Origin of the sequence: Virgibacillus sp. (genome assembly GCF_013393565.1) — a bacterium.
In the GTDB taxonomy this organism is placed as follows: domain Bacteria; phylum Bacillota; class Bacilli; order Bacillales; family Amphibacillaceae; genus Virgibacillus; species Virgibacillus dokdonensis.
On sequence record NZ_JABXHF010000005.1, the window covers coordinates 1 to 57,671 of the forward strand.

Below are 57,671 nucleotides of genomic sequence, written 5' to 3' on the forward strand. Positions count from 1 at the left end.
CAGTTGACCAAAATAAAGGATTATATTATACTTTAAAAAGCATGTGAATTGAAAGTCATATGCTAGTACAATCTGTTTTGTGCTTCGGAGGGAGGGAAATTAGCATGTCAAATACAACTCGCGTTCGTAAAAACGAGTCTCTTGAAGATGCTCTTCGTCGCTTTAAGCGTAGTGTATCCAAAAGTGGTACATTGCAAGAATATCGTAAGCGTGAACACTACGAAAAACCAAGTGTGCGTCGCAAAAAGAAATCTGAAGCTGCTAGAAAGCGTAAATTCTAAAGAGGGTGTAATCAGTGACATTACTCGAAACATTAAACCAAGATATGAAGCAGGCGATGAAGAACAAAGATAAACAAACCCTGAGTGTGATTCGCATGGTAAAAGCTTCTATTCAAAATGAAACCATTAAACTTGGAAAAGACTCATTATCAGAAGACGAAGAAATTTCGATCTTGTCGAGAGAAGTAAAGCAAAGAAAAGATTCCCTCCAAGAATTCAAATCAGCGAGTCGCGATGATCTTGTTCAACAAGTTGAATTAGAATTAGATATTCTGCAAACATATATGCCAAAACAGCTTACGGATGAAGAGCTGGAGGCAATAGTTAAATTAACGATTGAAGAAGTGAACGCAACTTCCAAAAAAGATATGGGAAAAGTAATGAGTGCAATTATGCCAAAGGTTAAAGGTAAAGCAGATGGTTCACAAATTAACAAACTTGTACAAAAACAGTTAAGTAACTAAAAAAGAGACCCTAGTCAAAAGTTTGATTAGGGTCTTTTCTTACTACAACAGCCTATTTTAATTGAAAACGTAATGAAATAGCGATGTGCTTTTAGCTCATGACCTACCTCTCACCTTCCTTTTGTAATAATTTAGAAAAAGACTTCTTTTCATCATATAAGTATTGGTTTATACTTGTGCAAATTTAACGCTTATTCCTGTTATTATCCACTAGCTTTGTAATATGATTTTTCAATTTTTGCGCGCATTGTCTCCTTTATAGACAATTCGTTTGGAATAGTAATGGAGTTTCACTTACATAATAGATAGTGTAAATTGTTTATTTATGATATATTTTAATAAATTTAGGTGAATTGAAACCTTTGCACTTAAAATTCCGTATAGCATGACATTGAAGGAGGTGAACGCACATGACTGCTAAAAAAGTGTATACATATATTTTTGTTTTATGCGTGTTTTTAGTCACTATATTCAATGTTGGTGCTGGCGTAGATGCTAATAGCACCAGTCATAAAACAGTCCATATTATTCCAATAGAAAAAGAAGTAGAAAGAGGACTGCAAGCATTTTTAGATAGAGCGACCGAAGAAGCAATAGAAGAAGGCACTGATCATATTATTTTTGAAATTAATACACCAGGAGGAAGAGTAGACTCGGCTGGAGAAATTGCCACAATTTTACAGGACCTAGATGTTCCCACTACTTCATTTATTGTGAATCGTGCTTTATCAGCGGGCTCTTACATTGCTTTAAATACAGATACAATATATATGCGCCCCCAAGCAACTATGGGAGCTAGTGGTGTCATCACGTCAGATGGTAATGCAGCAAATAAAAAAGCCCAATCTGCTTGGATAGCTTCCATGAAGAGTGCGGCTGAATCAAAAGGAAGGGATCCGCAATATGCCATGGCGATGGCTGATGAGTCTATTGATCTTCCAGAACTAGATGCAGGGGAGGGTAAGTTTCTAACTTTAGGTCCATCACAGGCATTAGAAGTGGGGTATTCAGAAGGTACTGTTGAAAATAGGGAAGAGTTATTGCAACAATTGAGTTTAGAAAACGCAACAGTTATGGAAAAAGAACCAACATTAGCAGAAGAAGTAGCTAGATTTTTAACAAATCCCGTAGTTATCCCAATTTTACTATCTATTGCTAGTTTAGGGCTTGTTGTAGAACTGTATTCACCCGGATTCGGTGTAGCAGGAATTATGGGACTTATTTCGCTTGTATTATTTTTCTATGGACATATTGTGGCTGGTTTAGCTGGTATGGAGGCAGTTATCTTACTTATATTAGGCATCGGGCTCATTATTGCAGAGTTTTTTGTGCCTGGTGGCGTATTAGGTTTAATTGGTGCAGGTGCGATTATTGGCTCGTTGTTTATGTCAGGATATGATATAGGTCATATGTCGTTAAGCATAGGAATTGCATTCTTATTATCATTAATTGTTTCTATTATTCTTTTCAGAAGAATGGGTATGGATAAAGGGATTTTCAGACATATTATACTTAAAGATCAAACAACAACGGAGCAAGGATACGTATCTTCAGTAAATCGCTTAGAATTAATCGGTTTAGAAGGCATTACCGTTACTCCACTTCGTCCTGCTGGTACAGCTGTATTTGATCAAGAACGTTTGGATGTAATTTCAGAAGGTCGGTTTATTGATGAAAATAAAAAGGTTAAAGTTGTAAAAGTAGAAGGTGTACGTATAGTAGTACGCGAAATAAAGGAGGTTTAACTTCTATTCGTGTGGAAAGAAAGATTCAGGCGAATGGTTAGTTTAACTATATAATTTAATTATAGTAATGAGGAGGAAAATACATGGATTTAGAGAGCTTAATGCCGTTAATAATTATCGCGGTTATTTTAATTGCAGTAGCTATTTTATTTACTTTTATTCCAGTTATGCTATGGATTAGTGCTTTAGCAGCAGGAGTGAAAGTAGGTATCTTTCAATTAGTTGGAATGAGACTTCGTCGCGTAGTTCCAAATCGAGTGATTAATCCACTTATTAAAGCACATAAGGCCGGGTTAAATGTTAAAACAAATCAACTGGAGAGCCATTATTTAGCTGGTGGTAATGTCGATAGAGTGGTAAATGCATTGATCGCAGCGCATCGTGCGAACATTGAACTGCCATTTGAACGAGGAGCAGCGATTGATTTAGCGGGACGTGATGTATTAGAAGCAGTTCAAATGAGTGTTAATCCAAAGGTAATTGAAACCCCGTTTATTGCTGGTATAGCTATGGATGGGATTGAAGTGAAAGCAAAAGCTAGAATAACCGTTCGTGCTAATATAGATCGCTTAGTAGGTGGTGCTGGTGAGGAAACGGTAATAGCTCGTGTAGGAGAAGGTGTTGTAAGCACCATTGGTAGCTCACATGCTCATACCGAAGTATTAGAAAACCCAGATTCCATTTCACATAATGTACTAAATCGAGGCTTAGATGCTGGTACGGCTTTTGAAATACTATCCATTGATATTGCAGATGTTGATATTGGTAAGAACATCGGTGCAATTTTACAAACGGATCAAGCTGAAGCGGATAAAAACATTGCCCAAGCAAAAGCCGAAGAGCGTCGAGCAATGGCAGTTGCTCAAGAACAAGAAATGCTTGCTCGAGTGCAAGAGATGCGTGCAAAAGTAGTTGAAGCAGAAGCAGATGTACCACTTGCTTTAGCTGAAGCTTTACGTTCAGGTAACCTTGGTGTGATGGATTATATGAACTATAAGAACATTGATGCTGACACAGATATGCGTGATTCTATTGGCAAGTTATCTGAAAATGGAAACGATGATCATGAGCAAAATTAATTGCAAGCAGTAAAGGAGGAGTTACTATATGGAAGGGCTCTTCGAAGCTATTTTTAGCAATGGATTTATCATTTTGGCAGCAATCGCTGGGATCATTGGTTTTTTTAAAGATTCCTTTAGTAAAGATACAGATACGGAAAATGAACGAAGAAAGAAACCGAATAAGCCCGCTCCTCCTTTCGGTGGAGGAGCTACAAAGCCAGCTAGTCAACCTACTAAACGTCCTGAACGAGTAGGAGGGTCTATATCAACAGCATCAGCTTCTGAGCAAAAACAGCAACAAATGGAGCAATTAGCTGAGCAAATGGGAGCTGATTTGCAAGAGCCGCTAGAAGACCTTGCCCAACAAGTACAATCTGTTCAAAGCCAGAGACAAGCGACAGAAGGACATTTGCAGAAGCAAAAAATGAAGCGGCAAGTTGCAAATAACTTTACACGAGAAGGCTTAATTAATGGCATTATTATGTCCGAAGTACTAGGGAAACCTAGAGGAAAAAAACCATATCGTAGTGCTGTTTCTGAGCAAATAAAAATGAAGCAGATAAATGAATTAAAACGATAAATGAATGTAGTAAGTCCAAATACATCATAACAAGATAAAAATGTAGACGTAACATTACGTTTTGCAATGATAAGAGCCAATTGTACTTTTAAATAAGTGCAATTGGTTTTTCTATTATAGGAAAGTATGAAAGTTTAAAGGTTTATAGTATAAGAAAAATTACAGCTTTCGCCATAAGACTTGGCGACAGGCCAAGTTTTTCTAACACTTACTTTAAAATAGAGGTACACGATGGCTTTTTACATAAATTAACCTAAATAGAACTTAAATACATTGAAAATGAAGCATCTATTCTCAATCAGATGTATGTTTGTTTTCGCTTTCCCCTTTCCCTATCTATTCCATTCTCAAGCTCATTTTGATGTTCACGGAGATGAGTTTTGAGTAGCTAGGTTGTGTATGCTACTGACTCTTGCGTAAGTGAGACCATCTTCTTTTTAAAAGGTTTCCTTTCCATGTTCTTAAACAAACGCAATAAACATAAATATATAGGTGAGAGGGGGCTGCATTGTGAAAAAATGGCAACAACAAATTAGACCATGGTTAACGAAGTATTTTGCACTTCCTTCAGATGTGTTATTGGAACTACCAAGAATTACAGTAGTTGGACAATTGCATGTTTATATTGAGAATCATAAAGGTTTGGAAACCTATTCGGATACAGAGTTAAAACTAAAGTCGAATAAAGGATATGTTCGCATTTCGGGTTCAGATTTTGTTTTAAAAAGAATGCTACCCGAAGAAATTTTGCTAGAAGGTATGATTAGAGATATAACCTTTATTCCAGATGGAGGTACAGGATATGACGCAAAAGAATAAATTACATATAGCTGGTGCTGTTAGTATCATTGTAACAGGCGATAGACCAGAATTGTTTTTTCAGCATTGTACTAGTTATGGCATTCAGGTATGGGACGTAGTAAAATTAAATCATCAGTCATGCAAGGGTATGATAGGTCTTAAGGACGTTAATTATATAAAAAAATTACGGAAGGATACGAATTATAAAATTAAATTTATCGACCGTAAAGGATTTCCATTTTTCATTCGCCACTATTTAAGGAAAAAAGAATTAATACTTGCATTTATTCTAAGTGTCTTGTTTCTCTTTACACTGTCTAATATTATATGGGATGTGGAAATAACTGGTGTACCTAAAGATATTGAAGAAAAGATAGATGGACAATTAGAACAATATGGTATCCACCCAGGATCATGGATATTTTCTATTGACTCTCCAAAACATATACAACAACAATTATTGCATGATGTACCTGAATTACTATGGGTTGGTATAAATCAAAAGGGGACAACCTTTCACTTAGAAGGTGTAGAAAAAATAGTTGTGAAAGAAGAAGAAAATCCAGAACCAAGAAACTTAATTGCTGCTAAAAAAGGAATTATTAAGAAAATGTATGTTTCCAAAGGGGTTCCAAAAGTAGATGTTCATGATTATGTGGAGAAAGGCGACCTATTAGTATCGGGGAAAATGGATGACGGAGAAGAAGCAGAGGAAGAAGAAGGGAAAAAAGAAGTAAAACATGTAGCAGCGGATGGAGAGATCACCGCGTTAACTTGGTATGAGGTTAAAGTAAGTGTGCCATTAAAGGCAAATACAGAACAATTAACAGGAGAACAAGATAATAAATACCATCTAAGTTTTGGGGATTTCAAACTGCCAATTTGGGGCTTTGGATCATCGGACTTTGAAAATACAAAACAGGAACAGGAAGAATCAAAACTTCGCTTTTTAAAGTGGGAATTGCCTATAAAAATAATTGAAACCAATATCCATGAAAAAACGTATAAAACAGTGGAGAGAACAAAAAAAGAAGCAATTGAGGTAGGTATTAAACAAGCGAAAGAACAATTAAAACTAGAGCTAGGAGAAGCGGAGATCTTATCTGAAAAAATTTTGCAACAATCTACAGAGAATGGTAAAGTTAAACTAAACTTATATATGAGTGTTGAAGAAAATATTATTGATACACAACCTTTACGTCAAGGAGATTGAATATGCCGGATAATTTAACAGCAGTCGATTTACAATTAAATAGTCCAAAAGAAGCTTTAGCACTATTTGGTAATAACGATAAATACTTGCATCAATTAGAAGAAATGCTTCAAGTTTCTATTATAACGAGAGGAGAGCAGATTCATGTATCTGGTGATCCAGATACGCTTAACCTCGTTCAGGATGTCTTACAAGCTCTGCTCTCCATTATTCATAAAGGGTTGACCATTACAGAAAGAGATGTCGTTTATGCGGTTGAACTTGGAAAAAAAGGAAAAATAAACCAATTTGAAACTTTATTTGAAGATGAAATTACGAAAAATGTAAAAGGAAAGTCCATTCGTGTTAAAACATTAGGGCAAAAAAAATATATCTCTGCAATTAAAGCAAATGATCTCGTCTTCGGGATCGGTCCAGCAGGTACGGGAAAAACGTATTTAGCTGTCGTAATGGCTGTTCATGCACTTAAGAATGGCTATGTGAAAAGGATTATATTAACTAGACCAGCTGTAGAAGCGGGAGAAAGTTTGGGTTTTCTTCCTGGTGATTTAAAAGAAAAGGTAGATCCTTATTTGCGACCGCTATATGATGCTTTGCATGATGTTTTAGGGGCAGAGCATACGATGCGCCTGATTGAAAGGGAAACGATTGAAATAGCCCCGTTGGCCTATATGCGAGGGAGAACGCTCGATGATGCCTTTGTTATTTTGGACGAAGCACAAAATACGACCCCTGAGCAAATGAAAATGTTTTTAACGAGACTTGGTTTTGGATCAAAAATGGTGATTACTGGGGACATAACGCAGATTGACTTACCAAAAGGTGTACAGTCAGGTTTAAGGGTTGCAAGTCATTTATTAAATGGGATAAAAGGAATGGATTTTGTTTATTTAGAGCAAACAGACGTCGTTCGACATCCGCTTGTGCAACGAATCATTGATGCGTATGATAAAAATAGCCAGCATCGTAGTGAATAAGAAAATGCTAATATCTTCACTTAGGAAATTACAAAGTGAATCTTCAATTAGTTAGGGGTTATCTCATACTGATTATTTAGTAACCCGAGGTATGATCTAAAGGATCTCTTAAGAAAGCTGTGACCTCCCACTTCCAATTCTTGAAGTGGGAGTCTTACAGCACCTTTTATCTTGTATAAAAAGTCAAATTTTTAATGGCTACGATAAATTTGGTAGATAGCAAAGCATATAGGCGTTTTTAAATTTTGTCCTTTAGAAAGGAAGAGAGAGCAGTGGATAAGAACAAATTCAATCCGCGTACTTGGTTTTCATTTACAAAACGTTTCAATAAATGGGGCATGATGATAGCTGCTTCTCTTTTACTAAGTGTGTTTTTCTTTCTAATCATGATTGACAATATACAGACGGAAACCTATGAGATAGAGAGATTTAGTAGAGCTAAAGAAACGATTCGTTCTCCAGTTACGATAGAAAATGAGCAAGAAACAGAGCGTAAAATACGAGAAACGGTTCAAGCTGTAGAGGATAGATACAATATTGACCAAGAAATTACGGATGAGCGTATGGCGTATACGAAAGAAATTTTTGACGCAATCACTAAATTGGAAGAAGAACTTAAAGACACGCAACAAAATAAGGGAGGCTCCGATACGGCTCCTATCTCTGAGCAAGAAAAAGTGCAACAATTAAAGCAAATTCTGTCTGAAGAAATACAAAAAGGAGTCAGTGATGACTCGCTGTCTCAGCTTATTCAAGTACCTAAAGAGGAACGGGAAAAAGGTGAGAAATTTTTCTTGGGAATTTTGTCTAAAACGTTGAATAATGGTGTGCGAACAGAAAATACACAAAGCGCTATTTCAAATATCCAACAAGAGATTAAGTATTCAGATTTAGATGCTGACATGAAAGAAGTTCTGACCCGGTTAAGTGAGTTTGCGGTGGTCGAAAATTCATTTTTTGATGTGGATAAAACATCTGCTGCTCGAAAGGAAGCAGCTAGCAATGTTGAACCTGTTGTAATTAGAGCGGGAGAAATCATCGTTCGCGAAGGACAAACGATTACGAATGAAGTATATAAAAAACTAGAATTGGTTGGAGTTCTTGATAAAGAGCGAAATTTCTTTCCAGGAATTGGATTGGCTATACTTGTCTTGCTACTAGGAAGTGCAATAGCTCATGAAATGAATTGGCTTGCCAGAAAAGAGCGTTTAAATAATGCTAAAGTTACTGCAATTGTTGTTATTAGTATCATGACAGTTGCTTTAATGAAAATAGTAAGTATTTATACAACGCAAATAAACCAACTCTTTTACGTAATGCCTATAGCTACGGGGGCTTTGCTACTAAAACAATTAACACATGAACGTTCTGCGATCATTTTCAGTACGCTGTTCGCGATTTTAGGAAGTGTTATCTTCAATCATCAAATTCCTGGTTCTTTAAATGTGGAAGCAGGTATATACTTTTTGCTCTCCCAGTTGGCAGCCGTTTTCTTCCTGAGAAATGTCAAAGATAGACTTGCAGTTATGAAGGCTGGATTAGGAATTGCGGTTATTAATATCATGGTTGTATTATTATTTATATTTCTCTCTTTTGAGAAATATGCATGGGGAGATATGTTACTACAATCATCTTTTGCAACAGCATCTGCATTCCTGTCAGCTGTACTTACAATTGGACTGTTACCATATTTTGAGGCTGCTTTAGGGATTTTATCAGATATTAAGTTACTACAGTTATCAAGCCCAAATCATCCATTACTAAAGAAATTATTAACGGAAGCTCCTGGTACATATCACCACTCTGTGATGGTGGCTAACTTAAGTGAAGCTGCTTGCGAAGCAGTTGGAGCAAATGGGTTACTGGCAAGGGTTGGTGCTTATTATCATGACTTAGGTAAGACGGTACAACCTCATTTTTTTATTGAAAATCAATTGGCAATTAAAAACCCTCATGACTTTATTGAGCCAAATGAAAGTGCTAGAATAATAATTAGTCATCCTTATGATGGAGCTGAGATGTTGAAAAAACATCGACTACCACAAGAAATTATTGATATTGCTAAACAGCATCATGGCACTTCTTTACTGAAGTATTTTTATTACAAAGATAAAGAACAAAATAAGGAAGTGGAAGAGGCAATTTATCGTTATCCTGGGCCTAAACCACAAATGAAAGAAGCGGCTATTGTTAGTATATGTGATTCAGTAGAAGCCGCAGTCCGTTCACTACAAGAACCTACAGAACAAAAAATAGAAGAAATTGTTACATCTATTATTCAAGATAAGTTAGTAGACGGACAGTTCGATGAATGTCCGATTACTTTACAAGAGCTAAATAAGATTCAACAAACAACTTGTAGCACATTGAAAGGGATATTCCATTCGCGTATTCAATATCCCGTGGAGGAGGCAAAATAAGTGTATATTGACTTTCATGATGAAACAAATTCAGTGGAAAGTGATTATATTGATTTAATTCAACGGTTAATTGCATTTGCTGCTAAAGAAGAAGGTGTAACGCCACAAGGTGAAGTATCCATTAATTTCGTTACGAATAAAGAAATTCAAGAACTAAATCGAAACTATAGGCAAAAGAATAGTCCTACAGATGTCCTGTCGTTTCCTATGCAAGAACTTGGAGAAGGGGAAGAAGAAATAAATATATTAGACGAAAATCTCCCCGTGCTGTTAGGCGACATTGTGATATCTGTGGATAGAGCAAAAGAACAGGCAAAAGAGTACGACCATTCTTTGGAGAGAGAATTAGCCTTTCTAGCGTTACATGGCTTCCTTCACTTATTGGGATATGATCATGTAGCGAAAGTAGATGAAAAGGAAATGTTTGCGAAACAAGAAAAAATCTTAGGTGCGTTTGGAATTGAAAGATAAAAAACGACTGGTTGGTTTTTCTTTTGCATGGCAAGGTATACAGTTTGTTGTCAAAAATGAACGTAATTTTCGAGTGCATTTATGTGCTGCAATTGTAGTGATATTGGCTGGTATTATCTTAAACATAAACATCACGGAGTGGAGTATTATCTTACTTTTGATTGGGAATGTGTTTATAACAGAAATGCTAAATACTGTCGCAGAAAGAATAATTGATTACGTAAAACCAGATGTTCATCCTGCTGCAAAACAAATAAAAGATGTGGCTGCTGGAGCGGTTCTTATAGCAGCCACCATTGCTGTAATAATAGGTTGTTTTATTTTCATTCCAAAAGTAGCCGGACTTATGTGAAATATTTTGGAGTTTACAAAGGAGAAAAGTTTGCGTCGGCTTTTTGATTGTCACATTTTATTCGCGTCGGGATAGTAGACGAATATAATGTTCATGCTTGTTGCCACAGTTTAGCTGTGGCTCTTCTTGTTTTAGCAAGTTTATAGATGTTTTAATAAATGAATGTTTATTTTATTTCCTACATGCTATAGGATACCCTCGTTTTTTTGATGATTAACCTAAAAATCCTTCCACTTTTACATAACGGTTTTAAAAAGATTGTCAAAAACAAAAAAATGACATAAAAAAAATTAAAGCTTTTGTCGAATACCATGAAACTAAAGTTGTTTTATAGTATGATATGAATAAAATATGTATGATTTTTCGGAGGCAACCAGATGGAAAAACAATTTAAATCAGGTTTTATAGCTATTATCGGTAGACCAAATGTTGGAAAATCCACGTTTATGAATCAGGTGATCGGGCAAAAAATAGCTATTATGAGTGATAAACCACAAACAACGAGAAACAAAATTCAAGGTGTACTGACATTGCCAGACGCGCAAATGATATTTATAGACACACCAGGCATCCATAAACCGAAACATCAGCTCGGCGATTTTATGGTGAAAACCGCTATAAATACATTAAATGAGGTCGATGCCATTTTATTTATGATTAATGCAGAGGAAGGGTATGGAAAAGGAGATCAATACATTTTAGATAGACTGCAAAAGGTAGATAAGCCTGTTTATTTAATTGTAAATAAAATTGATCTTGTACACCCTGATAAACTACTCCCATTAATTGATCAATATAAAGATAAACATGATTTTACAGAAATTATTCCTATTTCCGCTTTGCAGGGGAATAATGTAAAACATCTGTTAGAAGTGCTAAAAGATCAATTGGCAGAGGGCCCGCAGTATTATCCAGAGGATCAAATTACAGATCACCCTGAACGTTTTATTATCAGTGAGTTAATTCGTGAAAAAGTACTACAATTTACGAAAGAAGAAGTTCCTCATTCGATAGCAGTTGTTATTGAGAATATGGAACAACGCAATCATGGTAAAGTTCTTATTCAAGCAACTATTGTAACAGAAAGAAAAACACAAAAAGGCATTCTTATTGGGAAACAGGGAACGATGCTTAAAAACATTGGGAAAGCAGCCCGTAAAGATATTGAAAATCTGCTTGGTACAAGCGTGTACCTAGAACTATGGGTAAAAGTTAAAAAAGATTGGAGAAACAAGCAAAGCCAACTGCAAGAATATGGTTTCAGCAGAGATGATTATTAAAAAAATTTGTTTCAGTACTCTTTTGCTGTAATTTTGCTAAAAGATAATTTGGAGTTATTTATAACTCCTCATACATGGTAAATATTTATACTCATTTGTTTTGCTCTTGTGGTCATTCTAAGTAGTAAGTTACATTTTCAACATTTAAAAGAAAGGTGGGGTTTCTTGTGATCGATCTATCCTGGAAATTATTTAGTCAAACGGGAAACATTGAAACCTATTTAATCATGAAAGAGTTAGAAAATGAACAAAACCTTCAAGAATTAGGACAACAAGATGAGAAAAATGAAACTCCGATAGAAACGAAATGATAAGTGAATGCAGTTCTTTAGAGAAAGGTGACGCTCTAATTGTTAGAAAAAATACAAGGTGTCGTATTGAAAACACGTGACTATGGAGAGAGTCATAAAATCGTTACAATATTTAGTGGAAAATTAGGGAAGCTCTCTGCGATTGCTAAAGGAGCAAAAAAACCAAAAAGTAGAATGGCTGCTGTAACGCAGCCGTTCATCTATGCGGAATTTCTTATGTATGTGAATAAAGGGTTAAGTACAATACAACAAGCAGAAATTATTGACTCTTTTCGCCCCATACGTGAAGACATTGTAAAAACAACTTACGCAGCATATCTTGCTGAACTTACAGATAAATTAGTCGAGGATAAACAGCCAGATGGATTTATTTATGAACAGTTTTTTCAAACAATGGAGTGGATTAATAGCAAAGAAGAGGCTGATATCCCCTTAATGATGTATGAATTGAAATTATATAAAAAAGGGGGATTTGCACCCACGGTAGATTGTTGTAGTAGCTGTCATAGTGTAACGTCTCCGTTTGTGTTTTCTATTCAAGAAGCTGGTTTACTGTGTGCATCATGTAGAAGTATGGACGAGCGAGCTATTGAATTACCAAAAGGAGTAGTTAAATTATTATTCATCTTTGCAACGGTCGATTTACAACGCGTGTCAAACATTTCAGTAAAGGAACAAAATAAACAGTTGCTTAGGGAATTGTTAGACCATTATTATGATTATTATGGTGGGTATCTTCTTAAATCAAGAAAGCTATTAAAACAAATGGATCTATTGAAATGAGTTGACAGCAATGAATGTTTCGCTTATTATTCATACATAGATGATTATATATGGAATAAATACAAGGATGAAGAAGAGTACTTTTGCACGCTTTCCATAGCGAGCTCAGGATGGTGAAAGCTGAGCGATAGGGGTAAGAGGAAAGGAACTTCGGAGTATTTGTAATAAAGGTGGCTTTCATAAGCAAATAGGGTGGAACCGCGGCTTAACACCCCGTCCCTATGTCTTGACTATAGACATAGGGACGGGGATTTTATATTGTACTACTGTATATGGAGGAAAGATGATGAATATTCAAGAGATGATCTTAACTTTGCAAAATTATTGGTCACAGCAAAATTGCATTCTTATGCAAGCCTATGACGTGGAAAAAGGAGCGGGTACTATGTCACCAATGACATTGCTACGTAGTCTTGGACCTGAACCATGGAACGTTGCTTATGTAGAACCATCAAGACGCCCTGCGGATGGCCGTTATGGTGATAATCCAAACAGGTTATACCAACATCACCAATTTCAAGTCATTATGAAACCTTCTCCAGATAATATCCAGGAGTTATACTTAGGTTCTCTAAGAAAATTAGGGATTGATCCGCTTGTTCATGATATACGATTTGTAGAAGACAACTGGGAAAACCCAACCTTAGGTGCAGCTGGTCTTGGCTGGGAAGTTTGGCTTGACGGGATGGAAATTACACAATTTACGTACTTTCAGCAAATCGGAGGATTAGAAGCAAATCCTGTTGCTGTAGAACTAACGTATGGAATTGAGCGTCTCGCTTCGTATATTCAAGATAAAGATAATGTATTTGATTTAGAATGGACAAATGGCGTGACAGTCAAAGACATCTTTTTTCAACCAGAATATGAACATTCCATGTATACATTTGAAACATCTAATACGGAAATGTTATTTGAGCTTTTTACCAAATATGAGCAAGAAGCTAAAGATACGATGGAAAAAGGGTTAGTATTTCCTGCTTATGATTACGTTCTTAAATGTTCTCATACATTTAATTTGTTGGATGCCAAAGGTGTCATCTCTGTAACAGAACGTACCGGTTATATTACAAGAATTCGTAACTTAGCAAGAGGTATTGCTAAAGCGTATGTTGCTGAAAGAGAACGACTTGGCTTTCCGATGTTAAAAAAGGAGGAACAATAATATGGTGACAGATGCTCTATTTGAAATTGGACTGGAAGAAATGCCGGCTCGTTTCATTGATGATGCAGAAAAACAATTAAATGACAAAACAGTAGCATGGCTAAAAAGCTTGCGCATTCCTTATAAAAATTTAGCGACCTTTTCCACACCAAGACGTTTGGCAGTTTTTATTGAAGGGCTTAGTGAACAACAAACAACGATTAAAGAAGAAGTGAAAGGCCCGGCAGAAAAAATTGCTAAAGATGAATCTGGTAATTGGACAAAAGCAGCGATTGGCTTTACAAAAGGGCAAGGCAAGACAACAAATGATATTTATACAAAACCTGTCAATGGCACTACATATATTTTTGTGCAAAAGCATATTGAAGGAAACAATACATTCGACCTCCTGCCAGGGTTTAAAGACATCATTCTGTCCATTAACTTTGGCAAGAATATGCGCTGGGGAGCACAAACAATGCGTTATGCTAGGCCGATACGTTGGCTGGTCGGCTTATGCGGTTCAACGGTGGTTCCTTTTGAAGTTGCTCATGTAAAAAGCAGTAATATGACATATGGCCATCGTTTTTTAGGAACGAAAATAGCCATTAATAACCCAAAGCAATATGAAGAAAAATTACTACAGCAATTTGTAATAGCAGATGCAAAAAAACGCGAAGCAGCTATATTACAAGGAATTCATCAATTAGAGCAAGAGCATTCGGTGCATATTCCTATTGATCATGAACTATTGCATGAAGTTCGTAATTTAGTGGAATATCCTCAAGCTTTTTTAGGCTCATTTGAACATGCATTTTTATCCATACCTGAGGAAGTATTAATTATCTCCATGAAAGAGCATCAACGCTATTTCCCTGTTCGTACGAATACTGGAGGGGAGTTATTACCTCATTTCGTTGGCATACGTAACGGAGACGACACTTCATTAGAGACAGTAATAAAAGGAAATGAAAAAGTATTACATGCTCGCTTATCTGATGCTGCTTTTTTCTACGAGGAAGATCGTAAGCGTTCTTTGAGCGATTTTTTAACAAAGCTACAACGAGTTGTATTTCAAGAAGATTTAGGGACCATTTATGAAAAAGTAGAACGTGTCATTATATTAACTCGTTTAATTAGTCAGCATCTTGAACTACCTGAGTCAGATATTAATCGTGCTGTTCGTGCTGCTGAATTAAGTAAATTCGATTTAACCACTAGTATGGTAAATGAATTTACTGAATTGCAAGGCGTTATGGGCGAAAAATATGCTGTTTTTTATGGCGAAGACGCAATTGTTGCTCAAGCAATTAGAGAACATTACTTACCAAAATCCGCCAACGGCGTTTTGCCTGAAACTATCGCAGGAACAATTGTTAGTATGGCAGATAAATTAGATACGATAGCAGGTTGTATTTCTGTAGGATTATTACCGACAGGATCTCATGATCCTTATGGGTTACGTCGTCAAGCAATTGGTGTATTACGGATGTTACTTACAAATAAATGGAACATAACCGTAGAAAAGCTTATTGAGCTTACCTTGCAAGTATATGCTACATCCAAAGTAAAGCTAGAAAATCAAAGTGAAGCTGCTACTATCATTAACGACTTCTTTTTACATCGTGCTACTTATATCTTTAAAGAAGCGGGAATTGAGCCAGATATCATTCACGCTGTATTACATCAGGATATTGGCAACTTTACGCACAGTTTAGCAAAAGCAGAATTATTATCAGTCAAACGAAATGATGATAAATTCAAATTATCACAGGAAGCTTTTGTGCGTGTATTAAATTTAGCTCAAAAAGCATCATCTAAATTAATTGATCCAGATGTATTGCACACAGAATCTGAAAAAGCGTTATACGATAAATATTGTCATATCCAGGAAGCGTTTCGGAATTCAAGTGGAGAAGCTGGAGAAGAATTAAAACTTTTGGAGCAATTGACGGATCCGATTCACCAATTTTTTGAACAAAATATGGTAATGGTAGATGATGAAGAAATCCGTAATAATCGGTTGGCGCTTTTGTACCAAATCGGTCAGCTTATTTATAACTATGCTGATGTAACAAAAATTGAATGGAAACAAAGCTTTTAATAAAAGGATACAGTGAATTTCTTCTCTGGTGTTGTTTTTGGGCGCAGTATTGTAATTCCTTTCGCTTGATAAGTATCGGATTTATTTCTCATTCTGTATCGATTCAACTATAATGGACATAGGTTTACATCGTCTTTAGGTGGTGAAGTCATGGAATTATCAAGTAGACAAGAAGAAATAATTGAAATTGTAAAAGAAAACGGCCCGATAACGGGGGAGAATATCGCTGAGCGTCTTCACTTAACAAGGGCTACATTACGTCCAGACTTGGCAATTTTAACAATGGCAGGTTTTTTAGATGCAAGACCCCGTGTGGGGTATTTTTATACTGGTAAAACAGGAAATGAATTATTAACAGAGCAGATTAAAAAAATTAGAGTATATGAATATCAACATGTCCCTATTGTTGTAAAAGAGAGCGTTTCGGTATACGATGCGATCTCAACGATGTTCTTAGAAGATGTAGGGACCCTTTTCGTAGTTGATGATCAGTCGTGTTTAACAGGCGTACTATCGCGAAAAGATTTACTTCGCGCAAGCATTGGGAAACAAGATTTAAATGCTTTACCTGTACATATCATTATGACACGAATGCCTAATATAACAGTATGTCAAAAAGATGATTTGTTGGTAGAAGTTGCTCAAAACTTGATTAGTAAACAAATTGATGGTATACCTGTCGTGAAAAAAACAAAGTCTGGATTGGAAGTTGTTGGAAGAGTTACAAAAACAACAATTACAAAAGCTTTTGTTGAATTGGTTATGGAAGACCACATTTAAAAGGGTGAGAGAGGAGTATTTTGATGTTTATGCAACCTGTATATGTTTTATCCGATTCCGTAGGGGAGACAGCTGAGTTAGTCATTAAGGCAGGCTTAAGTCAGTTTAATCACGGAACATATAAAATTCAACGTATACCCTATGTAGAAGACAAAAAAACAATCGATGAAGCTTTACAACTCGCTGTAGAAAGTAAAGGGCTCATTGGTTTTACACTTGTTGATCCTATTCTAAGGAACTATGTAAATGAACGTGCCAAACAAATGAACCTTGAAGCTATTGACATCATGGGCCCGGTGTTGAAATCCATGGAACGTGTTTTTGAACATGCACCGCGAATGGAAGCAGGGCTAGTCCATAAGCTTGATGAAGACTATTTTAAGCGGGTAGAGGCAATTGAATTTGCGGTAAAGTATGACGATGGGCGTGATTCGAGAGGAATTGCTAGAGCAGACATTGTTCTAATCGGGGTATCTAGAACATCTAAAACTCCTCTATCACAATATTTGGCTCATAAACGCTTAAAAGTTGCCAACGTACCGATTGTACCAGAAGTCGATCCTCCAGAAGAATTGTTTGAAGTGGATGCTTCAAAATGTATCGGATTACGTATAAGCGCTGATAAGCTGTATGAAATACGTAAAGAAAGGCTTCGTGCTTTAGGTTTAGGAGATCAGGCAACATATGCGAATATGGAACGTATTCATAAAGAACTGGCGTATTTTGATAAAATTGTTGATAAAATTGGTTGTAAAGTCATCGATGTATCAAATAAAGCTGTTGAGGAAACGGCTAACAGTATTAGACAAATCGTAAAAAAATAACGGAGAAAGTACATACTCTCCTTTTTTTGTTTTAACAGATCAAAATGAATGAACATCCTAGCCTTCCATGAACAAGCGCATTTTCTGTATTCTGTGGCAACCTAAGGTGCTTACGTATTTTACTACAACGAAATTTTAAATTGCAGAGTTGCGCAAACAAAAGCTTAAAATTTTTCTTGCCTAAAGGCGCATAATCACTTTTCTTCATAGGGTCTTCTGCGGTTTCTACTGATTATGATTACTACAGTTGGGACTATCATAGTTTGACATCACGTTTTAAATATTGATTTCTTTTGTAAGAGTAAAAAACAAAATTAAGACATATATGATTAAGAAGTACTTGGAATGGAAAGAATTAAATTTTAGAAGTGTTTTGCTGGCATTAATTAGTGGTATATATTATAATAATGTTTTGTGTTATAGGTATATAGTGTTTTTTGTACTATTGGAAAGTATACAATTTCTAGGCTTTATCGTATAAGCAAAACGATGGCGTTTTATCGCCAGAAAGACTTGGCGATAGCCAAGTTTTTCTAATGCATGTTCCTTAAAGGGGACAATAATCTCTTGCGCATAAAGTTTTTGAAAACTCTTGAACATACAAAATCAGTTTTCCCTATGTATTCATAGAGGTTGATGGTCGACAAAATATAACATGTTTAGTGTTTTTTATTTAAAACAGACAATTCAAGTTGGGTTGGTTTTTGAGAATTTTGTATGACGAGATAAGTTATATTTTGATTCGAATGTACTAAAATTATCTCCTTAAAAGCAGGAATTCATAACTTAAATATAGAATAGTTTAGTGAAGAGCAAAAGCATATTTTAAATTCTTAGATGTTGTCCATAACAGAACTGATGGCTACCTTTCTATGGGAAATGTGTATTAATGTGTTTTTAAATATTGCTTGTATAGGTGAATTTTTTAAGAAAAGAAAAAAATATATGTCGAAATAAAAGGATTTTTATCATGAAAAGCGAATATGTAATAGCATGGTGATATTTTATGGCTAATCAAATTCCTGAAGCATTAATTGAAGAGATTCGTAAGGCGAATGATATTGTTGATATAATAGGCGATTATGTCCAGCTAAAAAAACAAGGAAGAAACTATTTTGGATTATGCCCATTTCATGGTGAAAAGACGCCATCTTTTTCTGTGACGCAAGACAAGCAAATTTTTCACTGTTTTGGCTGTGGTAAAGGTGGCAATGTAGTCACTTTTTTAATGGAGATAGAGAGCTTTTCTTTTTACGAAGCTATCCAGTTTTTAGCTGAACGTAGCGAAATTTCATTGCCTCAAAGTATTCAAAGTCAAAAGGATACTAATTTATCTAAAGAAACGCAAGATATGCTATCTGCACATGAATGGTTGACGAAATTATATCATCATTTATTACGCTTTACAAAAGCAGGAAAGGAAGGTTATGCGTATTTAAAAGATAGAGGGATAGATGAGGAAGCAGCAGATATTTTCCAGCTAGGCTTTAGCCCCATTGCCGATCATCTAACAGTCGAGTTCTTGAAAAAGAAAGGTTTTCATGAACAATTACTTGTAAAAGCAGGCTTGCTTCAGATGAATGAAGCTGGGCATGCCTCCGATCGTTTTCGTGGTAGAATTATTTTTCCTATTCGAAATCATTTAGGAAAGACAGTTGCCTTTGGAGGACGTGCAGTTGGCGATTATAAACCTAAATATATAAATAGTCCTGAAAGTGAATTGTTCCACAAAGGAAAATTATTATATAATTTTGACCTGGCAAAAAGGTACATTCGTAAAGAAGACGAAGTGGTTTTATTAGAAGGCCAAATGGATGTCATAGCTGCCCATCAAGCGGGGGTTCGTAATGCGGTAGCTACGCTTGGCACAGCCTTAACAGAATTCCAAGCTAAGCTGTTAAAACGTTATGTAAACAACGTCATTATTTGCTACGATGGAGATCGTGCTGGGCTAGATGCTGCTTATAAAGCTGCTGTCATATTACGCCAATGTGGATGCGAAGTAAGAGTTGCATACCTACAAGCAAATATGGATCCTGACAGTTTTATTCGCATGCATGGAGGACAAGCTTTTATTGATGAGGTCATTAAAGCTAGCGATACATTTATAACTTTTTATATGCGATTTTTAAAAAAGGATTATCAACTAAATCTAGAAGCTGACCGTATACAATATGTTGAGAAAGTCCTAAAGCAGATTGCAACGATTGACAGCTCTATAGAACGGGAATATTACCTAAAAGAGTTGAGTAATGAATTTGAAATATCTATGGAAGCTCTCATGGATGAAATTTCAGGTTATCAAGAAATGTTTGCTAGAAATAAGGATAATCAACAAAAGAACAGATATACTAGTAGTACAGTATGGAATAAGGTGAGATCGAAATTATTGCCAGCATTTCATAATGCAGAACGGCAATTAATTGCATATATGTTACAAGACGTAAGTATAGCTGAAAAGGTACAAGAAAAAATTGGAGCAAGTTTTCATATAGATGCACATAAAATTATTGCTACTTATTTATATGCTTTTTATGAAGAAGGAAATGCCCCTAATGTCAGTTTGTTTTTAGAAAGGATAACAGATACAAATTTGCAACAGGAAATAACAGAGATAGCAATGTTACCATTACAAGAAAATATAAGTGACAAACAACTTAATGATTACGTCCATACGATTATAGCTAAGCAAACGGATAAAGTGACGATACAATCATTACGAGAGCAACAAAAGGAAGCAGAAAAACAGAATGACCCAATAAAGGCAGCGCAAATTGCCAAACAAATTATTGAATTGAATCATCAGTTGAAGCATACAAATTGATTTTATTGTAACTCTGGAAGGAGGGGGACTCATGGCTGAAAATAAACCTTCGCAAACGAAGGAAAGTGAACTTGAGCAAACTTTAGAACAAGCAAAGGATCAACTGGTTGAAATTGGTAAAAAACGTGGTGTTCTTGCTTACGAAGAAATAGCCGATAAATTATCTAATTTCACAATAGAGTCTGATCATATGGATGAATTTTATGAGTACCTAGGAGATCAGGGGGTCGAAGTAATTGGTGAATCAGAAGAAGACCCTACGATGCAACAAATTGCAAAAGAAGAAGAATTCAATCTAAACGACCTTAGTGTACCACTAGGTATTAAAATAAATGATCCTGTACGTATGTATTTGAAAGAAATTGGGCGTGTTGATTTATTGTCAGCAGCTGAAGAAATTGATTTGGCAACAAGGATAGAACAAGGAGACGAAGAAGCTAAACGCCGTCTTGCTGAAGCGAATCTTCGTTTAGTTGTCAGCATCGCAAAACGTTACGTAGGACGCGGTATGTTGTTTTTAGACTTAATTCAAGAAGGAAACATGGGACTTATTAAAGCTGTGGAAAAATTTGATCACCGAAAAGGATTTAAATTTAGTACCTATGCTACATGGTGGATAAGGCAAGCAATTACAAGAGCGATAGCTGATCAAGCTAGAACTATTCGAATTCCAGTGCATATGGTTGAGACAATCAACAAATTAATTCGCGTCCAAAGACAATTGTTACAAGACCTAGGTAGAGAGCCAACACCTGAAGAGATTGGAGAAGAAATGGAACTTTCTCCGGATAAAGTACGAGATATTTTAAAAATTGCTCAGGAACCAGTCTCATTAGAAACCCCTATTGGCGAGGAAGATGACTCACATTTAGGTGATTTTATTGAAGATCAAGAGGCTGTCTCGCCTTCTGATCATGCGTCCTATGAACTGCTCAAAGAACAACTTGAAGATGTACTAGATACGCTAACAGACCGCGAAGAAAATGTTCTTAGGTTACGCTTCGGTTTAGATGACGGTCGTACTAGAACTTTAGAAGAAGTTGGCAAAGTTTTTGGGGTAACCCGTGAAAGAATTCGTCAAATTGAAGCAAAAGCTTTACGTAAATTAAGACACCCTAGCAGAAGCAAGCGATTAAAAGATTTTCTAGACCAATAAAGTATTGTCATTAGGCAATGATCTCCGTTGCCTAATGACGTGCTATATTATTAGCTGATTACGCTACCCGCTGAATATTTTGACTTCTTATTATTGTTGTACATCTAAAAATGTTGAACTAAACGTATAAAATAATGTATTATGTTACCGTTTTCGGTTCTTGTATTTTATTGTACGCAATTTCAGATATTTTTGCAACTGGCACTTTTGTTTCCTTTTTTAAAAGTATTTATTAGCTAGCAATTGTAACCAAGAAAAGCTTTGTTCATTTCTTATTAACTAGTCTTTTTATCAATATTTTCTTATAAATTATTTTTGGTTGCTATCATCAGATATTATAGAAAATTCTATGGGTAAGCAGATTCTATTTCATCCTTTATTAGAAATGGCTTCGCTTTTCTTCTCATTTTTACTCATTAATATATCATTTTATAAAATTTCATAGCGAAACACTTTAAAGAAATGCATTTTTCAAGTAAAATGAATATAGTCTTTAAGTGTTACTATGCAGTCGTTCAAAAAGGATAATCTTTTTTGAGCAAAACCAATAACAAATGGGGATTACATAAGGAGGAAGCGCAATGAAAAGGAACCCTGTTATCCCTTTTGCTTTAATTGCAATAATAGGGATACTGACAATCATTGTGATATCATTTGTAGGGATAGGCCAACGAGATGATATCCAACAAGCCGAAGAAGGCGGTGGGGAACAGGCTGAGGAAAGCCAAGAAGGGGAAACAACGGATGACCCTGAAGCAATTTATGAAGCAAATTGTGCAAATTGTCATGGTGGTGACTTATCTGGGGGAATGGGGCCAGACTTAACCCAGGTAGGTAGCAAATTATCAAAAGATGAGATTCAAAATATAATTATTAACGGAAAAGGGCAAATGCCTCCAGGTTTAGCCACAGAATCTGAAGCACAAGTGTTAGCAGAGTGGTTAGCTGAAAAGAAATAGCCTTTGATAAAATGAGCTAGGGAAAAGCTTTCTGGTTTAACACAGAAAGCTTTTCTTTATCTATTTTTAAAGTGAATATACTTGTGTAAAATGAAGTATATGTACTGTCTATGTTTTAAAAGAAGTCATAGGAATTCATTGTATTTAAGAGTTGCAGTATAAGAAAAACGATTTTAAAGACTATGTTTTCTAATCTGTAGTATTACATGGAAATTGGAGGGTAGAACGACGTGAAGGCTAAGATTTCAAAACGGCTAAAGTTAGTAGCTTCTTTTCTGTCTACAGGAGCAAAATTTGCAGATATCGGATCTGATCATGCCTATTTGCCGTGCTATGTCTGTCAAAAAGACCCCACAGCAACTGCTGTTGCTGGAGAAGTGAATGTAGGCCCATTTCAAAGGGCTATAGAAACCGTAAAGGCATACGGCTTAGAACAACAAATTGATGTTCGACTTGGTAATGGGCTGGAGGTTTTTGAAGCCGAAGAAGTAAACCAACTGGTGATTGCTGGTATGGGAGGTTCATTAATTCATGATATTTTGGAGAGTGGAAAAACGAAGCTCACCTCGGTGGAGCAGATTATTGCTCAACCAAATGTAGATGCAAGAGCTGTTCGGAAATGGATGATTCATCATGGATTTACGATTACTGATGAAGATATAATAGAAGAGAACAGGCATTGTTATGAGATTATTAATGCAAAGCGGTTAGATACTCCAGATAATAAACAATTAGATGAAAAAGATTTATTGTTTGGCCCCATATTATTGCGTAGTAAACCACCTGCATTTTATAAAAAGTGGAACGAAGAAGCTCGTAAGTTAGAATACGTGTTACAGCAGTTAAAACAAGCGAAGCAAGTAGACCAAAAGAAGTATGAGCAATTTACAAAAGAGTGGAGATGGATGAAGGAGGTATTAAGTAATGAAGCAGGAACTTACTACTCGTGATGTGTTTCAGGTGATAGAGCAACTGGCTCCAAAGACGTTCGCATATGACTGGGATCCAGTTGGTTTGCAAGTTGGAAGTTACAACAAATCAGTAAGTAAAGTAATGGTTACGCTAGATGTGGTGGAAGCAGTTGTTGATGAGGCAATTGAAAAAAACGTAGATGTTATTGTTGCTCATCACCCTTTATTATTTAAAGCCGTACAGAAAATTAATACAAACACATCAATAGGGCGTATTTTACAGAAATTATTGACCAATGATATTACCGTATATGCAGCACATACTAATTTAGATATAGCAAAAAATGGCGTTAACGATGTATTATGTAAAATAATTGGAATAGAAAATACTCATGTTCTAGTTGAGAAAGAAACAGAACAATTGCTCAAGCTGGTTGTTTATGTACCTAAAACCCATATTGAAGAAGTAAGAAATGCAATTAGTGATGCTGGTGTAGGGTATATTGGTAATTACAGTCATTGTACTTTTCAAACAGAAGGACAAGGAACATTCAAGCCTTTAGACGGAACAAATCCATATATTGGAAATGTGAACGAATTAGAAAAGGTGGAGGAAGTGAAGCTAGAATCTATTATGGAAGAAAGCAAGCTGTCTTCTGCATTAACTGCAATTCGTCAATCTCATCCATACGAAGAGCCAGCATACGATGTATATCCATTAAGAAATAAAGGGGAAGTATATGGTCTTGGAAGGATAGGCGAACTAGTAAATCCTACGCAATTATCCGATTTTTGTGAGCAAGTAAAAACAACTTTGGAAGTGGATTGCGTACGCGTTACGGGAAAAATGGATAAGCAAGTGAAAACTGTAGCAGTTCTTGGCGGAAGTGGGGAGAAGTTTATTCATCAAGCTAAGAAAAAAGGGGCAGATGTTTTTATAACAGGTGACGTGACATTTCATCAAGCGCAAGACGCTCAGGAAATGGGGTTAGCAATAATAGATGTTGGTCACTATGCGGAAAGCGTGATGAAAGCTTCTGTACAAGAATACTTGGCAACTAGCCTTAATGGGGATAATGTTGAAATTATAGTATCAACAACGAATACAGATCCATTTCAATATGCATAAGATCATATTTAGAAATGGAAAGGAGTATATGCATGAATTATACATTTCAAGACTTTTCTTTTGCTCCAGTTATGGAGCAAGTAATTAAACAATTAGATTTTCACGAACCAACAGCAATTCAAAAACAGGTTATTCCAGCAGTTTTAGAGGGTAAGAGTGTAGTTGGCCAATCAAAAACAGGTTCAGGAAAAACGCATGCGTTTCTATTGCCGTTGCTAAATGCAATCGATGAGAATAAACAGCAGGTGCAAGTTGTGATAACAGCTCCAACGAGGGAGCTTGCAACACAGTTATATAATGAAGTAAAACAAATCACTCGCTATGCGGATAAAAAAGAAATTTGGACAGCAAAGCTATTGGTTGGCGGTACTGATAAACAAAAAATGATGGAAAAATTAAAGCAACCTCCTAAAATTGTTGTCGGAACACCTGGAAGAATATTAGATATGATAAAGGAGAACGCAATATCTATTTACACTGCGAATAGTTTTGTTATCGATGAAGCGGATTTAATGTTGGATTTAGGTTTTATTCAAGAAGTGGATCAGTTACTCGTTCGCTCTCATCCTAAGGTTCAAATTTTGGTTTTTTCCGCAACAATCCCACAACCATTGTATTATTTTTTAAAGAAATATTTACAACAGCCAGTACATGTAAAAATTTCCGATGACATTTATCCAGAAAAGATGGAGCATCGACTAATTTATTTAAAACATAGAAATGAAGCGTCAATTATTGCTGAGATTTCAAAGGTTATTCAGCCATATTTAGCGATTATTTTTACAAATGGAAAAGAAAAAGCGAATGAGTTAGCAGCCTCTCTGCAAGAGAAGGGAATGGAAGTGGGGCTCATTCATGGCGGTTTATCTCCTCGTGAACGTAAGCGTGTATTAAAAGAAATTCAAAACTTACGCTACCAATATATTGTAGCTACGGATCTCGCTGCCCGCGGTATTGACATTAAAGGAGTTAGTCACGTAATTAATGCACAGCTACCGAAAGAAGAGGATTTTTATATTCATCGGGTCGGCAGAACTGCACGTGCGGGTATGGAAGGAACAGCAATCAGCATTTACCAATCTGATGATTTGTCGCTCATTGAAAAGCTAGAAGAAAAAGGTTTAGCTTTTATGTATGTAGATGTTCGCAATGGGGAGTGGCAGGATGCAAAACCTTGGAATCAACGTGTGCTTCGTACAAAACAGGGCACTGATATGGATAAAGAAGCGTGGAAAAGAGTAAAAAAGGCACAGAAAGTAAAGCCTGGATATAAGAAAAAAATGAAACGGGAAAAAGAGATAATTAAAAAACGGTTATCTAAAACCAAGCATAAAAAGAAATAGTTTTAATTTAGGAGAGGTGAATGTCATGTTGAAAATAGGGTCACATGTATCCATGAGCGGAAAGAAAATGTTGCAAGGCTCTTCAGAAGAAGCGGTTTCTTATGGGGCTAATACATTTATGATTTATACCGGCGCACCGCAAAATACGCGAAGAAAGCCAATTGAAGAATTGAATATTGGAGCTGGGAAGGCTCATATGAAAGAGCATGGTATAGAAGAAATTGTAGTTCATGCTCCATACATTATTAATATAGGCAATTCTACAAAACCACAAACATTTCAGTTAGGTGTAGATTTTTTAAGAAGTGAGATCGATCGAACAGATGCAATCGGAGCGAAACAAATTGTCCTTCATCCTGGAGCCCATGTTGGAGCGGGTCCTAAGACAGGTATTAAGCAAATAATTAAAGGGTTGAATGAAGTTCTAGAAAAGGATAAGAATGTACAAATAGCTCTTGAAACAATGGCAGGTAAGGGATCTGAAATAGGAAGAAGTTTTGATGAATTAGCTCAAATTATCGATGGAGTTACTCATAATGAAAAATTATCTGTTTGCTTTGATACTTGTCACGTACATGATGCTGGATATGACATTGTAAATGATTTTGATGGTGTATTACATCAATTTGATAAAATAATCGGGGTCAACCGTATAAAAGTTATTCATATAAATGATAGTAAAAATGAAGTGGGTGCGCATAAAGATAGGCATGAGAACATTGGTTTTGGCTATATTGGCTTTGATGCTTTATCATCTATTATTCATCATCCGCAATTAATGGACTTGCCTAAAATTTTAGAGACACCATATGTAGGAGAAGACAAAAAAAATAAGAAGCCTCCGTATCGTTTGGAGATAGAAATGATCAAATCCAGCCAATTTGACAGTAAACTAAAAGAAAAAATTATCGCACAATAAAATATATCTTGTACTAGTGAGAAACTCTTACTGCCTTTGATTGTTAGCAGCCTTAGAAAGAGACTTGGCGTATCAGCAAGTCCCCCAAAAAACCTTCCCTTTGTTTATAAGATAAGATTAAATATTATGCTTTTCTATAGTGTGAAAAAAGGAAAAAACAAAGTTGGCTTCTAAGAACAGCGCTTTTGCTTAGCTTGTACTGTTTAAGTAGAATTTTCTTATCAGGAACTTCACCTTTATTACAAAAAGTCCTGTGCAGCGAATGCTTTAATGCGCTGTGTTGCTGGAAAAACACTCGCTTGCTACAGGACTTTAGAATTGTGACAAGGAATTTGTGCGCTGCTTTTATATCCTTGTCACACTTAGAATGAGACCTGTGTTGACATGTCACTTTCTTTCAACCAAAACTCCTTATTCAAATAAGTAGCCTAACCCATAAGAGTGAATTAACTCATTAAATAATTTTTGTGCTTTTTTTGCTGTTGCAGGGTCAGTGATGCGTGCTAGTTGTTGAAACATTTGCTTTCGTCCTTCTGCATCAAATGGATCTACAGGATGTTGCTTTAAGTATGCCATTATCATTTCGGCTTCTTGTTGCGTTAGTGAAAACCCGTATTGTTTTCCGTAATGAATTAATTCTTGAGCAGATATTTGTTTTAATTTTTTTTGAACCATATCTTTAATAAAATTTACCATTCTACTATCTCCTTTTACAATATGTTCTACCGTACTATATGTTTTACCTCTTTTAAACTCAACTCGTCCATGCAAATTCTTTTCATCATACGTTTCCAGTTAATAACATCTGTAAAATTGCAGAAAAATCATAAGCTAAGCGTGTACCTCAAATGTACAAAAAGGAGGTCTCGTGTAATGGATCAATATCCCAATCGAGGAATGAAGGATGTTGAAGAACCCCCAAATTATGGTGAGCAGCGTAAAAACCAAGATTTTGTTGGTATAGAACCAGATAGCTCAAGAGATGAGGAATTTGCTGCTGAGATGACTGCAGATGATGCCGATGATGCCGATACAGAAATAGCTGGAGATATGGATGAAAATACTACCTTTGGATGGGTCGGTATTGCCTTATCCATTATTTCTTTCTTTATCTGGCCAATTATCTTTGGTGTAGCTGGCATTGTTCTTGGGTTTATGTCAAGAAGTAGGGGAGCTGATGCATTAGGAAATATTGCTATTGCAGCTGGCGCAGTTTCCATTCTTATCACTTTGTTCATTTTACCATTTGTTTAAAAGGAAGGGTTGCCCCTTCCTTTCATCTATGTAAAATAATAATTAACGATCATATAATAATGTTTTACTATATTTTGGGAAATAATATATTTTACCTGTAGTAAGGGAAAAAGGGTCCGCGTTAGGATTACTCAATTTAAAATCGTTTAAAATACGCTTAACATTCAACTCATTTTGTATATTAGGGTTAATTTGTTCTACAATAGAAAGCACCGTATCATTTGGTTCCACCTTAACGGGGACGACATGAAACATCGTTGGAGAAATCATATCACTATGCTTTTCAAGCTCTATTCTAGAATGGGGGCTTTCTTGTGTGATATCCTGATATATGATATATATAGCCATTATACAAATAAATAAGGAAAATAATTTTTTGGGAAAATCCATCGTATGAACTCCTTATCATGAAACCATTATTTACTCCTAAACGTATACATATATAAGTACTGGAGAGGAGGATACGTTTTTGACTGTATTCGAGATGGAATGGATTGGAATTCTCATTACTGGTTTTGCTACTTTATTCCTTATTGGTGAAGTGTTAGTTAATATGCGAGGACTTTTCGGTCTATTAGGAATAGGGTTTATTACTGTATATTTTGGAGCATATGTTGAAACAAGTTCAATTATTATTATGCTTATTATTTACTTTGTTGGATTATTACTTATTATTATTGATGGGAAATTATTAAATGATGGGACACTTGCAACAATTGGTTTAGCAAGTATGCTTACAGCTGTTGCGCTTCCTTCACCAAGTTTCACATCAGGGTTATATGCTGTATTAGGAGTATTACTAGGTGGTGGGTCGTCACTTTTATTCTTAAAAGTTTTTAAACGTAGAGAAATGTGGAACAAAATCACTTTAAAAGACCAATTAACAAAGGAAGCTGGTTATAATTCCATGAATGAAACTTATGAGGGATTGGTAGGTGAAGAAGGCATTACACTTACTGATTTGCGCCCTGTTGGTACAATTCGAATTCATCGTAAAGATTACAGTGCGATATCAAATGGGCAATGGATCGAAAAAGATACAGCCATTAAAGTTGTTCAAGTTGATGGTACCCGTATTCTAGTAGAAAAAATAAATTAATTCATAGTACTCTTGTGTGAAAGACTTGGCTTGTTGCCAAGTCTTATGGTGAAATTCTAAATTCTTTGTTTTTCTTATACTATAAACCAAAAAATCTTATACTTCCCTATAATGCAAAAAACCAGTGTCTAAAAGCGCTGGCTCCCCATTAATAATTAAAATTATCGTTAATTCAACGCATATATGAAAACAAAAATCATTTCCATCTATATCATTTAACATTTAGGTCGTTTAAATTTCCTCAGCCTTATTTCTACAAATTATTCCATTAAACCCAAATTTTAAGTATGTATTATTTGTTACTATAAACAGTTTGCTTTTTCTAGTATACAGGTTGGAAAAACAGTGCTTAGTCCCAATTGTAAATTTACTGTTAAGAATACTTATAACACCTTTACAAAAACTTTATATATAATTAATATTGGTATGGTGCGACAAGATTCAACAAGATGGAAGGGTAGGTATAGATTTTGGAAATTGATATTCAAAAACTTATATTTGAATTTATCGGTGGGCTAGGTATTTTCCTTTTAGGTATTAAATATATGGGAGAAGGGCTTCAAAAATCAGCTGGTGATCGGTTGCGAGATATTTTGGATAAATTTACCAGCAATCCGTTTATGGGGGTCCTCGCTGGAATTATCGTTACTATTTTAATACAGAGTAGCTCAGGCACGACTGTCTTAACGGTAGGTCTTGTAAATGCTGGCTTTATGACATTAAGACAAGCTATTGGCGTCATAATGGGTGCCAATATTGGTACCACGGTGACGGCCTTCATTATTGGAATTGACATAGGGGCCTATGCTTTACCAATCATTGCAGTTGGTTGTTTTCTTATATTTTTCTTTAAAAACCAAAAAACAAACGCGGTTGGACAAGCTGTGTTTGGCTTTGGTGCTTTGTTCTTTGGTTTAGAGCTAATGAGTAATGGAATGAAACCTTTACGCAGCTTAGAGGCCTTTCAAGAATTAACATTAAGTATGAGTGATACCCCAATTCTAGGAGTTGTTATTGGTACTGTATTTACTTTAATTGTTCAAAGCTCTAGTGCAACTATTGGAATATTACAAGGCTTATTCTCTGAAGGAGCAATGGATTTAAAGGCTGCTATACCTGTATTGTTTGGAGATAATTTAGGTACAACAATTACTGCTATCTTAGCTTCACTAGGAGCAACAGTTGCAGCAAAGCGTGCTGCGTTAACACATGTTATTTTTAACCTTATTGGAGCGACCGTTTTTCTAATTATTCTTGATTTGTTTACAGTCTTTGCTGGATTTTTACAGGATCAATTTGCACTAAGTCCAGAAATGACCATAGCGTTTGCTCATGGAAGCTTTAATATAACGAATACCATTATGCAATTTCCGTTTATTGGTGCTTTGGCTTGGATAGTAACGAAAATGGTTCCTGGTGAAGACTCCATCATTGAATATAAACCACAACATTTGGATCCCATTTTTATACAGCAATCTTCTTCATTAGCATTAGATCAAGCAAAATCAGAGCTTGTGCGCATGGGAGAGTATGCTTATAAAGGTTTGGAAGAAACCAATAAATATTTAAATACACATTTAATAAAACATGCTGAAATGGCGATGCAAATTGAAGGCGCCCTTAATAATTTAGATCGAAAAATAACCAATTATTTGATAAGTTTGTCGAAAGAATCGCTTTCAGAGTTGGAAAGTGCTAAACATTCAACATTATTGGATTCCGTACGAGATGTGGAACGAATTGGGGATCATTTTGAAAACATTGTTGAACTTATCGACTATAAAATTTCCAATAAAGTACACCTAACAGATGGTGCAAAAGAAGATTTAAATGAAATGTTTGAATTAACTATATCTACCGTAAAACAAGCGATTGAATCATTGGAAAATATGAATCGAGAAGAAGCCCTTTCTGTAATACAAAAAGAAGATCAAATAGATAAGATGGAAAGGAATTTCCGCAAACGCCATATTATACGTATGAATGAAGGTACCTGTAGCGGATCTGGTGGTATTGTGTTTGTAGATATCCTTAGTAATTTAGAACGAATTGGGGATCATGCAGTTAATATAGCAGAAGACGTTTTAGGAGAATAGCTTTTTTAAACAGCCTCGACCTTAGTTAAGATCGAGGCTGTTTATGCGCATCCCTGGTCTAAACGCTACTGATGTTGTGATTTAAAGGTCCTTAAATGATTAACGCTTATTGTCTAGGCGTTTCCTATAGCTAAAAACATAGGTCGAATTTTCTGAAGTGAGGGGCTTGCAGTGCTTTAGATGTCGTATAAATGGAATGTTTTATCCATAGTGTATATATTTCTATATAGGAAAATAGAATATTTGAACTTTAATTTTAGTATTGCATTTATATCCAAATAATGCTATAGTTAATATTGTCGTTTTAAGAGATGTCATTAATACATATACATAGTTTTTAATAGGAATAAAATTTCTTTAAAAAAAAGATTGACAAAACTTGTCGAAAGTGGTAAATTATATCTTGTCGCTATAATAAGTAACAACGTTATAGCCTTTCTGTTCCACAGTAGCTCAGTGGTAGAGCAATCGGCTGTTAACCGATCGGTCGTAGGTTCGAATCCTACCTGTGGAGCCATTTAACGCTTCCATAGCTCAGTCGGTAGAGCACCACCATGGTAAGGTGGGGGTCAGCGGTTCAAGTCCGCTTGGAAGCTCTCTTATAAACGTTGATATCATAGGCTTTTACTCTAACGAGAGTAGAAGCCTATTTTTTTGTGGCATTTTTGCCGACCAATTCGTTGTTTAAAGTAATTTATATTGGTTTTTACTGGTTCTTAACATCATTTAATTGCAAAATATCGTATTAGAACAGGAAGAAGTAAGCGTAATATTTATGTTGGTTCTGGTACTAGGGCTATTAAGTAAGCATATTGATAGCTAGCAGTAATAAGTGTGATTAGAATAAATAAACAAAGGAATAAAGCCACATAAAGTAAAAATTAGTATGCTTGTTTTCATGCGGCTTTATTATTGACTAGAATAAATTGTGTCTGATTCTCTGTTAATCTATTGGAATTACCTTTGTTTTAACTAGTTTACTTTCTTCTACAGTGTCTGCCTTTTCAGCAGTTACATCATAAATATTAACTATTAGATTTGTACCGTATTCAACTTTAAATTTCCCTTTACCCTTTGCTCGAACTTGTTTACTATCGTTAGGAGATTTAATCAACCCATATGTGTTATCTGTCATTTCTATAGCCTTTCCTATTGGGTATACCACTCCATACGATCCAAAGCATGTTAATACATCAGCAAACAACTCTACGTTTCCTGACGTAGTATTTTTTTCAAAATATACTTGAGCTTTGTATATCTTATTCGCTGGTACTGTAACAGGCTGTGGTGGCGATGCAATGGTAGTTGTAATGCTCGTGGTTTGTGTGTCTGTGTGATTAAAATTATATTCAAGAGTTTCTTTAACTTCCCCACTAGCTACAAAAGGAATGCCGGTCTTTCCTCCAACTTCGGTAGATGATGAGAAACCATGTTCTGTGGTAGTAGACTTTGAAGTCGTAACCTCTTGACTAAAAGAAGCAGTATAGTAGGTTTGTTCTAGAGGTGTAGTATTGTTGAAAGTATTTTCACCAAGAAATAAAGGGGTTACATTTGTGACATTACTTGATTCGATGTTCACACCCGAGTAATATATGGCATCTTTCCAAGATATACATGGACGACACCAGTAAGTATTTACTGCTAAACCATCGGAAGGAATTGCAGCTACCATGTCAGCAATTGTTTTATCAATATCTTGGATAGCCCCTTGTGTTCCAGTGTTTTTGATATTTTCATTCATAATAAACTCCACCTTTCCAATTTTAATAACATTATTACATATTATAATAATGATGTAAATTTTATTTAATTTACAAATTGGGAAAAACAGGGTTATAAAGAAAAAGCCACTTTTGGACGAACAACAACAAGAGGAAATAATTAATAAGCTGTTAATGGCTGTAGCAAATGATTTAACTGTCACATTAAAGTATTTTGATAAGCACGATTTTTATAAGGTAAGGTTAACTCCTTGCTTTAGTAATAAACTGGCCTGCGTATGACGAAGAAGGTCGTGCGATCTTATTTTTTTAATTTTAGCCTTATTAATAATACTTTAATATGATTGCATTAAGTCTCTTGGAGATAGAGGTTTACCGGTATTAGTTCTAACGACTAAATCATATTCACTGTTATAGATTCCCTTAATTTTTAATGATAGAAAGAATTTTACGTAAGTTTTCAGAAGATAATTTGTATGTTCTTTTATATCATTATGCAGAGACTGGATATCTCTAGGAGTTATTTCTTGTAATTCAATATTCCCAAGTTGATTAATAATAAATTTATCTACTAAATATTTGTAGTTGGAGTAAGTGTTCCTTTTTACATTTGGTTATATAGTACGGATTAAGTTATTATTTCGTTTCATTTATTTGGCTTATTCAATATATAATAGATCAAGTAATAGAAGGTGAAGTATTGGATTATTCAGAACGATCAATTATATACTTGACAAAGTGATACATATACTTTAATTTAGTAGTTATTAAATAAACTACTAAGGTGATTAAATGGAAAAAAAATTAATTCATCAATTAGAAAAGTTAGGGTTTTCTACTTATGAATGTCGTACTTATATTGGATTACTAAAGCACTCACCAATTACAGGTTACGAAGTGAGCAAACGAACTCGAGTTCCAAGATCAATGATTTATGAAGTCTTAGGAAAACTCTTAGACAAAGGCGCTATTTACACTGTTCCAACGGAGCCAGTTACATATTCTCCAGTAAATCCAGTACAATTAATTGAAAGAATGAAACAAGATTTTGATGAGTCGTTTACCTTTTTGTCTAAAGAATTAGCATCTATTGAGTCTGAACAAGAGGTGAACACCATTTGGCGGATTAAGTCGAGTGATTTTGTATTAGAAGAAATGAACAGTCTTATACAACGAGCTCATCAAGAAGTTTTACTTTCACTATGGCATGAGCAAGCGAAAGTTTTGCAACCGACAATTAAGAGACAAGAAGAATCTGGAATTGAATTCTTCTCTTTACTTTTTGGAGCTGAACAGATGCAATTTGGTCATACATATCATCATAACTATATGAGGCCAGAAGTTGTCAGTGAACGAATGGATGGTTATTTGACGATTGCTGCTCGTGATCATCAAGAAGTCATTATTGCGAACTTTTTAGATAATGGTTCTGCCTGGGCGGTAAAAACAGAAGATCCTGCACTCGTCCTCGTGGCGGAAGAATATATAAGACATGATATTATGATTGTAGAAATCACAGAAAAATATGGCGCAGAAAAGCTGGATCAGTTATGGCGTAAACGTCCTGACTTGAAGAGAGTAGTAAGTGGAAAATAATAATTTTTTGAGTAACGATCCTTATTTTAGGATCGTTCTCTTAAACTAATTTTTATAGTTGTTAGTTTACAAACTACTAAAGGGAGTGCTGTTATGGAATATACAAATAGAGATGAAAGTATGATGGTAAAACCATTTTGGCAAGGAGTAAAAGATTGTTTACCAACCGTTTTAGGTTTTTTAGGGATTGGTTTAGCAGCTGGTGTTGTACAAACTTCAGCTGGAATGAGCCCTTTTGAGGTGCTACTTATTTCTATGCTACTTTATGCCGGATCTGCCCAGTTTGTTGTGGCTGGAATGATTGTTGTTGGAGCACCAATAATTTCAGTAGTTGTTGCTATTTTTATTGTTAACTTACGTTATTTATTATTAAGTGCTTCATTAGCACCACATTTTCAAGCTTTTAGTTTAAAACAAAATGCACTGAATGGTTTTTTATTAACGGATGAAACTTACGGAGTTATTGCAAACGAAACATTAAAAAATAAACCACTTAAATTTGAATGGTTAATGGGATTAAATTTAACTGCTTATGTGAATTGGATTGTGGCGAATGTAGCAGGTTCATACTTCAGTACTTGGTTATCTAATCCTGAGAAATTTGGAATGGACTTTGCCTTATCAGGAATGTTTATTGGTCTAATTGTTTTACAATTTCTTAGTCGAAAACGCTGGGGTATAGATTTAGTTGTTTTTACAACAACTGTTGCTATGATGCTAATTTTAAGTCAGTTTATTACTGTTGGTGGATTACATATTATTTTTGCAACAGTCGTAGCTGCAACTATAGGGATGGTGATTAAAAAATGACAATGGATTTAACTTTATTGGTGATCGTTATCTTTGGGACAATTGTAACATTTTTACCTAGAAGTGCTCCGCTTATGATGTTAAGTCAGATGGAGATACCTAGTAAGGTTATTGAATGGCTTGAACATATTCCTATCGCTGTTATGACAGCACTAGTTGTTCAAGAAGTTCTCATTCCTAATCATGAATTTAGTTATGTTATAGGTAATTTACGGTTACTTGCTGCTCTTCCGACAATTTTAGTTGCTTTATTTACTCGAAGTTTATTATTAACTGTTATTGTAGCAATGTGCAGTATGGCTAGTTTGCGATTCTTTTTTTAAGTAGAAAAACTCCTATCCAATATCAGCAGTGAAGATGTTGGATAGGTTTTATTTATGTATTATGGTCTAAATTATTTACTTGAACCTCATTAATTTCACCCTTTAACTTATTTCATTCCATTTTTTAGTGCTTTTTTTACAAGCTTGATTGTTTCTTCGTCTAGTTCACCGTCATAGCTCATTTCCGTTTTTTAACTCTTGTACAACCTTACTTTCTTTCATGTTTTTTCTTTTAGGATAATCTGATAAACCTAAAAGAAAGTCTGAAGCAGCAGGAGGCGGTGTAGGAGCTATTCAAGCTTTTATTCTAAGTAAAGGTAAAAAAGAAGCCCAAAGAGTTTTCAAAAACAGTCGTTAGCCGATTGAATGCTTGGCTTGGGGAGCTATTAAATTAGGCAGCAGGAGCGGCGGTGGTGATTGCTAAACAAATTGACAAAAGGGATAAACATCCTAATAACGACCTTTATGCAAACAAATGAAGGGAAAAGTGTTGAAGCATGGGATCATAACATTCGCACCTCGAAAGAAAAAATTTCTAATTATGCGACACAGATCTATGATTTACTATCACTATTTGAAAATTACGTAACCGACACTACAAGATATATTTCTCCAATTTCAAGGCACACAATGATGCGTGGGGATCGTAATGATATTTGGGCGAATTGAAGCAAATAGGCAGTAATCTGTTTAAGGCACTAAACAAAAGCTACCAGCATCCAAGTATAAACTTGATGTACCTCAATTCGTTTCCTTATGTAACTGATTATAATAAAAGTACATTATAGTTAAGGAGGAAGTTATGATGGCAAATGTAGTATTACAATTAGAGCCGTTAACTTGTCCGTCATGTATTAAAAAAATTGAAATAGCTTTAGGAAAAGAGCCAGGCGTTCGGAAAGCTAGGATTCTGTTTAATACAAGCAAGGCAAAAGTGGAATATGATGAGAAAAAAGTTGATATAGATCAATTAGTAGAAAAGATTAGCAAATTAGGGTACGCTGTCTTATCCCAAAAACAAACTTAGATGTTGGTAGTGTTGGCTCTGATGGCCTTGCTTTTTATACGAAAGTACTAAATTATTATGGATTATAATAAAAGCAAAACTACAGCTATCGTCACAGCAATTTGGCGATAGCCAAATTTTTCTTGAATGAAAGAAACCATCATGGCTCGCATTTCGAGAATGATCCATGCACTTTATTCTGAAATTTCGCATTCAAGTGAAAAAGGACGATTATAGGTTTCTCTTGTGTTATGTGCACTTGCTAGTGAGTAAACATGTTCGTTGGGTATTTTTTACTAAATGTTGTTTATGATCTTCTAATTATGAAAATTGCTTTTAAGTTGAGGCTCGTCAATTACATTAGAACAAAGGTTTATTAAGGTAGAAGTATCGAACCAACATTTTGTAAAGGAGGTGTAGAAGTGACTGCTTTTGTTCAAAGGTATAAAAGGCATATAACGGGAATAGCTTTTATATCGATCATTTTAGGAGTACTTTTAGGTATAATTAGTGGAAAAGGGGTTCAAAATGGCTTTTTAATCTTTGCAACAGTGATTGCAGGAATTCCAATTTTTATAAAGGCCTTTCAAGCTTTACGGTTGAAAGTGTTTAGCATTGAATTACTCGTTACCATTGCCATTGTTGGTGCAGTACTTATTCAAGAATACATTGAATCGTCTGTGGTGGCATTTTTATTTTTGTTCGGCGATTTTCTGGAAGCACGTACGCTAGAAAGAACAAGATCCTCTTTGAGTGAACTAATGGATATGGCGCCACAAGAGGCTAAGGTTATTCGAGATGGGAAGACTGTTAAAGTTCCAGTGGAAGAGGTGGTGATTGGCGAACGAGTCACTGTGCATTCAGGCGCAAAAATTCCAGTAGATGGAAAAATAATCAAAGGCAGGGCTCAAATCAATGAGTCTACAGTGACAGGTGAATCTATACCAGCTTACAAGCGAAGGAATGATGATATCTTTTGTGGATCCATTGTTGATCAGGGATACATCGAATTGATTGCTGAAAAGGTCGGAGATGACACAACGTTTGCAAAGATTATTGAATTAGTAGAAGAAGCGCAGGACGGCAAGTCAAATACAGAAAAATTTTTAAACAAATTTTCACAGATTTATACACCATTTGTTGTTGCTCTTTCCATACTGGTGTATATTATCGTGCAAGACCTTCATATGGCAATCACATTTTTAGTTATTGCCTGTCCAGGTGCGCTTGTTATTGGTGCTCCAGTTTCCAATGTAGCAGGAATCGGAAATGGAGCAAAAAACGGGGTGCTTGTTAAAGGTGGCGAAGTAATGGAACGCTTAGCCAAAGTAGATACAATTGTTTTTGACAAGACTGGAACATTAACTAAAGGGAAACCAGAGATAACTGCAATTAAAGTGTGGGATCACCATTTAAAAGAAAATGGGTTACTGCAAATCATAGCCGAAGCAGAAGTGATTTCTGAACACCATCTAGGGAAAACCATTGTTAAAGAAGCAAATGAACGAAGGTTACCGCTTTATGAAAATGTAAAGAACGGACAGATTGTAAAAGGAAAAGGGATAAAAGCAGAGGTAGGGGGACAGGAGCTAATTATAGGTAATAAAAGTCTTATGATGCAGGAAGACATTATTTTATCTCAAGAAATGCTTCAATATAAGGAAACGCAAGAGAAAAGAGGTAACACCGTTATTTTGGCAGCTATAAATCAAAAAATAGCAGGTGCTGTATCCATCGCTGATCAAATTAGGGAAGATGCTTTAGATGCTTTGCAAAACATGAGAAAAAGCGGTATTCGTAAAATGACCATGCTTACGGGGGATAATTCCCATATGGCTGCTCTAGTAGCAAGAAATTTACATTTAGATAGTTATCATGCCGAATTATTACCGGAAGCTAAGGTAGACTATATAAAGCAATTAAAACAATCTGGATATTATGTTGCGATGGTAGGAGATGGGATTAATGACGCACCAGCGATTGCGACAGCTGATATTGGCTTAGCTATGGGAGATGGCGGAACAGATATATCTATGGAGACAGCTGATGTTGTGCTTATGGCAAGTAAACTGGCTCAATTTTCTCATGCTTATGCATTAGCAAAAGCGACAGTTCGTAGTATGAAGCAAAATACGTGGATTGCAATAGGGACAGTAGCCTTTTTGCTAGTTGGTGTATTAAATGGTTCTGTTCATCTAGCTTCCGGTATGTTTATTCACGAAGCTAGTGTAATGTTAGTTATATTAAATGGAATGCGTCTTATTAAGTTTCATACAGATATGCATCAAAAATAAGACCAAGATATCTATAAAGATAAATTTATGAATACCGATTTGCGAAAGCGAAGTTAATGATTTTTGAAAATGTTTGTTGAAAAAGAAAACAAACTAATTTGAACCAGTAATCTGCATACTTTTTGACAATTTATAGAAAGGAGATTTATATGTTTTCTAAAGGAAAACCAATTAAACGAGGTACTTGTAACAAGCATTCTCATCCTAATTGTGTAGCTATGGTACCTATCTTTAACCATTTAGATCAACCGCAAATGGAAGAAGTCATGGACCATGTTCATGCTGTTACATTTAACCGAGGGGAGACCATATACCGTGCAGGTGATAAAGCTAAATCGTTGTATATTACACATGCAGGTAAGATAAAAATTTATCGGTTGTCTGATGAGGGAAAAGAGCAGATCGTTCGGATTTTACAACCTGGCGATTTCACAGGGGAATTGGCTATTTTTAAAGATACGGTTCACGAAGCCTATGCCGAAGCCCTGGCACACACAAAGGTTTGTATAATTAGTCGTTCCATTATACAAAAATTAATAATAGATTACCCTTCGATTTCTTTAAAAATACTAGAAGAATTTGCTCATAGGCTGGAGCAATCAGAGATGCAAGCAACTCGTTTTGCTACGGAGTCGGTAGATGCAAGGTTAGCTTTATTTCTTGTTGAAAATATGGAAACCAAAAGTAATCGAATTGATTTGCCAATGAATTATAAAGAGGTAGCCTCTTACATTGGGACAACACCTGAAACTGTAAGCAGAGTACTAAAGGATTTCGAAGACAAAGATTATATCAAAAAAAAGAATCAAAAACAAATTGATATATTAAATGCAGACGCTTTATTGTTGCTATGAGCTTGGACATGTTTTATTTTTGGTTGGAAATAATTTATGAAGGCCACACGACTACTCTATTCAATTCCCCCATCTTTTTAGAAGATGGGGGAATTCTAAAAGGTATATATTCAATAGTCCAGCTTATTTCATTTTAAAGACGATTCTCCAAGATATAATGGTAGTAACTACTAAAATCACTAGATATAAATACACACCGTAAATTATTTTGGAAAAAAATAGATGCACTAAGAAAAATAAACCAACTACAAACATGAGTAGGAACGATTTCATCGTAGATCCACTTTGCTGTGTCGACTCAAATACTTCTGAAAATGGATACTTACGATTGTTTAGAACCTTATAACTGATTAATGTGTGTAGAATAGCTGTTATAAGGACAATCGCAAGGTCAGGAAGAATTCGTATAGAGAATATAAATAAAAAAACGATCGATAATAATAAATAAAGTGGTAAAAACAATTTAATAATAAACGCTTTTAGAGTGCCACTGTAAATAGAAGAATGATGAACGATTGGTGTAATTTGAAAAACCCATGCAGCTTTATATTTGCTAGAAAATTGGAGCATCATTACTACAAGGCCAATAAACATCATACAAAAATAAATGGTGAAATACATATTACTACGAGAAAGTTGCTCAATTGAATGTAGATTTAAATAGTTGAATTGGAAAATAAACGGAAAAACAAGAGATAATCCTAAGGTTGGATACACCTTTAGCTTAAAATCACGTTCTCTTGCCATAATAAGGGACGAAAACCGGAAAAATTGCCGTTCCTCTTTGTTTCTAAAAAATAAATGCTCCCACATAGCGTTCATATTCCATCGTTTCGGTTTAGATTTCTCTGTACTGTCCATAAGTTTTTGCAAATTACGCTCAAACGCCGGCATTAATTTATAATATAACATAACCGAAATAACTGGTCCGATGACTGCTAAAGAAGAAAGGATCACTATCCCAAAGGACGTATCGCCATTTAGTATAAATTCAAAAGGTGCGCCGAACCACATAGGAGGAATAAAAACATTCCACCAATTGAAATTATATATATAATTAAAATCAACTATTTCAAAAGCTCGAGCGACAATTTGGTAACCGATAACAATACCTACGGATAATAGGATTTGCACATAGTTAATAATATCCTTTAATTTCTCCCCACTGAAAAAACGTAAAATAAAAATGTATATGAGTGCTGTGATGGTCATGATGAACAGTATTAACAAAATAATTTCTACTAAAAAAAGCATTAAATAACCGATTCCATGTACAAATAACATAACGATAGCTGGAATGATAATAAACGCGCCTGTTAACATACTCATATAAATTGCAACATGGGTGATTTTTGCTGCGCTAATGGTTCTCGAATCAATCGGTTTCGTATGGAGAACTGTTTTGTCGCGAACATCTAGAAGTACTGCGGAAAAATCAGACACCATGGATGTCATTAAAATGAACATGGAAATACCAAAGATGAGGCTGATTTGGAAGATATAATTATCTCCAAAAAATAAAAAAGGAACGAGCATGACCCCGTATAATACATAAATAAATAATGATTTTACAAACTGATTGCTATCCTTTTTTTTATTTGATACATTTGAAGCAAATACTGTCGGTATTCTGCGCTCATCCATCGTAAGCTTCGTCTCAAGAATTTTACGCATCATGTGATAATCAATACGTAGCATATGGAAAAAAGGTTGTAGCAGATCAAGGATTTTTAAAGAGAATTTACTCATGATTATCACCATCAGTTACAATTTGAACAAACTTCTCTGCGGTTTGTTTATGTTCATCAAATCCTGTTATCTGGTTGAAAATACTTTCTAAAGAGCCTTGCTTATTTTGTTCGCGCAATTCTTCAAATGTACCATCTGCTGCAATTTCTCCATCCTTAAGCAGGACGATGCGATTGCTAATCTTTTCTACAACCTCCATAATATGTGAGGAATAGAAAATGGTCTTTCCTTCTGCAACAAGCTGTTCCAAGATGTCTTTAATGATGATGACACTATTAGCATCAAGCCCATTTAGTGGTTCGTCTAAAAAGATCAGATCGGGATTATGCAATAGGCTTGAAATAAGTAATACTTTTTGCCGCATTCCTTTAGAAAAAGAAGAAATACGCGTATGTAAAACATCTTCCATGTCAAATTGTTGCATAAGGCTTTTAGCTTTAGCAGCCGCTTTATTTTTATCCATGCCGTAAAGCTCACCGATAAATGTCAAATATTCATTAGCTGTTAAATTATCATAGATCTCTGCATTTTCTGGGACATAACCAATTTTACGTTTGTAGGAGTAATCACTTGTAGCAATATCTACTCCAAAAAGTTCTACCGTCCCACTATATTCTTCTATTAACCCGAGCATGATTTTAAGTGTAGTACTCTTTCCCGCACCGTTAGGCCCAATATACCCAATGATTTGTCCAGCATATACATCGAGATTAATGTTATTTAATATGCTTTTACTTCCATAACTCATGGATAAATTTCTTAACGACAATACTTTTTCCGTATACATCAAACTCACCTGCTTTCTAGAAAATTTTAAGAACCATGTATCCTAGTCCATGAGTGACTAGGAATCAAAGAAAAATTTACTTCCATTTGTATTTGTGAAACAGAAATTAAGTAAATTATCACAACCTTCATATGGTCATTATACGATAGTTAAATCTAATTATCATTAACGATTTAAAATCTAACAAAAAAAGTCAATTTGTGGGTGGTGTTAAGGAATCATAAAAATCTAATATATATTCAAACAAGTGTGCTCGACAGCTAATGGAATTAGGTTTAATCCTATTGAACAACTATGAATAAGTCTGAAAAGCGCTTCGAGAATGTATGTATAAAACCTATTTGTATTAATATTTGCAAAAATTTTATAAATAAATTATTGACAATAATACACTTTCGGTGTAGAGTATTAAACAAATTTAATATTAGATGATTTCTTATCCAGAGAGGTGGAGGGACTGGCCCAGCGAAACCTCGGCAACAGACTTTGTTGAAGTACTGTGCCAATTCCAGCAAGCATTATGCCTGAAAGATAAGAAGAGCGATAGACTTATAAAATAATCCACCTCTTCTTATTTATCAAAAGGAAGAGGTTTTTTGTTATGAACAGGCGCTTTTCTTCCAAGGGCACTAGGCTTTTACAAGTTCCAGTTTGGTTACTTGTACTTTGAATAACATGAGAAGGGAAGATGGGAAAATGGGTAAATTGAATGAAGTACAATGGGAGTATGTAAGAAAAAGCTTAGATGCAATTGATTTCGGTTCTGTAGTCATTACTGTACACGCTGGAAGGGTTACACAAATTGACATAACGGAGAAAAAGCGGTTTGCGAATATGAATAACAATCATTCGTTACAAAATTCCAAATAAAGCACATGCCGATTAGACAACTAAAGGCATCTTTTACCTTTTCGATTATTTAATAAGGTGAAAGATGCCTTTTACTATGTTAAAACCATTTTTCCGCATGAACTGTTAGTAAGACCTATCATGAGTAGGAGCAGATGATTTGATGCAAAGGAGGAGAAACCGACATGAGCTTATTACAACAATTACAAAATCAAATTTTAATTGCCGATGGTGCTATGGGAACGATGCTTTATTCCTATGGAATCGATCAAAGTTTTGAACAATTAAACATAACCCATCCAAATCAAGTTCAACAAGTACATGAAGCGTATATTCATGCTGGAGCAACAGTCATTCAAACAAATACATATGGTGCAAATTATATTAAATTAGCACGATATGGGTTGGAGGATCAGGTGAAAAGGATCAACCAAAAGGCTGTGCAAATTGCAAAGGAAGCTCGGCAAAAAGGAGTATCCATTGTAGGGGGGATTGGCGGTATTCATGGCGTTCAAGCTTTAAACGAAACAAAAGAGGAAATTAAGCGAAGCTTCCGAGAACAATTATATTGTTTGCTTTTGGAGGGAGTAGATGGGCTCATTTTAGAAACTTATTATAATCTCGATGAATTAAAGATGGTGTTGGAAATTGCTCGGGAGGAAACGAAAATCCCTATTATTGCAAATGTATCGATGCATGTTCCGGGGATTTTGGAAAATGGAACACCGTTGGCTGAAGCATTACAACAACTGGAAGCTTTAGGTGCTGATCTCGTTGGCGTGAACTGTCGTTTTGGTCCGTCGCAAATAATCACCTCTTTACAATCGGTTCCTATACCGAAAAGGGCTTTTTTAGCTGCTTACCCAAATGCAAGCTTACCTGCTTATCGCGATGGTGTACTTTATTACGAAAATGAACCGGATTATTTTAGGGAGTGTGCCAGCCAATTAAGAGAGCAAGGAGTTCGTTTAGTAGGAGGGTGTTGCGGAACAACACCTAACCATATTAAAGCATTAGCTGAGGGCTTGAATGCTACTAATCCTATTACTGAAAAAGTGGTAGACTTTCCAAAGCAGGATAGGGTGATGTTAAAAAGGAAACGAAAAGAAAAATCGCTGGCAGAATTAGCAAAAGAACGACATACCATTATTGTTGAATTAGATGCTCCGAAACATTTAGATATGACAGAATACCAGCAGGGAATACAAGCATTGAAAGAAGCTGGAATCGATGCAGTAACACTTGCCGATAATTCGCTTGCAACACCGCGAATATGTAATACAGCTATTGCAACGATTATTAAAGAGCAAGGAATCAAACCGTTAGTCCATATAGCTTGCCGAGACCGTAATTTAATTGGCTTACAGTCGCATTTAATGGGATTGCATATTTTAGGAATTCATGAAATTTTAGCAATAACTGGCGACCCAACTAAAATTGGCAGTTTTCCAGGAGCAACATCCGTGTTTGATGTGAATTCATTTAAATTAATTGAACGAATTAAAAAAGGAAATCAAGGCATGTCATTTTCCGGGCATTCTCTAAGAGAACATACTGCATTTACCGTAGGAGCAGCTTTTAGTCCAAATGTGAATAATGTAGAAAAGGCGATTGCTCGATTGGAGAGAAAGATCGCAAGTGGTGCTGATTACATCATGACACAACCCATGTATAGCAAAGATAAAATAATTGCTTTGAAACAAGCGACCTCACATATAGATACTCCGATTTTTATTGGAATTATGCCATTAACGTCTACAAAGAATGCTGAATTTTTACACCATGAAGTACCAGGGATAAAGCTTACAGATGAAGCTCGATCCCGTATGAAAGCAGCAGAAGGAAATCGAGCACAATCAACAAAAGAAAGTATAGCTATTTCGAAAGAGTTACTTGATACAGCTTTAGAACATTTTTACGGGATATATCTTATCACTCCGTTTATGCGCTATGATATGATCGTCGAATTAGTTAACTATATTCATCAAAAAACAAATTCTATGCGAGTGAAAGCAAGCTTATCCTCACATTAATTTAGGATTTAAGGGTAAGTACAAATCAAATTCTAAAGAATAGTCGTTTAGAATAAATGCATTAACCTATCCTAGAACCTGAGAACGCAAGAGAGAATGTGAATAATCATGATTTTCGATCACATATAAAAAATGGAGGAGTATATATGTCAAAAATAAAGAGTTCGAATATTGGTTATCCGAGAATTGGAGAAAATCGAGAGTGGAAAAGAGCACTAGAAAATTTTTGGAGTGGAGTTATTTCCGAGACGGAATTATTTGAAAAAACAACAGAAATCCGTTTACGTAATTTGAAAAAACAACAAGAAAAAGGAATCGATCTAATCCCGGTAAATGACTTTTCCTTATATGACCATGTCTTAGATACAGCCGTTACGTTTGGAATCGTACCGAAACGTTTTAACTATACTGGTGGAAAAGTAGATAAGCACACGTACTTCGCTATTGCACGTGGAACAGGTGGGACCGTCGCTTCTGAAATGACGAAATGGTTTAACACAAATTACCATTATATTGTTCCGGAATTAGATGATGTCACACCTTCATTAGTAGAGAACCGTGCTTTAACTTTTTATCAAGAAGCTAAAGAAAAACTAGATATTGATGGAAAGCCTGTCCTTTTAGGCCCCGTAACATTTGTAAAACTGGCAAAGGGTTATGACGAGCAGGAGTTTTCAACAATTGTGGAGACATTTGTACCATTATATGTCCAGGTCTTACAAGAACTTGTCGAAGCGGGGGCATCTTGGATTCAAATAGATGAGCCAATCTTAGTAACGCAATTATCGAAAGAAGAAATCGCAGTAGTTGAAAAAGTGTATCAGGCTTTTGCTAAACACGTACCTCGTGCGAAGATTATTTTACAAACGTATTTTGAAAAAATAACTGCTTATGAAAAAATAGTGAATCTACCAGTAAAAGCGATTGGTATCGATTTTGTTCACGGAGATTCTTTAGAATTATTAAAAACGTATGGATTTCCCAAGGGTAAGGTGCTAGCAGCAGGAATTATTGATGGACGTAATGTTTGGCGAGCTAATTTAGCAGAAAAGCGCACGCTGATGGAAGAGATTAGACAGCTAGTTCATCATGATCAGCTTATTATTCAACCATCTTGTTCCCTCTTGCATGTTCCGGTAACAAAAACATTAGAACAAAAGCTGGATAATGTCATTTATGACGGACTTTCATTTGCTGATGAGAAGCTTGATGAAGCAGTTACATTAGCGAAAGGTCTGAATCATGGTATGGTTTCCGTTCAAGATGATTTAAATCAAGCGAATGAGGCAATTAAACAATTAATAGAGACGTATCAATCCAATGATGAAGTAAGGAAAAAAGTAGCTCATTTAACAACTGACGATGCACAACGATCCATACCTTTTGCAGAAAGAATAGAAAAGCAAAAGCGGCGTTTGCAATTGCCATTACTGCCGACAACGACAATAGGCAGTTTGCCGCAAACGCCTGAAGTAAAAAGAACGCGTACCAAATGGAGAAAAGGTGAGATTACGGATCATGCGTATGAACAGTTTGTGAAGAAGCAAATGAAACGGTGGATCACAATTCAGGAAGAACTTGATATCGATGTTCTTGTTCATGGTGAATTTGAGCGAAATGACATGGTTGAATATTTTGGGGAAAAAATGAATGGCTTCACTGTGACAGAGTTTGGCTGGGTGCAGTCGTATGGATCACGATGTGTCAAACCACCTTTGATTTTTGGAGATGTGTCTTGGGATAAACCAATAACGGTGAAGGAGAGCGCTTACGCACAGTCGTTAACAGAACGTCCGGTTAAGGGAATGCTAACAGGGCCAGTAACCATTTTAAATTGGTCTTTTGTCCATGATGCAGCACCACGCTATGAAATTATGAAACAAATTGCATTAGGATTGCAAAAGGAAATAGAGTCTTTAGAGGCAAAGGGCATAACGATTATTCAAGTAGATGAACCAGCTTTACGTGAAGGGTTGCCGCTTAATCGAGCAAAGTGGGAGGAATATTTAAAACAATCGTCACTTGTCTTTCGTCTTGCAACGGCAACGGCTAGTCCCGAAACACAAATTCATACACATATGTGCTATTCCAATTTTGAAGATGTTTTTGATTGTATCGATGATCTTGATGCGGATGTCATTTCAATTGAAACGTCACGAAGTCACGGTGAGATCGTCTCCATCTTTGAAGAAAATACGTACCAAAAAGAAATTGGTTTAGGTGTTTATGATATCCATAGTCCCAGAATTCCATCTGTTTATGAAATCAAACAAAATATGAACCGTGCATTACAAATGATCTCACCTAATCAATTTTGGATTAACCCAGATTGCGGTTTGAAAACAAGAAAAGAAGATGAAACCATAGACGCTTTGAAAGTTATGGTGCAAGCTGCAAAAGAAATGCGAAATAAACAGTTAACTGTTCAAAAATAGTATAATGCGAACTTCAAAGATGAAATTTAAGTCAAAAATGGAGGAGGTACAGAGTCATTAAGCAACTGCAGGTGCGAAAAAGTGATTTTACTTTGTTAATCGCACCTGCGTCTAATGAAAACTTTCTATTGAAATAAAATTTGCTTTTTAATTTGGTTTCTATACGCATGACTGCTTGTAACCATAAAGAAAAATCAGAGATGACCCCTATTAGATAGAAACAAGCTGTTTGCTTTGATACATCTCTAAGCGTTTACAAGCAAAATGGTATTCTACTTGAAAAGTATTTACGATCATGTTAGGTGTTATTTTTGGTTTTAAGCGTTGTAACATAAATGTAGGAACACATAAATGGTAACTAAAATAATTTGCTTGCCATTCTTGTAATTCTGTAAAAAGTGTGGGTAGAAATTCTTGGCGACCAGCATGCCAAAGGTAATGAGCTATTTCATGCCCAAATTCTTGCCATTGCTCCTGTGGAGTGAGGTTATAATTTATAAAAATCAGGCATTTCTCATTTACATACACACATTCACTGCTATATTCCCAATAATAGACAGATACATCGAGCGAAGAGGCAATATTTTCGATTGTTAAATCTTTTGGTTTACGAATATGACGTTCCAGAAGAAGCTGCTGAATATAATCTTCTGTTCGAGAAAGATACATCAAATACCCCCTTAACAAAAACGAACATTTGTTCTTGTGAGAATAAAAATAAATAGTGTATAGACGTATACACTAATAAACGTTTATTCTTCTTTAAAAGCTTCCCATATCCTCTTCAGTCGTTTAAGATCTTCTTCTTTATTGTTTGGTAATTCTTTATACCATCTTTCTAGGGAAGGGTCATTACGAAAAGCTACAAACGCTTCCTCTTCTGTTAAATTCGGATTATTAGATCGTCCTAGTAAATAATCAGAAGTAACTTGCAAAGCAGTAGCAAGCTTATCTAATTCATGGTCTTTTATCGGTCTTTCTCCCGATTCGATCCGATTCATCACACTAACGTTTATGTCTAATTGTTTCGCAAGATCGCGCTGACTCCAACCTTGTCTCTCTCTCAATTGAACAATTCTCTTACCCACATTCAATGCCAACACCACTTTCAATTTTTGCATGATAGGAAACGATCATCACTCGCATCGGACGAATTATCTACCATGAAAATAAAATTCTAATTTATGGAAAGTTTTTTTATTTCTAAGGTTTATCGTATAAGAAAGACTAGATTTTTTCGATAAGCCAATTTTTTCTAAGCAATTTCATCATACCATTATTTAAACGAGTTAACAAACAATAATTTCTTAAATAGCAAGAACACAATTTGACATTTCTGTTTTAGAAATGTATGATAGGAACAAATGTTCTTTAGTTAAATTATGGAATACAAGGAGGGAAGGAATGAAACAGAAAAACATGTCATTTGATGAACAAAATTGTATTCGATGGGTGATAAGTGAATATCGAAAAGACCAAAGGGCAGGTGTTTTGGCTCCAATAATAAGAAGTAGATACGTAGAGGAATTATTTAGCAAGGGGGCTGGTTTTCATGAACAAGGAACAGTTAGAGAGAGCAATAAAAGATTATAGCTGGATGATTAGAGAAATAAAGCGTCAACGAATGATGTTGGAAGAAGATATCGGCTCGAAACTTGTTGCAGCATCAGGAGTGGAAGCTACGTTACCGAGAGCAAAGGGAGCCATAAATGACCCTGTTGGTAAAGAAGTTATACGACGAGATAAAAAAAGCAGTTGGTTAGCTAAATTAGAGAAAAAGGTATTGTTTATTCAAGGAAGATTATCTGCAATAGAGGAACCGAGAGAAATTGCTGTTTTAGAATGTATGCTGGATGGTATGACAATAAGTGCAATTAGTAAACATATGGGTCTTTCCAGAAAACATATCTACAAGATAAAAGAGACGATTGTAGATAGGATGTTACAGTTTACACAGTCTTCCCAGTAGATGACAACACAAAACAAGCTATTGTATACTAGGTTTACCGAACATACGATCCAAAAATGATTAATGTGCAATTGATTCGGATGTTTGAATTTAGGGAAATTGTCCGAAATGACGTTAAACTAAATAAAATAGAAGCGCGTTTTTCCGCCATCAAGATTTGGCGGGAAGCCACGTTTATCTAAGAAGTCTTCTTCCCCACATGATGAACGGTATGTAAGGCTTTTTTAGTTTGCTTTAAGGAGGTGTTCGCAAATGGTATAGGAGATAAATAAGTTGTTTCGTTGCAGTCCGTCTATAGCATAAGCAATCAAAAATTATAATTAGGAGGTCATGAAAATGACAGATACACAAAAGAAAATGCAAGCAGGTAAAAACAAGATTTTATTATTCCGTTTATTGGAGAATCAAGGAGAAGAAGCAGCTAAATTAGTATTTCAAACCGAGCATACGTTTAGTTATTCTCGTGAATTAGAAAGAATTATTACGAAAGACGGTTCTCTCATTAATGTCGGAGGATTGGAATCAGAAGTGGCTATTGAAGCTATTCAAGCAATGGATGATCCAGTTGCTAACATGCTTCGACAGTCAGTCATTCATGGACAAAAGCTGGAGTTATGGGAAGTAACTGTAGATGAAGAACTAAAAACAGCTGACAATAAATTTCCAGCTATTTATGCTCAAGGCTATTTAGATTCATGGGAAGATCCAGCTAGTGCAGAAGAAAATGCTGCCATTTCAGCTAACTTCACCGTAGAACTGGAGCCACAATTTGGTGAAGCAACACTCACAGAGGAGCAGCAAGCAGCAGTTCAATATGCATTCCAAGATACAAAAGCGGAAGCTCCTGTTGAGGGTTAATAAATCTTGCTGATCCTATTTATGTAAATGTAATCGATCTTGTATAAAATTTGCATGATGAATTGACGTAAAAATTTTATGTGAGAAATAAGTATGTAATTATCGTGGGTAAGAATAAGCTGACGATTTTTTACACTATATAAATGTTTAGAGTTTTAAGGGTTTATAGTAAGTAAAACTACGGCTTCCACCGTAAGAAATTGGTGACAAGCCAAGTGTTTTGTTGTCTAGGAAATTATAAAATTTTGCAGCTGTGGATAAACTAACTAAGTTATTTAGCCACGTCCTGCTCCAGCGCCCAGCAACTAGGCGACTTCACGAATCGCCTTACGATAAGGCATCAATGGTTCGTCAACACCGTCTCACCATGATTCCTAAAACTTTAGTCGTTTCGTTCCACTCGCTACGTTGCTAACCGGGCGCCCCGAGCCTTAGTTCAAGTAACCAATGAATACAGCTATATTCATTGGTTACTATATTTAAATTTTGGAGGTTGAAGAGACATGGAATTTACTATTAATGAAAAAGTGTATGAATTGAAATTTGGTATAAAATTTATTCGTGAACTGGACAAAGTGTATGAAGTGGATTATCAAGGGATGAAATTTGGAATGGGTGTGAACATGGCGTTTATGAATTTGCAGCAATGGAATCCAGTTGCTATTCATGCGGTTATTAAAGCAGCTATTTCCTATTTGGATACAACCCCAAGTAACAGTCAAATCGAAAAAGCTATTGAACAGTATGCTTTAGAAAATGACGGGCTTGAGGAATTATTTACAGCGTTAAAGGATGCATTGGGGAAGTCACCAGTCATGAAGGACACGATCAAACAAATGCAAGCAACAACCAATCACAAGAAAGCATAACCTCAAAAGAAGCATATGAGGATATCATTATTAACTGTTTCCGCTTTTTAGCGTTTACAAAACTGAAAGATATTGAAGTGCTCACGTTAGGGGAGTATGCTTTACGAATACGTGCATTTCGATTGCAGCAAGTAGATAAGGAATACAAGATGTATAAGCAAGCATGGATCAATCACCAAGTCACACTAACAAAAGAACAAGGTAAAAAGCAAGTACCTATTTACAAGCGATTTAAAGATTTCTTTGATTATGAAAAACATTTGAAGGAAGTAACCAAGCCTAAGCGGGTGAGTGATAAAATGAAACGTTTAGCAGCTATTGCTAAACAGGTGAATACGGAAAAGGAGGTGCCTTATGGCGGAAGGATCGAATGAGCCGGGGCGGTTTATGCAAGGCTTTAAAGTACAAGCAGAAGGGTTAAATGAAGCCGGGGATGCGTTTAAAACGTTGCAAGAGAAGGTAGACCCTGTCGTTACGAAGCTGGGAGAAATGCAGGAATCGTTAGGGTTTATCCCAGGAATGACAGAAGGAATTGCTCAAGTGCAGGCTGTACTAGACCCGTTTATGGGGATATTAAGCGGTATGCCTGTTTTGTTTGAAACAATTAATTCCGTGATGACGAATTTTTTACCAACTATGTTGGCATTGAAGGAAGGAGTCATGAGCTTATTTTCTATTTTAGCTGCCAATCCCCTCGCCTTAATGATAACGTTAGTGACTTTACTGGCAGTAGGGTTTGCTTATTTATGGACGAATAGTCAAACGTTTCGAGATATTGTCATGAGTGTGTGGGAATCGATCCGTGCATTTATAATGCCGGTGGTTCAGGAAATTGTCACGTTTGTTATGACACTTTGGGGATCATTGACAACGTGGTGGACGGAAAACCAGGCATTGCTTTTACAAATATTCCAATCTGTCTGGGGAGCAATTAAGACGGTTATTATGACAGTGATGAATATCATAAAGCCATTTTTAATCGCGGCTTGGACACTCATTTCAACACAAATTAAATTAGTTTGGAACATCATAAAAACAACGATAAAAATAGCTATGGAGTTAGTGATGGGCATTATTCGAACAGTGATGCAACTAATTACTGGAGATTGGTCTGGGGCCTGGGAAACGATTAAGTCCACGTTTATGAACATCTGGAATATAATGAAGGAATTTGTTTCCACCATGACTAGTACCATTTGGCAAACGATAAAAACAAAATTTACGCAAGTGAAGGAAACCATTGCTTCCTTAATTGGTAGTGCGAAAGATGCTGTCGTACAAGGATTTTTAACGATGGTATCGAGCGCTGTAGAAAAAGCACAGGCGATTGTAACTGCAGTGCGACAAAAATTCCAGGAAGTGTTTCAAGCGATACGATCAAAGCTCACCGAAGCTGTAACAGAAGTAGGAACGCAAATTGGTAAAATGCCTGGAAAGGTAATGGAGTTTGCTAGCAACATGGTGTCAGCAGGAAAAGATTTAATTATGGGCTTGATACAAGGTATTGCAGATAATGCTTCTAAGGTAGGCGATGCTGTGTTAAATGCTGCCAAAGATGCTGTCGGTGGTGTGTTGAAATTTTTAGGCATTAAATCACCATCCCGTTTATTTCGAGATATTGGCGATGACACGATGGCGGGATTTGCTATGGGGATTCAGCAAATGGCAAAAAATGTTGTTACTGCAGCGAGTGCGGTATCGGATCAAGTACAGGATTCCTTTAACCCGCAGTTTACATTACCGCGTATAGCTGGAGAGGTTCGTAGTCTTCATCAAGCTGTGAACGTTCAACCATCGCAACCGTTTTTAAATGAATGGGGTGCACAAAAGCAGCCTGCAGTAGTCCATGTTTCTATTGGCAAGCAGCAATTTAGTGCGTTTGTAGAAGATATTACGAATGCACAATCAAGAAAATCCAATCTAACAAGACAGCAGAGTTGGTAGGAGGTGTAGGATGTATACGTTTGTAGATACAGTAACGAAGGAAGCGGATGATAACAGCGAACGAGCCTCGCGATTGCAGACGATATTTAATGGAGTTAATTTAGATCATGATTTATCTGATCCATCAGGGAGTTTTACCACATTGGTCATATCTGGGAGAAGCAATCTGGAACAACGAATTTCGACAGTGGATGTACCAGGAATGCACGGGGTGTTAGAAGCAAATGAACCGACATGGAATGCGAAAGAAATTACGGTGAAATATAAGCTAACCGATCAAACAAAAGAAGGGTTTAGAAGGCGGTACAACCAACTAAATAATTTATTGCAAGAATCACAAAAGAAGTTAGCTTTTACTGATGAAGCGGCTTTTTTTTATGCGACTTTATCGGCAAATGATGTTCCAGAAGAAACGGCGAATAGCATAGTAGCTGAGCTCGTGTTTTTATGTTCCGATCCTTTTAAATACGGGGAAACATACAAATCGATTGCGTTGAAAAAATATACGTGGGAAGCATACAAAAATAACAAGTGGGGTGATTTTATTGGCAACTAGTACACCAAATTTGCAATTGGTAAAGCCAGAAATAACAGATAAAATTGATGTTTCTATTGCTAACTTTGCGCAAAATGCAGATAAAATTGATGCAGAAGTAGAACGGCTACAAAATAAGGATGAAGCTTTACAAACGAGTTTAAATGATGTGCATGAACATGTGACGACATTACAAAACGATGTAACAGCGATGGATGCAAAAGTAACCAACCATCAAAAATCGCTAGAGAAACACGGAGAAAGCATTGAACTGAACACGGGAAGTATAACGGAAAATAAAGCAGATATCACAGCGTTAAGCGAAGATATTTTATCGATTCACGAAAGTATTGGCAATAATGCAACGGTTGGACAAGAAAATCAAGCGAATATTACAGCAATTTTAAATGAAATAGAAGTGATTAAAGAGAGGATCACAGCGCTAGAAGCTCAACAAGGGATACCGCCTGAGGGTGAAGCATAATGCGTTGGATCGAGATGGCACAAAAAAATGAAGTATATGTGAATGGAACCGCTCCCGCGTCGCCTATGATTACATCTGTTTTAAAAGAAGGAATACCGTATGTAGAATACAGCTTAGCTGATGAAAAATTACGCCTGCACCATCCATTTAAAGTGAATGATGTGGTGACGGTAGATTTTTCAAAACAAAAGGTATGGATTAATGGGCAGTTACAAATGGAGGCTATTGATCTTGTCTATGCAGATTTCTTTCAATTAAGACCAGGGAAAAATGAAATAAAAACAATTCCTGCCATGCAATTAGAAGTAACGTATACGGAAAGGTGGTTGTAGAGATGAAAGAAAGGATTTTCATTTTTAATAAGTATGATGAGCTATTAGCCATCACTAACCACTATGTGGAGGCCATTTTTGAAGAGACGGTTGAAAAGCCCGTCTCTTTTTCGATTACTTTTCCTATGTCCGATAAGGATGCTGCCTATTTCGTAGGTGGAAACCAAGTTGCGTTTAAGGATTTAAAAGGAAACCTTCGTTTATTTACCATTCGTGAAGTGGATGATATCGACGGAGAAGCTCCGGAAAAGGTTATCCAATGTATGCCAGCGATGCAAGAATTAACAGATGTTATTGTGACGGATGGTGAAACGGTAAATGAATCCGCTGAAGCTGTGCTAGGTATTATTTTACAGTATTCCCGCTGGAAAGTCGGTCATGTAGCTGATTTAGGGTTATATGACATCAGCTTTTCCTATCAAAATGCCTACGATTGTTTAGGAAAGCTAACATCACGTTGGGGCGGTGAAATTGTAGATCGCATCGAGGTAGCGGGAAACAAAATAACCGGTCGCTATATTGATATTGTTCAGCGTAAAGGCTCAGATACCGGAAAACGTTTTGAAATGGATAAGGATATAAAGAATTTGACGAGGACGGTTCTATATTATCCGAAAACAGCTTTATATGGTCAAGGAAAATCCTTACAATCCGGTGAGGAAGGCGCTGGGAAAGTGACTTTTCGTGACGTAGAGTGGGTAAAAGAAAAGGGCGATCCCACGGATAAACCAAAGGGGCAAGCGTGGGTTGGTGATTCGGTAGCACTGGAAACCCATGGGGTGTTCAATCATGAAACAGGTGAGCTCATGCATCGATTTGGCTTATTTGAAGATAATGACGAGGAAGATCCCGAAAAGCTACTCGTAAAGACATGGGAGGCAGTTCAAACTGAAAAAGCTCCAAAGGTTCAATACGAAATGGATATCATTACATTTTATGGTATAGCAGATTACGAACATGAACACGTATTCTTAGGTGATACAGGCATTGCTAGGGACAAAGATATGAAACCGATGGTGTTAGTGGAAGCAAGAATTATGTCTTGGAAATATGATATTGGCAACCCGAGAGACGGGAGCCTTGTCTTAGGAAATATATTAGACTTAAATCCAGATGAGCGTGATATGGATTGGGTCATTGATAAAGTAAAAGAGGATAGCGCAAGTTGGGATGCTGGTGGTGGACCAATTACGGATGGAAGATTTCCTAATATTGTTCCTGATACGCCACAAGATGTTTCCGCAACAGGGTTATTTAAAAAGATTATGCTGTCATGGACATTTGAATCCACCTATGCGATAGCAGCTTACGAGATTTATGCAAGTCAAATAAACGGGTTTGTCCCAGATTCTACAAATCTTGTTTTCCGTGGCAAAGTAGGCGCATATAACTTTGATGCTGATACAGACGAAAAATGGTATTTTCGAGTAAGAGCCGTGAACACACATGGAACAGCAAGCGAGTACTCCGAACAGGTTAGTGCTTCAACGGTACAATTACATTTGTCAGATTTAGAGGAAATTGTCCCAGACTTTATCGAATACGGGATTTATAAAGGGGAAGCGAATCCTAGTCCAAGTGAATATAAGTACTGGTTAAACACAAGTGAAAACCCTAATATTCTCTATCATTGGGATGAAGAAAGCGAATCATGGAAGCCATTAGCACCTAAAAATGCAGCAGATGTAGGCGCCATTTCTATAGCAGATTATCAAGAACAAGTCGGTCAATTGGTTACGGATTTGGCGAATAAAGTAGATGCTGAATGGGTGAATGGTCGGCTAGTTGCAAAAGCGAATAAAGCGGATGTTTATACGGTAGAGCAATTAGATAATAAGTTTGATAATGTGGTATCCAAAGCGGTTTACGAATCTGATCAGCAAGGGATTATTACCGACTTGCAAAATCAAGAATCTCGCATTAGCCAGACGGAAACAGATATTCAATCAAAAGTTTCCAATCAGCAATATACGCAGGATAAGGAGAGTTTGCGCACTTCCATCAACGAAAATCAATCCAGCATTGAACAAAACGCGGAATTGATTGCTTCCAAGGTGTCCAATGAGGAATATCGAACGGACAAAGAAGGCATTATTAATGATATTAAGGCAAATAAGTCGAGCATTGAGCAGAACGCCGAAAGTATTAGAAGTAAGGTTGATGCGACATATGTCGAAGACGAGATTGGGAAGATTGAGGTCGGCGGGAGAAATTTAATTCAAGACAGTGAAGAGAGAACGATGGAGGCGGCATCCGATAACAATTTCATGCATGTAACTTTGTACAATAGGTTGGAAAAAGATACGATCTACACATTGAGTTTTCAAGCTGAATTTCTTGAAGGATCTTCTGATGTTATATCCATTTATCCGTATAAAAAATCAGGACAAAGTATGGCGGTTATTGACATGCCTTATCAAATCAATCGTATGTCCGCCACCTTTCAAACAGATAATCGCTTTCACTATAATTTGCTCGTTTATGCCGGTGAGAATGGAAATACGGCTGGAAATAAACTGAAACTAACAAGGATAAAACTAGAAAAAGGTAATAAGGCTACGGATTGGACTCCTGCACCCGAGGATACACAAGCCGAAATTCAATCCATTGAACAATATGCTTCCGAAATTGAACAAACGGCTAAAGGTATTAAGCAAAATGTTAACTCACTAGAAACTGATTACTCAACTTTCAAAAAAGAAGCCAATTCTACATTCGATCAACAAGCCACCCAAATAGCTTTAAGGGTAACGGAAACTATTTATAATACCGATATGGAAGATATGACCATGCGTGTTAGTGAGGCTGAATCTAGCATAGAACAAAATGCAGATGAAATCGTCTCTAAAGTAAGCAAAAATGGGGTTTTGTCTAGTATTAATCAATCCCCTGAGCAAATTAAAATTAATGCGCAACGCGTTTCGATCGATGGCGATTTAGTC

The 57,671-nt window shown here is 36.0% G+C and carries 56 protein-coding genes, 2 tRNA genes, 1 pseudogene and 1 riboswitch (1 of these 60 running past the window's edge); of the genes and pseudogenes, 51 read left to right on the forward strand and 8 right to left on the reverse strand.

Annotated elements, in window-relative coordinates; translation table 11 throughout:
* Positions 1-104 precede the first annotated feature (104 nt).
* The 25 genes from rpsU to HLX49_RS01905 all read left to right on the forward strand — a co-directional run bounded on the left by rpsU (position 105) and on the right by HLX49_RS01905 (position 26,832).
* Positions 105-281: a 30S ribosomal protein S21 gene (rpsU, locus tag HLX49_RS01785; protein WP_019377991.1), complete on the forward strand. Its 177-nt coding sequence runs from the start codon at positions 105-107 to the stop codon at positions 279-281.
* A 14-nt stretch (positions 282-295) separates the two neighbouring features.
* Positions 296-745: a GatB/YqeY domain-containing protein gene (locus HLX49_RS01790; protein WP_296360658.1), complete on the forward strand. Its 450-nt coding sequence runs from the start codon at positions 296-298 to the stop codon at positions 743-745.
* Positions 746-1,155: 410 nt separating this feature from the next.
* Positions 1,156-2,490 carry an NfeD family protein gene (locus tag HLX49_RS01795; RefSeq protein WP_077703511.1) on the forward strand — a complete coding sequence of 445 codons (1,335 nt, stop codon included), beginning with the start codon at positions 1,156-1,158 and terminating at the stop codon, positions 2,488-2,490.
* 83 nt (positions 2,491-2,573) lie between these two features.
* Positions 2,574-3,569 (forward strand): flotillin-like protein FloA, encoded by a 996-nt coding sequence (gene floA / locus HLX49_RS01800; RefSeq protein WP_073004480.1) that lies wholly within the window; start codon positions 2,574-2,576, stop codon positions 3,567-3,569.
* Between the two features lie 28 nt (positions 3,570-3,597).
* Positions 3,598-4,131 carry a hypothetical protein gene (locus HLX49_RS01805; RefSeq protein WP_077703512.1) on the forward strand — a complete coding sequence of 178 codons (534 nt, stop codon included), beginning with the start codon at positions 3,598-3,600 and terminating at the stop codon, positions 4,129-4,131.
* Positions 4,132-4,641: 510 nt separating this feature from the next.
* Positions 4,642-4,950: a sporulation protein YqfC gene (gene yqfC, locus HLX49_RS01810; RefSeq protein WP_176087314.1), complete on the forward strand. Its 309-nt coding sequence runs from the start codon at positions 4,642-4,644 to the stop codon at positions 4,948-4,950.
* On the forward strand, positions 4,934-6,145 hold the full coding sequence (gene yqfD, locus HLX49_RS01815; protein WP_296360659.1) for a sporulation protein YqfD: 1,212 nt from the start codon (positions 4,934-4,936) through the stop codon (positions 6,143-6,145). Before yqfC ends, yqfD begins: the two co-directional genes overlap by 17 nt.
* 2 nt (positions 6,146-6,147) lie before the next feature.
* Positions 6,148-7,122, forward strand: a complete 975-nt coding sequence (locus HLX49_RS01820; protein ID WP_296360660.1) for a PhoH family protein — start codon at positions 6,148-6,150, stop codon at positions 7,120-7,122.
* Positions 7,123-7,460: 338 nt separating this feature from the next.
* A complete protein-coding gene (locus HLX49_RS01825; protein WP_077706886.1) occupies positions 7,461-9,542 on the forward strand; it encodes an HD family phosphohydrolase in 2,082 nt (693 codons plus the stop codon).
* A complete protein-coding gene (ybeY, locus tag HLX49_RS01830) occupies positions 9,543-10,013 on the forward strand; it encodes an rRNA maturation RNase YbeY (RefSeq protein WP_077703515.1) in 471 nt (156 codons plus the stop codon). It abuts the gene before it with no gap.
* On the forward strand, positions 9,991-10,365 hold the full coding sequence (locus HLX49_RS01835) for a diacylglycerol kinase family protein (RefSeq protein WP_296360661.1): 375 nt from the start codon (positions 9,991-9,993) through the stop codon (positions 10,363-10,365). Before ybeY ends, HLX49_RS01835 begins: the two co-directional genes overlap by 23 nt.
* Before the next feature lie 377 nt (positions 10,366-10,742).
* Complete coding sequence (gene era / locus HLX49_RS01840) at positions 10,743-11,645, forward strand: GTPase Era (protein WP_077703517.1); 903 nt, start codon at positions 10,743-10,745, stop codon at positions 11,643-11,645.
* 167 nt (positions 11,646-11,812) lie between these two features.
* Positions 11,813-11,956, forward strand: a complete 144-nt coding sequence (locus HLX49_RS01845; RefSeq protein ID WP_077703518.1) for a YqzL family protein — start codon at positions 11,813-11,815, stop codon at positions 11,954-11,956.
* A gap of 39 nt (positions 11,957-11,995) precedes the next feature.
* Positions 11,996-12,739: a DNA repair protein RecO gene (recO, locus tag HLX49_RS01850; protein WP_296360662.1), complete on the forward strand. Its 744-nt coding sequence runs from the start codon at positions 11,996-11,998 to the stop codon at positions 12,737-12,739.
* Positions 12,740-13,025: 286 nt separating this feature from the next.
* A complete protein-coding gene (glyQ, locus tag HLX49_RS01855; RefSeq protein ID WP_296360690.1) occupies positions 13,026-13,904 on the forward strand; it encodes a glycine--tRNA ligase subunit alpha in 879 nt (292 codons plus the stop codon).
* Between the two features lies 1 nt (position 13,905).
* Positions 13,906-15,987, forward strand: coding sequence for a glycine--tRNA ligase subunit beta (gene glyS / locus HLX49_RS01860; protein WP_296360663.1), 2,082 nt, complete (start codon positions 13,906-13,908; stop codon positions 15,985-15,987).
* Between the two features lie 150 nt (positions 15,988-16,137).
* Positions 16,138-16,767: a transcriptional regulator CcpN gene (gene ccpN / locus HLX49_RS01865; RefSeq protein ID WP_077703522.1), complete on the forward strand. Its 630-nt coding sequence runs from the start codon at positions 16,138-16,140 to the stop codon at positions 16,765-16,767.
* Positions 16,768-16,790: 23 nt separating this feature from the next.
* On the forward strand, positions 16,791-17,591 hold the full coding sequence (locus HLX49_RS01870; RefSeq protein ID WP_077703523.1) for a pyruvate, water dikinase regulatory protein: 801 nt from the start codon (positions 16,791-16,793) through the stop codon (positions 17,589-17,591).
* 1,006 nt (positions 17,592-18,597) lie between these two features.
* Complete coding sequence (dnaG, locus tag HLX49_RS01875; RefSeq protein WP_296360664.1) at positions 18,598-20,415, forward strand: DNA primase; 1,818 nt, start codon at positions 18,598-18,600, stop codon at positions 20,413-20,415.
* Positions 20,416-20,446: 31 nt separating this feature from the next.
* Positions 20,447-21,571, forward strand: coding sequence for an RNA polymerase sigma factor RpoD (gene rpoD, locus HLX49_RS01880; protein ID WP_077703525.1), 1,125 nt, complete (start codon positions 20,447-20,449; stop codon positions 21,569-21,571).
* A gap of 581 nt (positions 21,572-22,152) precedes the next feature.
* Positions 22,153-22,530 (forward strand): cytochrome c550, encoded by a 378-nt coding sequence (gene cccA, locus HLX49_RS01885; protein WP_077703526.1) that lies wholly within the window; start codon positions 22,153-22,155, stop codon positions 22,528-22,530.
* Between the two features lie 230 nt (positions 22,531-22,760).
* A complete protein-coding gene (locus tag HLX49_RS01890; protein ID WP_101933860.1) occupies positions 22,761-23,480 on the forward strand; it encodes a tRNA (adenine(22)-N(1))-methyltransferase in 720 nt (239 codons plus the stop codon).
* Positions 23,455-24,570, forward strand: coding sequence for a Nif3-like dinuclear metal center hexameric protein (locus tag HLX49_RS01895; protein ID WP_296360665.1), 1,116 nt, complete (start codon positions 23,455-23,457; stop codon positions 24,568-24,570). Before HLX49_RS01890 ends, HLX49_RS01895 begins: the two co-directional genes overlap by 26 nt.
* A gap of 32 nt (positions 24,571-24,602) precedes the next feature.
* Positions 24,603-25,913, forward strand: a complete 1,311-nt coding sequence (locus HLX49_RS01900) for a DEAD/DEAH box helicase (protein WP_296360666.1) — start codon at positions 24,603-24,605, stop codon at positions 25,911-25,913.
* Between the two features lie 25 nt (positions 25,914-25,938).
* On the forward strand, positions 25,939-26,832 hold the full coding sequence (locus tag HLX49_RS01905; RefSeq protein WP_296360667.1) for a deoxyribonuclease IV: 894 nt from the start codon (positions 25,939-25,941) through the stop codon (positions 26,830-26,832).
* Positions 26,833-27,243: 411 nt separating this feature from the next.
* Here the strand turns inward: HLX49_RS01905 and HLX49_RS01910 are convergent, their stop codons facing one another.
* A complete protein-coding gene (locus HLX49_RS01910) occupies positions 27,244-27,528 on the reverse strand; it encodes a DUF2624 domain-containing protein (RefSeq protein WP_077703531.1) in 285 nt (94 codons plus the stop codon).
* A gap of 177 nt (positions 27,529-27,705) precedes the next feature.
* Here HLX49_RS01910 and HLX49_RS01915 point away from each other — a divergent pair, with 177 nt between their 5' ends.
* The gene (locus tag HLX49_RS01915; protein WP_296360668.1) at positions 27,706-28,086 is read left to right on the forward strand and encodes a hypothetical protein; all 381 of its coding nucleotides are present in this window, start codon (positions 27,706-27,708) and stop codon (positions 28,084-28,086) included.
* Between the two features lie 42 nt (positions 28,087-28,128).
* Here HLX49_RS01915 and HLX49_RS01920 read toward each other — a convergent pair whose 3' ends face one another.
* The gene (locus HLX49_RS01920; RefSeq protein ID WP_077703533.1) at positions 28,129-28,476 is read right to left on the reverse strand and encodes a hypothetical protein; all 348 of its coding nucleotides are present in this window, start codon (positions 28,474-28,476) and stop codon (positions 28,129-28,131) included.
* Between the two features lie 79 nt (positions 28,477-28,555).
* Between HLX49_RS01920 and HLX49_RS01925 the strand changes: the two genes are divergently transcribed.
* From HLX49_RS01925 to HLX49_RS01940, 4 genes are all read left to right on the forward strand, one after another.
* The gene (locus HLX49_RS01925; protein WP_077703534.1) at positions 28,556-29,185 is read left to right on the forward strand and encodes an NfeD family protein; all 630 of its coding nucleotides are present in this window, start codon (positions 28,556-28,558) and stop codon (positions 29,183-29,185) included.
* 470 nt (positions 29,186-29,655) lie between these two features.
* Positions 29,656-31,281 (forward strand): Na/Pi cotransporter family protein, encoded by a 1,626-nt coding sequence (locus tag HLX49_RS01930; protein ID WP_077703536.1) that lies wholly within the window; start codon positions 29,656-29,658, stop codon positions 31,279-31,281.
* Between the two features lie 442 nt (positions 31,282-31,723).
* Positions 31,724-31,798, forward strand: a tRNA-Asn gene (locus HLX49_RS01935).
* A 6-nt stretch (positions 31,799-31,804) separates the two neighbouring features.
* Positions 31,805-31,877 (forward strand) — tRNA-Thr (locus HLX49_RS01940).
* A gap of 347 nt (positions 31,878-32,224) precedes the next feature.
* Here HLX49_RS01940 and HLX49_RS01945 read toward each other — a convergent pair.
* Positions 32,225-33,022: an ETX/MTX2 family pore-forming toxin gene (locus HLX49_RS01945; protein WP_296360669.1), complete on the reverse strand. Its 798-nt coding sequence runs from the start codon at positions 33,020-33,022 to the stop codon at positions 32,225-32,227.
* Between the two features lie 112 nt (positions 33,023-33,134).
* Here HLX49_RS01945 and HLX49_RS17040 point away from each other — a divergent pair, with 112 nt between their 5' ends.
* Positions 33,135-33,284: a YolD-like family protein gene (locus HLX49_RS17040; RefSeq protein WP_483372441.1), complete on the forward strand. Its 150-nt coding sequence runs from the start codon at positions 33,135-33,137 to the stop codon at positions 33,282-33,284.
* Positions 33,285-33,337: 53 nt separating this feature from the next.
* On the opposite strand, the pseudogene HLX49_RS17045 reads toward HLX49_RS17040, so the two are convergent.
* Positions 33,338-33,604 (reverse strand): annotated as a pseudogene (locus HLX49_RS17045) (tyrosine-type recombinase/integrase); the annotation flags it as partial.
* 190 nt (positions 33,605-33,794) lie between these two features.
* Between HLX49_RS17045 and HLX49_RS01950 the strand changes: the two are divergent.
* From HLX49_RS01950 to HLX49_RS01980, 7 genes are all read left to right on the forward strand, one after another.
* Positions 33,795-34,598: a TrmB family transcriptional regulator gene (locus HLX49_RS01950; RefSeq protein ID WP_077706609.1), complete on the forward strand. Its 804-nt coding sequence runs from the start codon at positions 33,795-33,797 to the stop codon at positions 34,596-34,598.
* A 93-nt stretch (positions 34,599-34,691) separates the two neighbouring features.
* Positions 34,692-35,408: an AzlC family ABC transporter permease gene (locus HLX49_RS01955; RefSeq protein WP_077706608.1), complete on the forward strand. Its 717-nt coding sequence runs from the start codon at positions 34,692-34,694 to the stop codon at positions 35,406-35,408.
* On the forward strand, positions 35,405-35,731 hold the full coding sequence (locus HLX49_RS01960; RefSeq protein ID WP_077706607.1) for an AzlD domain-containing protein: 327 nt from the start codon (positions 35,405-35,407) through the stop codon (positions 35,729-35,731). Before HLX49_RS01955 ends, HLX49_RS01960 begins: the two co-directional genes overlap by 4 nt.
* A gap of 465 nt (positions 35,732-36,196) precedes the next feature.
* On the forward strand, positions 36,197-36,400 hold the full coding sequence (locus HLX49_RS01965) for a hypothetical protein (protein ID WP_176087377.1): 204 nt from the start codon (positions 36,197-36,199) through the stop codon (positions 36,398-36,400).
* Between the two features lie 136 nt (positions 36,401-36,536).
* The gene (locus HLX49_RS01970) at positions 36,537-36,758 is read left to right on the forward strand and encodes a heavy-metal-associated domain-containing protein (RefSeq protein ID WP_077706605.1); all 222 of its coding nucleotides are present in this window, start codon (positions 36,537-36,539) and stop codon (positions 36,756-36,758) included.
* Positions 36,759-37,159: 401 nt separating this feature from the next.
* Positions 37,160-39,031, forward strand: a complete 1,872-nt coding sequence (locus tag HLX49_RS01975; protein ID WP_077706604.1) for a heavy metal translocating P-type ATPase — start codon at positions 37,160-37,162, stop codon at positions 39,029-39,031.
* A 149-nt stretch (positions 39,032-39,180) separates the two neighbouring features.
* Positions 39,181-39,885 carry a Crp/Fnr family transcriptional regulator gene (locus HLX49_RS01980; RefSeq protein ID WP_077706603.1) on the forward strand — a complete coding sequence of 235 codons (705 nt, stop codon included), beginning with the start codon at positions 39,181-39,183 and terminating at the stop codon, positions 39,883-39,885.
* Between the two features lie 123 nt (positions 39,886-40,008).
* Here HLX49_RS01980 and HLX49_RS01985 read toward each other — a convergent pair whose 3' ends face one another.
* Together HLX49_RS01985 and HLX49_RS01990 are read right to left on the reverse strand one after the other, a co-directional pair.
* Positions 40,009-41,634, reverse strand: a complete 1,626-nt coding sequence (locus HLX49_RS01985; protein WP_077706602.1) for a hypothetical protein — start codon at positions 41,632-41,634, stop codon at positions 40,009-40,011.
* Positions 41,627-42,421 (reverse strand): ABC transporter ATP-binding protein, encoded by a 795-nt coding sequence (locus HLX49_RS01990; RefSeq protein ID WP_296360670.1) that lies wholly within the window; start codon positions 42,419-42,421, stop codon positions 41,627-41,629. The genes HLX49_RS01985 and HLX49_RS01990 overlap by 8 nt, the downstream gene beginning before the upstream one ends.
* Before the next feature lie 433 nt (positions 42,422-42,854).
* Positions 42,855-42,959, forward strand: a riboswitch (SAM riboswitch).
* A gap of 158 nt (positions 42,960-43,117) precedes the next feature.
* Here HLX49_RS01990 and HLX49_RS01995 point away from each other — a divergent pair.
* The 3 genes from HLX49_RS01995 to metE all read left to right on the forward strand — a co-directional run bounded on the left by HLX49_RS01995 (position 43,118) and on the right by metE (position 47,738).
* Positions 43,118-43,291 carry a YezD family protein gene (locus HLX49_RS01995; protein WP_077706601.1) on the forward strand — a complete coding sequence of 58 codons (174 nt, stop codon included), beginning with the start codon at positions 43,118-43,120 and terminating at the stop codon, positions 43,289-43,291.
* 164 nt (positions 43,292-43,455) lie between these two features.
* On the forward strand, positions 43,456-45,303 hold the full coding sequence (locus HLX49_RS02000; protein WP_296360671.1) for a bifunctional homocysteine S-methyltransferase/methylenetetrahydrofolate reductase: 1,848 nt from the start codon (positions 43,456-43,458) through the stop codon (positions 45,301-45,303).
* A 146-nt stretch (positions 45,304-45,449) separates the two neighbouring features.
* On the forward strand, positions 45,450-47,738 hold the full coding sequence (gene metE / locus HLX49_RS02005; protein WP_296360672.1) for a 5-methyltetrahydropteroyltriglutamate--homocysteine S-methyltransferase: 2,289 nt from the start codon (positions 45,450-45,452) through the stop codon (positions 47,736-47,738).
* Between the two features lie 210 nt (positions 47,739-47,948).
* Here the strand turns inward: metE and HLX49_RS02010 are convergent, their stop codons facing one another.
* Together HLX49_RS02010 and HLX49_RS02015 are read right to left on the reverse strand one after the other, a co-directional pair.
* Complete coding sequence (locus HLX49_RS02010; protein ID WP_296360673.1) at positions 47,949-48,407, reverse strand: ImmA/IrrE family metallo-endopeptidase; 459 nt, start codon at positions 48,405-48,407, stop codon at positions 47,949-47,951.
* Positions 48,408-48,490: 83 nt separating this feature from the next.
* A complete protein-coding gene (locus HLX49_RS02015; RefSeq protein WP_296360674.1) occupies positions 48,491-48,859 on the reverse strand; it encodes a helix-turn-helix domain-containing protein in 369 nt (122 codons plus the stop codon).
* A gap of 283 nt (positions 48,860-49,142) precedes the next feature.
* On the opposite strand from HLX49_RS02015, the gene HLX49_RS02020 reads away from it, so the two are divergent.
* The 10 genes from HLX49_RS02020 to HLX49_RS02065 all read left to right on the forward strand — a co-directional run.
* Positions 49,143-49,331, forward strand: a complete 189-nt coding sequence (locus HLX49_RS02020; protein WP_073012464.1) for a hypothetical protein — start codon at positions 49,143-49,145, stop codon at positions 49,329-49,331.
* Positions 49,291-49,707 (forward strand): helix-turn-helix domain-containing protein, encoded by a 417-nt coding sequence (locus HLX49_RS02025; protein ID WP_073012460.1) that lies wholly within the window; start codon positions 49,291-49,293, stop codon positions 49,705-49,707. The genes HLX49_RS02020 and HLX49_RS02025 overlap by 41 nt, the downstream gene beginning before the upstream one ends.
* 336 nt (positions 49,708-50,043) lie before the next feature.
* Entirely contained in the window at positions 50,044-50,565 is a 522-nt protein-coding gene (locus tag HLX49_RS02030; protein WP_073012457.1) for a phage major tail protein, TP901-1 family, read from the forward strand.
* 503 nt (positions 50,566-51,068) lie between these two features.
* Positions 51,069-51,434, forward strand: a complete 366-nt coding sequence (locus tag HLX49_RS02035; RefSeq protein WP_073012454.1) for a tail assembly chaperone — start codon at positions 51,069-51,071, stop codon at positions 51,432-51,434.
* 77 nt (positions 51,435-51,511) lie between these two features.
* Positions 51,512-51,808 carry a hypothetical protein gene (locus tag HLX49_RS02040; protein WP_206193300.1) on the forward strand — a complete coding sequence of 99 codons (297 nt, stop codon included), beginning with the start codon at positions 51,512-51,514 and terminating at the stop codon, positions 51,806-51,808.
* On the forward strand, positions 51,789-53,378 hold the full coding sequence (locus HLX49_RS02045; RefSeq protein ID WP_101932954.1) for a phage tail protein: 1,590 nt from the start codon (positions 51,789-51,791) through the stop codon (positions 53,376-53,378). Before HLX49_RS02040 ends, HLX49_RS02045 begins: the two co-directional genes overlap by 20 nt.
* Positions 53,379-53,388: 10 nt before the next feature.
* On the forward strand, positions 53,389-53,934 hold the full coding sequence (locus HLX49_RS02050; protein WP_101932953.1) for a distal tail protein Dit: 546 nt from the start codon (positions 53,389-53,391) through the stop codon (positions 53,932-53,934).
* Positions 53,924-54,397 (forward strand): hypothetical protein, encoded by a 474-nt coding sequence (locus tag HLX49_RS02055; RefSeq protein WP_101932952.1) that lies wholly within the window; start codon positions 53,924-53,926, stop codon positions 54,395-54,397. Before HLX49_RS02050 ends, HLX49_RS02055 begins: the two co-directional genes overlap by 11 nt.
* Positions 54,397-54,729 carry a phage distal tail protein gene (locus tag HLX49_RS02060; RefSeq protein WP_077706591.1) on the forward strand — a complete coding sequence of 111 codons (333 nt, stop codon included), beginning with the start codon at positions 54,397-54,399 and terminating at the stop codon, positions 54,727-54,729. Before HLX49_RS02055 ends, HLX49_RS02060 begins: the two co-directional genes overlap by 1 nt.
* Positions 54,730-54,731: 2 nt before the next feature.
* A protein-coding gene (locus tag HLX49_RS02065) for a phage tail spike protein (protein ID WP_296360675.1) crosses the window boundary here: on the forward strand, positions 54,732-57,671 show its 5' portion. 1,302 nt of this gene lie beyond the right edge of the window; the window shows 2,940 of its 4,242 coding nt (coding positions 1-2,940); the start codon lies at positions 54,732-54,734; the stop codon falls past the right edge of the window.

What these genes read in the sequence shown, in the direction of transcription:
- HLX49_RS01820 (WP_296360660.1), top strand. Translation starts at nt 6,148, where the DNA reads ATGCCGGATAATTTAACAGCAGTCGATTTACAATTAAATAGTCCAAAA.
- dnaG (WP_296360664.1), top strand. Translation starts at nt 18,598, where the DNA reads ATGGCTAATCAAATTCCTGAAGCATTAATTGAAGAGATTCGTAAGGCG.
- rpoD (WP_077703525.1), top strand. Translation starts at nt 20,447, where the DNA reads ATGGCTGAAAATAAACCTTCGCAAACGAAGGAAAGTGAACTTGAGCAA.
- HLX49_RS01870 (WP_077703523.1), top strand. Translation starts at nt 16,791, where the DNA reads ATGTTTATGCAACCTGTATATGTTTTATCCGATTCCGTAGGGGAGACA.
- HLX49_RS02015 (WP_296360674.1), bottom strand. Translation starts at nt 48,859, where the DNA reads ATGCAAAAATTGAAAGTGGTGTTGGCATTGAATGTGGGTAAGAGAATT.
- HLX49_RS02045 (WP_101932954.1), top strand. Translation starts at nt 51,789, where the DNA reads ATGGCGGAAGGATCGAATGAGCCGGGGCGGTTTATGCAAGGCTTTAAA.
- HLX49_RS02060 (WP_077706591.1), top strand. Translation starts at nt 54,397, where the DNA reads ATGCGTTGGATCGAGATGGCACAAAAAAATGAAGTATATGTGAATGGA.
- HLX49_RS02030 (WP_073012457.1), top strand. Translation starts at nt 50,044, where the DNA reads ATGACAGATACACAAAAGAAAATGCAAGCAGGTAAAAACAAGATTTTA.
- HLX49_RS01795 (WP_077703511.1), top strand. Translation starts at nt 1,156, where the DNA reads ATGACTGCTAAAAAAGTGTATACATATATTTTTGTTTTATGCGTGTTT.
- ccpN (WP_077703522.1), top strand. Translation starts at nt 16,138, where the DNA reads ATGGAATTATCAAGTAGACAAGAAGAAATAATTGAAATTGTAAAAGAA.
- HLX49_RS02025 (WP_073012460.1), top strand. Translation starts at nt 49,291, where the DNA reads ATGAACAAGGAACAGTTAGAGAGAGCAATAAAAGATTATAGCTGGATG.
- HLX49_RS01910 (WP_077703531.1), bottom strand. Translation starts at nt 27,528, where the DNA reads ATGGTAAATTTTATTAAAGATATGGTTCAAAAAAAATTAAAACAAATA.
- HLX49_RS01970 (WP_077706605.1), top strand. Translation starts at nt 36,537, where the DNA reads ATGGCAAATGTAGTATTACAATTAGAGCCGTTAACTTGTCCGTCATGT.
- HLX49_RS01895 (WP_296360665.1), top strand. Translation starts at nt 23,455, where the DNA reads ATGAAGCAGGAACTTACTACTCGTGATGTGTTTCAGGTGATAGAGCAA.
- rpsU (WP_019377991.1), top strand. Translation starts at nt 105, where the DNA reads ATGTCAAATACAACTCGCGTTCGTAAAAACGAGTCTCTTGAAGATGCT.
- HLX49_RS01915 (WP_296360668.1), top strand. Translation starts at nt 27,706, where the DNA reads ATGGATCAATATCCCAATCGAGGAATGAAGGATGTTGAAGAACCCCCA.
- HLX49_RS01825 (WP_077706886.1), top strand. Translation starts at nt 7,461, where the DNA reads ATGATGATAGCTGCTTCTCTTTTACTAAGTGTGTTTTTCTTTCTAATC.
- HLX49_RS02050 (WP_101932953.1), top strand. Translation starts at nt 53,389, where the DNA reads ATGTATACGTTTGTAGATACAGTAACGAAGGAAGCGGATGATAACAGC.
- HLX49_RS01960 (WP_077706607.1), top strand. Translation starts at nt 35,405, where the DNA reads ATGACAATGGATTTAACTTTATTGGTGATCGTTATCTTTGGGACAATT.
- glyQ (WP_296360690.1), top strand. Translation starts at nt 13,026, where the DNA reads ATGAATATTCAAGAGATGATCTTAACTTTGCAAAATTATTGGTCACAG.
- HLX49_RS01950 (WP_077706609.1), top strand. Translation starts at nt 33,795, where the DNA reads ATGGAAAAAAAATTAATTCATCAATTAGAAAAGTTAGGGTTTTCTACT.
- HLX49_RS01995 (WP_077706601.1), top strand. Translation starts at nt 43,118, where the DNA reads ATGGGTAAATTGAATGAAGTACAATGGGAGTATGTAAGAAAAAGCTTA.
- glyS (WP_296360663.1), top strand. Translation starts at nt 13,906, where the DNA reads ATGGTGACAGATGCTCTATTTGAAATTGGACTGGAAGAAATGCCGGCT.
- HLX49_RS01905 (WP_296360667.1), top strand. Translation starts at nt 25,939, where the DNA reads ATGTTGAAAATAGGGTCACATGTATCCATGAGCGGAAAGAAAATGTTG.
- HLX49_RS02000 (WP_296360671.1), top strand. Translation starts at nt 43,456, where the DNA reads ATGAGCTTATTACAACAATTACAAAATCAAATTTTAATTGCCGATGGT.
- yqfD (WP_296360659.1), top strand. Translation starts at nt 4,934, where the DNA reads ATGACGCAAAAGAATAAATTACATATAGCTGGTGCTGTTAGTATCATT.
- HLX49_RS02035 (WP_073012454.1), top strand. Translation starts at nt 51,069, where the DNA reads ATGGAATTTACTATTAATGAAAAAGTGTATGAATTGAAATTTGGTATA.
- HLX49_RS01805 (WP_077703512.1), top strand. Translation starts at nt 3,598, where the DNA reads ATGGAAGGGCTCTTCGAAGCTATTTTTAGCAATGGATTTATCATTTTG.
- HLX49_RS01945 (WP_296360669.1), bottom strand. Translation starts at nt 33,022, where the DNA reads ATGAATGAAAATATCAAAAACACTGGAACACAAGGGGCTATCCAAGAT.
- HLX49_RS01980 (WP_077706603.1), top strand. Translation starts at nt 39,181, where the DNA reads ATGTTTTCTAAAGGAAAACCAATTAAACGAGGTACTTGTAACAAGCAT.
- HLX49_RS01900 (WP_296360666.1), top strand. Translation starts at nt 24,603, where the DNA reads ATGAATTATACATTTCAAGACTTTTCTTTTGCTCCAGTTATGGAGCAA.
- floA (WP_073004480.1), top strand. Translation starts at nt 2,574, where the DNA reads ATGGATTTAGAGAGCTTAATGCCGTTAATAATTATCGCGGTTATTTTA.
- HLX49_RS02020 (WP_073012464.1), top strand. Translation starts at nt 49,143, where the DNA reads ATGAAACAGAAAAACATGTCATTTGATGAACAAAATTGTATTCGATGG.
- HLX49_RS01920 (WP_077703533.1), bottom strand. Translation starts at nt 28,476, where the DNA reads ATGGATTTTCCCAAAAAATTATTTTCCTTATTTATTTGTATAATGGCT.
- metE (WP_296360672.1), top strand. Translation starts at nt 45,450, where the DNA reads ATGTCAAAAATAAAGAGTTCGAATATTGGTTATCCGAGAATTGGAGAA.
- HLX49_RS01990 (WP_296360670.1), bottom strand. Translation starts at nt 42,421, where the DNA reads ATGTATACGGAAAAAGTATTGTCGTTAAGAAATTTATCCATGAGTTAT.
- HLX49_RS02010 (WP_296360673.1), bottom strand. Translation starts at nt 48,407, where the DNA reads ATGTATCTTTCTCGAACAGAAGATTATATTCAGCAGCTTCTTCTGGAA.
- HLX49_RS01965 (WP_176087377.1), top strand. Translation starts at nt 36,197, where the DNA reads ATGCAAACAAATGAAGGGAAAAGTGTTGAAGCATGGGATCATAACATT.
- cccA (WP_077703526.1), top strand. Translation starts at nt 22,153, where the DNA reads ATGAAAAGGAACCCTGTTATCCCTTTTGCTTTAATTGCAATAATAGGG.
- era (WP_077703517.1), top strand. Translation starts at nt 10,743, where the DNA reads ATGGAAAAACAATTTAAATCAGGTTTTATAGCTATTATCGGTAGACCA.
- HLX49_RS01985 (WP_077706602.1), bottom strand. Translation starts at nt 41,634, where the DNA reads ATGAGTAAATTCTCTTTAAAAATCCTTGATCTGCTACAACCTTTTTTC.
- HLX49_RS01955 (WP_077706608.1), top strand. Translation starts at nt 34,692, where the DNA reads ATGGAATATACAAATAGAGATGAAAGTATGATGGTAAAACCATTTTGG.